57 protein-coding genes, 1 rRNA gene and 2 pseudogenes are annotated in these 51,557 nt (G+C 32.2%); 9 read left to right on the forward strand and 51 right to left on the reverse strand.

Annotated features, from left to right (window positions below; all coding sequences use genetic code 11):
- Nucleotides 1-114 precede the first annotated feature (114 nt).
- From CDO51_RS08440 to CDO51_RS08480, 9 genes are all read right to left on the reverse strand, one after another.
- Nucleotides 115-759, reverse strand: a complete 645-nt coding sequence (locus CDO51_RS08440) for a reverse transcriptase domain-containing protein (protein ID WP_205842174.1) — start codon at nucleotides 757-759, stop codon at nucleotides 115-117.
- A gap of 464 nt (nucleotides 760-1,223) precedes the next feature.
- The gene (gene aroE, locus CDO51_RS08445; protein ID WP_158212396.1) at nucleotides 1,224-2,063 is read right to left on the reverse strand and encodes a shikimate dehydrogenase; all 840 of its coding nucleotides are present in this window, start codon (nucleotides 2,061-2,063) and stop codon (nucleotides 1,224-1,226) included.
- Nucleotides 2,047-3,396, reverse strand: coding sequence for an APC family permease (locus CDO51_RS08450; RefSeq protein ID WP_089023846.1), 1,350 nt, complete (start codon nucleotides 3,394-3,396; stop codon nucleotides 2,047-2,049). Before CDO51_RS08450 ends, aroE begins: the two co-directional genes overlap by 17 nt.
- A gap of 482 nt (nucleotides 3,397-3,878) precedes the next feature.
- Entirely contained in the window at nucleotides 3,879-4,148 is a 270-nt protein-coding gene (locus CDO51_RS08455; protein WP_089023847.1) for a hypothetical protein, read from the reverse strand.
- A 55-nt stretch (nucleotides 4,149-4,203) separates the two neighbouring features.
- Nucleotides 4,204-4,698, reverse strand: a complete 495-nt coding sequence (locus CDO51_RS08460) for a YqeG family HAD IIIA-type phosphatase (RefSeq protein WP_089023848.1) — start codon at nucleotides 4,696-4,698, stop codon at nucleotides 4,204-4,206.
- Nucleotides 4,699-4,886: 188 nt separating this feature from the next.
- Nucleotides 4,887-5,150, reverse strand: a complete 264-nt coding sequence (locus CDO51_RS08465; protein ID WP_089023849.1) for a hypothetical protein — start codon at nucleotides 5,148-5,150, stop codon at nucleotides 4,887-4,889.
- 68 nt (nucleotides 5,151-5,218) lie between these two features.
- Entirely contained in the window at nucleotides 5,219-5,923 is a 705-nt protein-coding gene (sigK, locus tag CDO51_RS08470) for an RNA polymerase sporulation sigma factor SigK (RefSeq protein ID WP_089023850.1), read from the reverse strand.
- A gap of 100 nt (nucleotides 5,924-6,023) precedes the next feature.
- Nucleotides 6,024-6,581, reverse strand: a complete 558-nt coding sequence (locus CDO51_RS08475) for a Fe-S-containing hydro-lyase (RefSeq protein WP_169710439.1) — start codon at nucleotides 6,579-6,581, stop codon at nucleotides 6,024-6,026.
- Nucleotides 6,582-6,599: 18 nt separating this feature from the next.
- Entirely contained in the window at nucleotides 6,600-7,427 is an 828-nt protein-coding gene (locus tag CDO51_RS08480; protein ID WP_089023851.1) for a fumarate hydratase, read from the reverse strand.
- A gap of 370 nt (nucleotides 7,428-7,797) precedes the next feature.
- Here CDO51_RS08480 and CDO51_RS08485 point away from each other — a divergent pair, with 370 nt between their 5' ends.
- Nucleotides 7,798-8,457, forward strand: a complete 660-nt coding sequence (locus CDO51_RS08485; RefSeq protein WP_089023852.1) for a DUF6391 domain-containing protein — start codon at nucleotides 7,798-7,800, stop codon at nucleotides 8,455-8,457.
- Between the two features lie 110 nt (nucleotides 8,458-8,567).
- On the opposite strand, the gene CDO51_RS08490 is transcribed toward CDO51_RS08485, so the two are convergent.
- Nucleotides 8,568-9,527 (reverse strand): carbon-nitrogen hydrolase family protein, encoded by a 960-nt coding sequence (locus CDO51_RS08490; protein WP_089023853.1) that lies wholly within the window; start codon nucleotides 9,525-9,527, stop codon nucleotides 8,568-8,570.
- A 977-nt stretch (nucleotides 9,528-10,504) separates the two neighbouring features.
- Here CDO51_RS08490 and CDO51_RS14705 point away from each other — a divergent pair.
- The 3 genes and pseudogenes from CDO51_RS14705 to CDO51_RS08500 all read left to right on the forward strand — a co-directional run bounded on the left by CDO51_RS14705 (nucleotide 10,505) and on the right by CDO51_RS08500 (nucleotide 13,222).
- Nucleotides 10,505-11,074 (forward strand): annotated as a pseudogene (locus CDO51_RS14705) (thymidine kinase).
- 480 nt (nucleotides 11,075-11,554) lie between these two features.
- Nucleotides 11,555-12,081: pseudogene (locus tag CDO51_RS15395) on the forward strand (IS4 family transposase); the annotation flags it as partial.
- Between the two features lie 40 nt (nucleotides 12,082-12,121).
- Nucleotides 12,122-13,222 carry an AAA family ATPase gene (locus tag CDO51_RS08500; protein ID WP_089023854.1) on the forward strand — a complete coding sequence of 367 codons (1,101 nt, stop codon included), beginning with the start codon at nucleotides 12,122-12,124 and terminating at the stop codon, nucleotides 13,220-13,222.
- Nucleotides 13,223-13,387: 165 nt separating this feature from the next.
- Here CDO51_RS08500 and cobO read toward each other — a convergent pair whose 3' ends face one another.
- Complete coding sequence (cobO, locus tag CDO51_RS08505; protein WP_089023855.1) at nucleotides 13,388-13,918, reverse strand: cob(I)yrinic acid a,c-diamide adenosyltransferase; 531 nt, start codon at nucleotides 13,916-13,918, stop codon at nucleotides 13,388-13,390.
- 151 nt (nucleotides 13,919-14,069) lie between these two features.
- Between cobO and CDO51_RS08510 the strand changes: the two genes are divergently transcribed.
- Nucleotides 14,070-15,290: a nucleoside recognition domain-containing protein gene (locus CDO51_RS08510; RefSeq protein WP_089023856.1), complete on the forward strand. Its 1,221-nt coding sequence runs from the start codon at nucleotides 14,070-14,072 to the stop codon at nucleotides 15,288-15,290.
- On the opposite strand, the gene CDO51_RS08515 is transcribed toward CDO51_RS08510, so the two are convergent.
- From CDO51_RS08515 to CDO51_RS13795, 4 genes are all read right to left on the reverse strand, one after another.
- Entirely contained in the window at nucleotides 15,261-16,460 is a 1,200-nt protein-coding gene (locus CDO51_RS08515) for an MFS transporter (protein WP_089023857.1), read from the reverse strand. The two genes, CDO51_RS08510 and CDO51_RS08515, sit on opposite strands and share 30 nt — an antisense overlap.
- Nucleotides 16,461-16,574: 114 nt before the next feature.
- Nucleotides 16,575-17,819, reverse strand: a complete 1,245-nt coding sequence (gene eam / locus CDO51_RS08520; RefSeq protein ID WP_089023858.1) for a glutamate 2,3-aminomutase — start codon at nucleotides 17,817-17,819, stop codon at nucleotides 16,575-16,577.
- A gap of 286 nt (nucleotides 17,820-18,105) precedes the next feature.
- Nucleotides 18,106-18,372 (reverse strand): hypothetical protein, encoded by a 267-nt coding sequence (locus CDO51_RS08525; RefSeq protein ID WP_089023859.1) that lies wholly within the window; start codon nucleotides 18,370-18,372, stop codon nucleotides 18,106-18,108.
- 477 nt (nucleotides 18,373-18,849) lie between these two features.
- Nucleotides 18,850-18,990 carry a hypothetical protein gene (locus CDO51_RS13795; protein WP_158212398.1) on the reverse strand — a complete coding sequence of 47 codons (141 nt, stop codon included), beginning with the start codon at nucleotides 18,988-18,990 and terminating at the stop codon, nucleotides 18,850-18,852.
- A gap of 277 nt (nucleotides 18,991-19,267) precedes the next feature.
- On the opposite strand from CDO51_RS13795, the gene CDO51_RS08530 reads away from it, so the two are divergent.
- Nucleotides 19,268-20,083 (forward strand): undecaprenyl-diphosphate phosphatase, encoded by an 816-nt coding sequence (locus tag CDO51_RS08530; RefSeq protein ID WP_089023860.1) that lies wholly within the window; start codon nucleotides 19,268-19,270, stop codon nucleotides 20,081-20,083.
- A 1,111-nt stretch (nucleotides 20,084-21,194) separates the two neighbouring features.
- Nucleotides 21,195-21,386 (forward strand): hypothetical protein, encoded by a 192-nt coding sequence (locus tag CDO51_RS13800; protein WP_158212399.1) that lies wholly within the window; start codon nucleotides 21,195-21,197, stop codon nucleotides 21,384-21,386.
- Nucleotides 21,387-21,741: 355 nt separating this feature from the next.
- Here CDO51_RS13800 and CDO51_RS15400 read toward each other — a convergent pair whose 3' ends face one another.
- The 33 genes from CDO51_RS15400 to CDO51_RS08670 all read right to left on the reverse strand — a co-directional run bounded on the left by CDO51_RS15400 (nucleotide 21,742) and on the right by CDO51_RS08670 (nucleotide 48,451).
- Nucleotides 21,742-22,107, reverse strand: a complete 366-nt coding sequence (locus tag CDO51_RS15400; protein WP_420811488.1) for an InlB B-repeat-containing protein — start codon at nucleotides 22,105-22,107, stop codon at nucleotides 21,742-21,744.
- Between the two features lie 124 nt (nucleotides 22,108-22,231).
- Nucleotides 22,232-22,393 (reverse strand): hypothetical protein, encoded by a 162-nt coding sequence (locus CDO51_RS13805; protein ID WP_158212400.1) that lies wholly within the window; start codon nucleotides 22,391-22,393, stop codon nucleotides 22,232-22,234.
- A gap of 55 nt (nucleotides 22,394-22,448) precedes the next feature.
- Nucleotides 22,449-22,694, reverse strand: coding sequence for a hypothetical protein (locus CDO51_RS08535; protein WP_143824698.1), 246 nt, complete (start codon nucleotides 22,692-22,694; stop codon nucleotides 22,449-22,451).
- A 178-nt stretch (nucleotides 22,695-22,872) separates the two neighbouring features.
- Nucleotides 22,873-23,982, reverse strand: a complete 1,110-nt coding sequence (locus CDO51_RS08540; RefSeq protein WP_089023862.1) for an FAD-binding protein — start codon at nucleotides 23,980-23,982, stop codon at nucleotides 22,873-22,875.
- Nucleotides 23,983-24,029: 47 nt separating this feature from the next.
- Nucleotides 24,030-25,250 (reverse strand): peptidase U32 family protein, encoded by a 1,221-nt coding sequence (locus CDO51_RS08545; protein WP_089023890.1) that lies wholly within the window; start codon nucleotides 25,248-25,250, stop codon nucleotides 24,030-24,032.
- Between the two features lie 41 nt (nucleotides 25,251-25,291).
- Nucleotides 25,292-26,338: an endolytic transglycosylase MltG gene (gene mltG / locus CDO51_RS08550; protein WP_089023863.1), complete on the reverse strand. Its 1,047-nt coding sequence runs from the start codon at nucleotides 26,336-26,338 to the stop codon at nucleotides 25,292-25,294.
- Nucleotides 26,339-26,424: 86 nt separating this feature from the next.
- Nucleotides 26,425-26,706, reverse strand: a complete 282-nt coding sequence (locus tag CDO51_RS08555; protein WP_089023864.1) for a DUF1292 domain-containing protein — start codon at nucleotides 26,704-26,706, stop codon at nucleotides 26,425-26,427.
- 39 nt (nucleotides 26,707-26,745) lie between these two features.
- Complete coding sequence (gene ruvX, locus CDO51_RS08560; RefSeq protein ID WP_089023865.1) at nucleotides 26,746-27,162, reverse strand: Holliday junction resolvase RuvX; 417 nt, start codon at nucleotides 27,160-27,162, stop codon at nucleotides 26,746-26,748.
- Between the two features lie 66 nt (nucleotides 27,163-27,228).
- A complete protein-coding gene (locus tag CDO51_RS08565; protein ID WP_205842179.1) occupies nucleotides 27,229-27,456 on the reverse strand; it encodes an IreB family regulatory phosphoprotein in 228 nt (75 codons plus the stop codon).
- 120 nt (nucleotides 27,457-27,576) lie between these two features.
- Nucleotides 27,577-30,210 (reverse strand): alanine--tRNA ligase, encoded by a 2,634-nt coding sequence (alaS, locus tag CDO51_RS08570; protein ID WP_089023867.1) that lies wholly within the window; start codon nucleotides 30,208-30,210, stop codon nucleotides 27,577-27,579.
- Nucleotides 30,211-30,561: 351 nt separating this feature from the next.
- Complete coding sequence (locus tag CDO51_RS08575; RefSeq protein ID WP_089023868.1) at nucleotides 30,562-31,665, reverse strand: AI-2E family transporter; 1,104 nt, start codon at nucleotides 31,663-31,665, stop codon at nucleotides 30,562-30,564.
- A 41-nt stretch (nucleotides 31,666-31,706) separates the two neighbouring features.
- Nucleotides 31,707-31,850, reverse strand: coding sequence for a hypothetical protein (locus CDO51_RS13810; RefSeq protein WP_158212401.1), 144 nt, complete (start codon nucleotides 31,848-31,850; stop codon nucleotides 31,707-31,709).
- Between the two features lie 43 nt (nucleotides 31,851-31,893).
- Nucleotides 31,894-32,061, reverse strand: coding sequence for a hypothetical protein (locus CDO51_RS14020; RefSeq protein ID WP_169710440.1), 168 nt, complete (start codon nucleotides 32,059-32,061; stop codon nucleotides 31,894-31,896).
- Between the two features lie 66 nt (nucleotides 32,062-32,127).
- On the reverse strand, nucleotides 32,128-33,237 hold the full coding sequence (mnmA, locus tag CDO51_RS08580; RefSeq protein ID WP_089023891.1) for a tRNA 2-thiouridine(34) synthase MnmA: 1,110 nt from the start codon (nucleotides 33,235-33,237) through the stop codon (nucleotides 32,128-32,130).
- Complete coding sequence (locus tag CDO51_RS08585; RefSeq protein ID WP_089023869.1) at nucleotides 33,221-34,564, reverse strand: replication-associated recombination protein A; 1,344 nt, start codon at nucleotides 34,562-34,564, stop codon at nucleotides 33,221-33,223. The genes mnmA and CDO51_RS08585 overlap by 17 nt, the downstream gene beginning before the upstream one ends.
- A gap of 18 nt (nucleotides 34,565-34,582) precedes the next feature.
- Nucleotides 34,583-35,971, reverse strand: coding sequence for a thioether cross-link-forming SCIFF peptide maturase (gene scfB / locus CDO51_RS08590; protein WP_143824699.1), 1,389 nt, complete (start codon nucleotides 35,969-35,971; stop codon nucleotides 34,583-34,585).
- A 62-nt stretch (nucleotides 35,972-36,033) separates the two neighbouring features.
- A complete protein-coding gene (scfA, locus tag CDO51_RS08595) occupies nucleotides 36,034-36,180 on the reverse strand; it encodes a six-cysteine ranthipeptide SCIFF (RefSeq protein WP_089023871.1) in 147 nt (48 codons plus the stop codon).
- A gap of 112 nt (nucleotides 36,181-36,292) precedes the next feature.
- Entirely contained in the window at nucleotides 36,293-36,472 is a 180-nt protein-coding gene (locus CDO51_RS08600) for a DUF1858 domain-containing protein (RefSeq protein WP_089023892.1), read from the reverse strand.
- Between the two features lie 157 nt (nucleotides 36,473-36,629).
- Nucleotides 36,630-36,830 carry an alpha/beta-type small acid-soluble spore protein gene (locus CDO51_RS08605; protein WP_089023872.1) on the reverse strand — a complete coding sequence of 67 codons (201 nt, stop codon included), beginning with the start codon at nucleotides 36,828-36,830 and terminating at the stop codon, nucleotides 36,630-36,632.
- Nucleotides 36,831-36,931: 101 nt separating this feature from the next.
- On the reverse strand, nucleotides 36,932-37,330 hold the full coding sequence (locus CDO51_RS08610) for a TIGR04086 family membrane protein (protein WP_158212402.1): 399 nt from the start codon (nucleotides 37,328-37,330) through the stop codon (nucleotides 36,932-36,934).
- 65 nt (nucleotides 37,331-37,395) lie between these two features.
- On the reverse strand, nucleotides 37,396-37,665 hold the full coding sequence (gene yajC / locus CDO51_RS08615; RefSeq protein ID WP_089023874.1) for a preprotein translocase subunit YajC: 270 nt from the start codon (nucleotides 37,663-37,665) through the stop codon (nucleotides 37,396-37,398).
- 17 nt (nucleotides 37,666-37,682) lie between these two features.
- Nucleotides 37,683-38,798 (reverse strand): tRNA guanosine(34) transglycosylase Tgt, encoded by a 1,116-nt coding sequence (tgt, locus tag CDO51_RS08620; protein ID WP_089023875.1) that lies wholly within the window; start codon nucleotides 38,796-38,798, stop codon nucleotides 37,683-37,685.
- Nucleotides 38,799-38,937: 139 nt separating this feature from the next.
- A complete protein-coding gene (locus CDO51_RS13815) occupies nucleotides 38,938-39,132 on the reverse strand; it encodes a hypothetical protein (RefSeq protein WP_158212403.1) in 195 nt (64 codons plus the stop codon).
- Nucleotides 39,133-39,367: 235 nt separating this feature from the next.
- Nucleotides 39,368-40,402, reverse strand: a complete 1,035-nt coding sequence (gene queA / locus CDO51_RS08625; protein WP_089023876.1) for a tRNA preQ1(34) S-adenosylmethionine ribosyltransferase-isomerase QueA — start codon at nucleotides 40,400-40,402, stop codon at nucleotides 39,368-39,370.
- 27 nt (nucleotides 40,403-40,429) lie between these two features.
- Entirely contained in the window at nucleotides 40,430-42,577 is a 2,148-nt protein-coding gene (locus CDO51_RS14710; protein ID WP_089023877.1) for a SpoIID/LytB domain-containing protein, read from the reverse strand.
- 32 nt (nucleotides 42,578-42,609) lie between these two features.
- Nucleotides 42,610-42,828 carry a DUF2905 domain-containing protein gene (locus CDO51_RS08635; protein ID WP_089023878.1) on the reverse strand — a complete coding sequence of 73 codons (219 nt, stop codon included), beginning with the start codon at nucleotides 42,826-42,828 and terminating at the stop codon, nucleotides 42,610-42,612.
- Between the two features lie 35 nt (nucleotides 42,829-42,863).
- Complete coding sequence (gene ruvB / locus CDO51_RS08640; RefSeq protein ID WP_089023879.1) at nucleotides 42,864-43,895, reverse strand: Holliday junction branch migration DNA helicase RuvB; 1,032 nt, start codon at nucleotides 43,893-43,895, stop codon at nucleotides 42,864-42,866.
- A 16-nt stretch (nucleotides 43,896-43,911) separates the two neighbouring features.
- Nucleotides 43,912-44,553 carry a Holliday junction branch migration protein RuvA gene (gene ruvA, locus CDO51_RS08645; protein WP_158212404.1) on the reverse strand — a complete coding sequence of 214 codons (642 nt, stop codon included), beginning with the start codon at nucleotides 44,551-44,553 and terminating at the stop codon, nucleotides 43,912-43,914.
- Entirely contained in the window at nucleotides 44,550-45,059 is a 510-nt protein-coding gene (gene ruvC, locus CDO51_RS08650; protein WP_089023881.1) for a crossover junction endodeoxyribonuclease RuvC, read from the reverse strand. The genes ruvA and ruvC overlap by 4 nt, the downstream gene beginning before the upstream one ends.
- Nucleotides 45,060-45,076: 17 nt before the next feature.
- Entirely contained in the window at nucleotides 45,077-45,622 is a 546-nt protein-coding gene (locus CDO51_RS08655) for a BofC C-terminal domain-containing protein (RefSeq protein ID WP_089023882.1), read from the reverse strand.
- Between the two features lie 69 nt (nucleotides 45,623-45,691).
- The gene (locus tag CDO51_RS08660) at nucleotides 45,692-46,438 is read right to left on the reverse strand and encodes a YebC/PmpR family DNA-binding transcriptional regulator (protein WP_089023883.1); all 747 of its coding nucleotides are present in this window, start codon (nucleotides 46,436-46,438) and stop codon (nucleotides 45,692-45,694) included.
- Nucleotides 46,439-46,461: 23 nt separating this feature from the next.
- Nucleotides 46,462-47,208, reverse strand: coding sequence for an NAD(+) synthase (nadE, locus tag CDO51_RS08665; RefSeq protein WP_240503534.1), 747 nt, complete (start codon nucleotides 47,206-47,208; stop codon nucleotides 46,462-46,464).
- A 151-nt stretch (nucleotides 47,209-47,359) separates the two neighbouring features.
- Nucleotides 47,360-48,451 carry a hypothetical protein gene (locus tag CDO51_RS08670; RefSeq protein ID WP_089023884.1) on the reverse strand — a complete coding sequence of 364 codons (1,092 nt, stop codon included), beginning with the start codon at nucleotides 48,449-48,451 and terminating at the stop codon, nucleotides 47,360-47,362.
- 161 nt (nucleotides 48,452-48,612) lie between these two features.
- On the opposite strand from CDO51_RS08670, the gene CDO51_RS15030 reads away from it, so the two are divergent.
- Nucleotides 48,613-49,140, forward strand: a complete 528-nt coding sequence (locus CDO51_RS15030) for an amidohydrolase family protein (RefSeq protein WP_089023885.1) — start codon at nucleotides 48,613-48,615, stop codon at nucleotides 49,138-49,140.
- 38 nt (nucleotides 49,141-49,178) lie between these two features.
- A complete protein-coding gene (locus CDO51_RS15035) occupies nucleotides 49,179-49,439 on the forward strand; it encodes an amidohydrolase family protein (RefSeq protein WP_276207013.1) in 261 nt (86 codons plus the stop codon).
- 288 nt (nucleotides 49,440-49,727) lie between these two features.
- On the opposite strand, the gene CDO51_RS08685 is transcribed toward CDO51_RS15035, so the two are convergent.
- The 3 genes from CDO51_RS08685 to rrf form a co-directional block, all read right to left on the reverse strand.
- A complete protein-coding gene (locus tag CDO51_RS08685; RefSeq protein ID WP_089023887.1) occupies nucleotides 49,728-49,946 on the reverse strand; it encodes a DUF896 domain-containing protein in 219 nt (72 codons plus the stop codon).
- Nucleotides 49,947-51,278, reverse strand: a complete 1,332-nt coding sequence (gene mtaB / locus CDO51_RS08690) for a tRNA (N(6)-L-threonylcarbamoyladenosine(37)-C(2))-methylthiotransferase MtaB (protein WP_089023888.1) — start codon at nucleotides 51,276-51,278, stop codon at nucleotides 49,947-49,949.
- A 147-nt stretch (nucleotides 51,279-51,425) separates the two neighbouring features.
- Nucleotides 51,426-51,542 (reverse strand): 5S ribosomal RNA (gene rrf / locus CDO51_RS08695).
- Nucleotides 51,543-51,557: the final 15 nt, after the last annotated feature.

The following is a 51,557-nucleotide window of genomic DNA, read 5'->3' on the forward strand; positions in this document are numbered from 1 at the left end:
ACCGTTTTACGGACTTCTGGTACGGTCTGATTCCAATCTTCCCTTTAGCTTTGTAGAGGGAGAAGCCAAGAAACTTAAGTTTTAGTGGGCTTCCAGTTTTGCTCTTTTCTCGGTTTACCTTAAGTTTGACATAGCCCCACTCTTTAAAAATTTGCGTATGAGTCGTATGATGGTTTCATCCTTTACTTGTTCCCTTACCATACCTATCAACAAGTCATGGTTCACAGTGTCAAAATATTTTGCTAGGTCTATGTCAACTGCATATTTGTAGCCCTGGGCGTAGTAATCTTTTGACCTTTTGATCGCTTGTTGGGCATTGCGGTTTGGTCTAAACCCAAAGCTATTATCAGAAAATGTTGGTTCAAATATTGGCTGTAGTATTTGCACTAGTGCCTGTTGGACCATGCGGTCCACGACTGTTGGGACTCCAAGAAGTCTTACCCCACCATCAGGTTTAGGTATTTCTACTCGTCTGACTGGATGGGGTTTGTACTTCCCACTTCTCAAACTCTCTAGAAATTCATCCTTGTTCTCTTTTAGATATGGCATTAACTCATCGACTGTCATCCCGTCAACACCTGCTGCACCTCTGTTTTGCTTTACTCTTTTGTAAGCTGAATTTAAATTTCCTGTGTGTAGTAATTTATCAAGTAAACTTTCTGCACCGTCTTCCTCGCTAGGTTCCAGTGAGTTAGTACTCCGCGCTCCCTTGGTACTCTCTGGTTCCACCATACCCTCGTAAGGGTAACCTGTTTTCACAGTTTTCTGCTCTCTTTACAGTATCTCACCTTCTCTCTAGTTTAAAAGACTACCATTGTTCGGTCCTTCCCGTATCCGGTACTATGACCTCGGCTGACTTCTTACGGTTCAACCGTGCATCACCGCACGATTTGTCGCTGTGGGTTGTTGGTTAAACCCTCTTGTCGGCACCCCCGTAAGACCTCCCCTGTTAAGAACGGTACCTTTCCTCTCATACATCTGCCACATTTACACCGTGGGGTTCGGGTGGTATTGGACTTTGTGTTGATATGCACACTCATCCACCCCACGTATGCCTTGTATGTGGTTTCTGTTCGCCAGACCGAGAGTTTGCATTAGGCTTCCTTCAGACTCCACCTCGCGATGGACGCCCTTGCCATCTGCTAACAGTTCCTACCACCAAGCCTGTAGCGGACTTTCACCGCCTAGACACCGCCCATGCAGGGCAAACAAAATAAAGGGCCTTATAAAAGGGCCCTTTTCATTGTCTTTATTGGTGGTTTTACACCAGTCCATTTTTCAAAAGATAAAACACCCTGATATAAAAGCATAGTTTTGCCATCCATAGTTTTAATATCAACTTCTTCAAGTGCCTTAAAGTATTTAGATAACATTTTTCCATACCTTATATCAATAAATATTTGACATGTATTCGAATTATTAATTAGGCTATCAATTATTCTAGGTGGTGGATCCACAGGTAATGTGTTAATAATAATATCAAAATTTGATATTATTCTAAAAACTTCATTTAATGGATATGACTTAATATTTTTCATTGTTACTTCTTCTAAGTCTTGAGTTAATAATTCTGCGTTCAATAATGTCCTATTAGCTATGGTCAAATCACACTCATAGTTTTTCATCAAAGAGTAACTAATTGCTCTAGCAGCTCCACCCGCTCCCAACAAAAGTATTTTTTCATTTTCAATGTTCAATTTATTTGCTATAAGAGCTCTTACAAACCCAAAACCATCAGTATTATCACCTATAAGTTCACCTTCATTATTTATAATAGTATTTACTGCACCAATAAAGTGGGCCTCATTTGTTAATCGATCTACAAAATCACAAACTTGTTTTTTAAAAGGAACTGTTATATTAGCTCCTCTAAAATCCATTGTTTTTATACCTGTAATAGCTTCTTCTAATTTTCTTTTATCTACTTCAAAAGCAAAGTAAAACCAATTCATTTTCAGTTCATCAAACGCTATATTATGCATTATTGGTGACAATGAATGCTTAACTGGATTTCCAAATAAAGCAACAATTTTTGGTTTAATTAGACTATTCTCTTCGTGCATATGTGTTCTCTCCTTTGTAGTATATACTTTTAGTTTTAGATCTCTTATGGTAGTATAACTTGCTTCCATAGAAGTATATAGTCCCAATACTAATCCATAAAATAATAGAGTTCAATACCATTGAATCCTCAATAAAAGTAAAAACAGCTAGACATAAAACCGCTATAATTGTAAATATTGACAAAAATATTAGAAGTACTGGTTTTAAGGTGAAAGGAGCTTCTTTTAATTTTTGAGGTTCAACTTTCAATATTTTTAACCCAGCACCAGCAACTAAAGCCATCCCAATTAATGTAACTAGAGAGTTAATTGCACCAAGATATAAAATTGACAAATCTAATAAAACTATAATTACTCCTAAAACATATATCAAAAAGAGAGAAATACCTGGCACATTATATTTGTTTTTATTAGCTAATATTTTAGGCATATATCCATCTTGGGACAAACTGGCTAACAAACGACTACTAGCAGCATAAATAGAATTAATTGGCATTATAACAGCAACAACACCGCTAATTTGAATAAAATAAAAAAAATCAGTAGGTAATATTTTATGAGCCGCTTGAGCTAGATTTGGTTCTTTATTAATAATGGTATCCCATCCAAGAGCTCCTGAAAAAACTAAAGTAGTAGATAAATATAAAAGTCCTATGATTATAGAAGCAATAATTATTGCTCGTGGAATATTTTTATCGGATTCTTCAATTTCATCACCAATTTCTGCTACAAAATACATACCTGTATAAGCAAAAAAGGCTGTTAATGCACCACCGAATATAGCTCCTATTCCTGCCTCTGTCATCGGAAAAAGATTATTAGCTTCAATTTCAGAAAATCCACCACCAGAAAACAGTACTAAACCCGAAATAACTATAGTAACCAAAATACTTTGAACTATTTGGGTAGTTCGAATACCTAGTAAATTTACAATAAAAAAAATAGTTAAAATAGTAGCTGCAATCAATCGGTTACTTAATCCAAGTGGATTTTGATAGTATTCAGTAAATCCACTTGCCATAAGTGCCAAACCATAAAAGGAAGTCAGGAATCGTAACCATCCCATTAAAAAACCAATCATTTCAGGATAAAACATTTTAGCATACCTATAAGTAGCTGCAGTGGTCGGATAAACAGCAGAAACTTGAGCATAACAAAATGAAGAGGTGGTAGCTATTAATAAAGCTATTAAATATGAAATTAATAATCCAGGTCCTACATTTACGGCGAGGGGACCAATAATAATGTAAATTCCTGCACCTACCACCGTTCCTACTATCATTATTACTGCACCAACTAAACTGATTTTTTGGTCATTTACTTGAGTAATCAAAATCACCTCTTTTCTTCTTTAACTAATCAAACTAAAAGAAAAAACTTTTTAAACAAGGAGTTACTTAGATCCTTTAAATATTAGACTCTAAAAAATAAAGACATTTTTTATAACTCAGGTAAATCATCTGATATTCTAGAGATAATAATATTTCTCTAACAACAGTTCATCAACGAATTAACTCCAGCTTTTATTAATCCTTCTTTAATTACCCAAAAACAAGTTGTATTCCTGATAACACATTTGCTGATATCAACACCAAAGGACCGTGAAACAGATTACAGCTATTCAAGCGTATTTTTGGTTCACTCTTAATTCTACTTGATACCCTGCTTCTTATAATCGATAATAGGGATATCAAAATTCATGCTCTTCATGCAACTTATCACCCATACTACTATCTTTTTCAAGTAATTTTCGATAACAAAAATATTTTCCTTTTACAAAAAGTGAACACTTACATTTAAGCAAGTGTTCTTTATTTATAGATATTCACTAATATCTATAACTTTACTATTATCTGATTCTTCCACGGTTTCATTTGTGTTTTCCCATTCAAAATAAAGTTTTACTATTATAGCATTTTCTTTAATTGTTAACCCCACATCATACAATCGATAGTTTTTAAGCTCTTTACGCTCTTCTCTAACCTTATTAATAAATATCTTTATTCTCTCAAAAAAATATTCTTCTTCTGCAATTTCACTCGGAGTATATGGAATTAATTCAGTAACCGAAATCTGATTTTGCACTTTTTTCCCTCCCCCGGTTTAGATTTTTTAAAAACCGGATATCTTGGGTTATAAATTACGATTGTTTTGTAATCTTCCTTAAAATAAGACGCTCAGCTGTTCTTAAAACTTTCGTACCTAAGAATTCTTTATCATCAATTGGAACAACTAAAACAGTAAACATACCCATTCTATTTCCTCCTAGTACATCTGTAAATACTTGATCTCCTATAACAGCAACTTCTTCAGGTGGAAGACCTAACTGGTTTAACGCACATTGAAACGACTTCCTTCGTGGTTTATTTGCATTTGGTATTGCAGGCAGCCCTACCTTCTCCGCAAAATTATAAACTCTACTATTCTTGTTATTAGATACTATAATTAGTTTAATATTTCTTTTCTTTGCTTCTCTTAACCAATTCTCAAGTTGTTCAGTTAATCTTTTATCTTTCCAAGCTATCAAAGTATTGTCTAGATCTGTAATTATTCCTTTAATTCCGTTATGTGATAATTTATCAAAATCTATACTAAATATAGATTCTAAATATAAATCCGGGTATAATAATTTCATTGATTTCACTCCAGTTCATATCAAATTATATATTTATCTTACTTTCATAATTTATTCACTATAGTCACCTTAATATCCTCCTAAGAAGAGAATCTATTCATGTATTTTTTTATTTTTTGTTGTTATTTTTTGCGCTTTCCCGGGAAATTACCTAAGTAAAAGAAGTACCTGACTTACAGGTACTTCTTTTACTTACGAATATCAAAAAAGTTGATTATCTTGTTTGTATTACTATCATTATCAGAGTCTTTTTTGAAATATAGTTTAACTAATAACCCATCATCATGTGGCTTAAAACCGACATCCTTTAATCTATAGTCTTTTAAATCCTCTCGTTCTTGTTTTACTTTTTCAATAAATGACTTTATCTGTACCATAAAATATTCTTCTTTTCCGATAAGCTCATCAGGATAATAAGGTATTAACTCAGTAACAGAGATATCATGTGTCACTATTTTCCCTCCCCGGGTCTCCTTTTTTTACCATAACATACCCGGAAACATATGGTATTATTCATCTGTTACTCCTGTTGACTAGATTCTAATAAATTTCCGATTTTATTTAGAACACGCTTTTCTATTCTAGATACATAAGAACGTGAGATTCCTAAGCTATTAGCCACTTCTTTTTGAGTCATACGAGCTTGATTAGTAAGTCCAAAGCGCCATTCTAATATTTTACGTTCTCTTGGTTTTAATGTTTTTATTATTTCTCTTAATTTATCTTTATCAAGAGTAAGTGTTACTTGATCTATAACAACATCTGCATCAGAACCTAAAATGTCAAATAAAGTTATTTCATTCCCTTCTTTATCTACCCCTATTGGGTCTTCTAAATGGGATTCTGTCCTTTTCTTTTTAGTAGCTCTAAAATGCATTAATATTTCATTTTCTATACACCTAGCTGCATAGGTTGCTAACCGGGTCCCCTTATTACTATTAAATGTATTAATTGCCTTTATTAAACCAATAGTTCCAATTGAGATCAGATCTTCTGTATCTTCTCCACTATTATTTTCATATTTTTTTATAACATGAGCAACAAGTCTTAAATTTCTTTCAATAAGAACTTCTCTAGCTCTCTCATCTCCTTGTTCTAAAAGTTTTAAATATTTTTTTTCGTCCTCTTTTGATAATGGTTTAGGAAATGAATTACTACTTATATACGAAACTAATAAAGAAATTTCTTTTAATATAATTGCTATCAAACTAACTATTGGTAACATTAAGTGGTACCACCTCCTAAAAAAGTAATAACTGGGGTACCACTTATTATATGGTCAAAATTCGATTTTGTGCCTGTCTTATCACTTTTATTTTAAATCTTTAAGTTTCAAGCTTGTATTTCTCTCTTCCCTGGATATATAAGTCATTACCATATATGTCATTAATTACTGTTACGGGAAATTGCTCCACTTCTAGCTTTCTAATAGCTTCAGTACCTAGATCTTTATATAAAATAATTTTAGAATGTTTGATTGTTTTCTTAAGATAAGCTCCAGCTCCTCCTACCGCTGCCATATAAACACCATTATATTTTTTTAAACCTTCTTTAACTTCCTGGGATCGATTTCCTTTACCAATAAAACCTTTTACACCTTGTTTTAATAAATGATTTGTATATAAATCCATCCGTCCACTAGTGGTTGGTCCTGCCGAGCCAATTACTTCTCCTGGTTTATTTTTGGTAGGTCCAACATAATAAATCATCTTTCCTTCTAAGTCTAAAGGTAACTCTCCATATTGTTCTAGATGATTTATCATACGTTTATGTGCTGCATCTCTAGCAGTTATTATAGTACCAGTGATTGCAATCTTATCACCTGCTTTAAGGTCTTGTAATTGTTCAGTACTAATAGGGGGGGTGATTTTTTTATATATCATCTTTTATCCTCCTTATTGTTAAATGTATCGAGTAGTATGTCGAGCAGTGTGACAATTGAGGTTAACAGCTATAGGTAAGCTAGCAATATGGCAAGAATATGTTAAGATATTAACATCAAGGGCAGTCATTCTGCCACCAAACCCTTGTGGACCAATGCCTAATTTGTTAATTTCATCTAGAAGTTCTTTTTCAAGCTCATGATTAGTCTGCCCTACAGGTTGTAATAAAGCTTTTTTAGCTAAATAAGCTGCGTATTCAAAATTACCACCAATACCTACTCCAACAATGATAGGTGGACAAGGATTAGCCCCTGCTTTTTCTATTGTCTCTATTACAAAATCTATAATCCCTTTTTTACCATCTGATGGTTTTAACATTGCTAATCTACTCATATTCTCGCTCCCGCCACCTTTAGGTGCTATTGTTATCTTAATCTTATCACCAGGAACTAATTCTGTATGTATAATGGGTGGTGTATTATCTTGAGTGTTAACTCTATTTAATGGATCTTTTACCATAGACTTTCGCAAATATCCCTGTTCATACCCTTGGCTTACTCCTTGATATACAGCTTTTTTAAGATCTCCTCCTACTAGATGTACATCTTGACCTATCTCTATAAAGACCACTGCTATTCCAGTATCTTGACAAAGAGGTGTTAGATCTTTTTTAGCATATTCGGCATTTTGAAGTAATTGATTAAATACCTCTTTACCAATCTTAGACTCTTCTATTTCTCGACCTTTTTTCAAAGCACATTGAAGATCATCATTTAAAGTTAAATTGCTCTCTATACACATTTCTTTTACCAGATTGGTTATTTGAGTTACATCTATCTCACGCAAAAAAACCACTCCTATCTAAAATATTAGTGAGAATTCACAAATCCACAGCTCATTTTCTTAATTTTCGATAAATTCTAAAATTTTATCCTTGTGACGATAGCTCTTTACATATTCGTTATATCGTACTAAACTCCTTTATACTATTTAAAAAAACAGTGATTATAATAACACTAATCTCATAAGTTAGATTAAAATGACCTTACCACCTCTATAACTGTCTTACTTTACAATAGTGGATAAATTCATTCATGTCAACTTAAAGGTAAAAGGTACCTTCTTAATTGACTCTATTTACTTATATATTTATATGGTACAATATTAAATAAAAACGAATATACTAATGTGAAAGTACTACAAAGGGGAGTTAGCTATGTTTTTATTTGAATTACTATTACTTCCAATTATAATATTTATTATCTTAAGTATATTGATTTTACCATTTCAATTTGCTTTTCATTCAATAATTAATATAATAACGGTACCAGCACAATTTATTAAGATAGCCTCAAATAAGAAATTACGTATCAATCATGCTCTTGAGCATTCTACAATAAATGTTTTAGAAAAAAAATACGGCTATAGAGGATTAGCCGGTTATGCAAAAGAAAATGGATTTGTAATTAGAGGAAAAGTCCACCCAACACATTTAGAAAATGCCGCTATTATTGGACTAGACAAACTAAACCAAGGTTATAACGAGTTAGCAATCCACAAACGTTGTGGTACTAGTATGTTAGCTGCTAATTTTACATCCGCGGTAATTTTTATATTATTACTATGGCAAACAGGTATGTTTTCAATCTTCAATATATTCGTAGCAATATTATTGTCTCAATTTGTCGGGCCCACTACAGGTAAAATCCTACAAAAGTTTATCACTACTTCTACTGATGTATCATATATTGACATTACAGGAATTGACTATAATGCAAATAATATAGTTGGTATTTTGGGATTCAACTTTAAAACTGCACCTAATGAATTCTTTGTTAGAACTCATAGAATTAATGAAATAGAAATAATGACCTAAAAAGTAGTTTTATTAATAGAATTGTTTTCCTTAATAGAGTTATTTTATGTCACACGCACCTTCACCGAGAAGCCTATGCTTTTTGGTGAAGGTGCGTTATTGTTTCCAATTTATAAGTACTTTGTATAACTTCCTTGATCATCAATACCATAATAAAACTTTTGAAAGTCTATTGAATAATTAAAATCATCTTGTTCTTTGTATTTCTGTCCTCTAATATCTAAATTATATATTAATAAAAGTTCTTCGTTAATATTTGATGCTTGAAGTAGTTGCATCCCAGAAGGTGCCCACACTCCACTTCCACCCCAAAAGTAAACATCACTAATTTCATGGCGCCCCACTGCATTAGCAGCTAAACTAAATATTTGATTATATGCAGCTTTGGAAGAATTCATCAAATTCCACAAAAACCCATAGTAATGGTCAGTTTTGATATTCATTTCCGGATATTCCCTACTAGCTTCAGAACGCCAATCAGCCATAGTAATAATTGCATCTACATCATTATCTATTGCATACTTCCGAGCTAACTCTACAAAATTTAAATCATAACAAATCAAAAATCCGAATCTACCCCATTTGGTGTCAATGATAAGCCTTTTATCAGAACCTCTATGAAAGTATCTCTGTTCTATAGGGGGAAGGAATATTTTAGTATAGATATACTTTTCATCATTTGGATCAATGTTTGCATTTAATATAAAAGTTGAGTTAAATAACTTATCATCTTGTGAGCGTACATTATTATAAAAAATATATTCTAACCCTAATCGATCGTCATGAAGACTATCTCTCACATTTTTTATCCAAGAAGCTATTTGACTATTTTCTCCCCGCATTAAATGGTCAAAAACTTCTTTTTCATTTTCAGTCTCCCAAACATATCCTGTTACACACAGTTCAGGGAAAATAAGAATATTAACATTTTTATCATGTGCTATCTGAATAATTTCCTCCATCTTATTTAAATTTCGTTCTATATCTGAAGCTAAATTGATATTAGCGAGTAATACATTTGGACAATTTTCATCTTTTGAAAAAGTTCTTTCAACAATTCTGAACTGCATGTGTCCATTCCCCCTTTTAAACCGTGATAGAAAACTTAATCACTATATTTAGCATCCAATTTTAGTTCATTATTTGTATAAGGTCAAACTAAAGAAGCTATTCATTTTATCGTAATCAAAAGCTGCCATAGCACAAGTACCACAATCCAATATTCTCAGCGATTAAGTATAAATTGCGACAAACATGACTAGCTTCTAAAAATAGATAACAATATCGTCTATCCATAGCGCCAAAACATTCATTTGAACAGCTGTGCAAATGAATGTCACGGCAGATTCCTAAACAAATTTTTGTCCTAAACAAGCATCAATAATATCATAAGTAGATATGTTTAAGTCTTTTAACTATTACCGCATGTTGACTAACTATATATCGATATACTCCTGTATTTAAATCAGAATCTTTATTGATCAATAAAAAAGTCTCAAATGCATGCCGCGTTCCTGCCGATGGCACATTTCTTCTGGTAGCTAATTTTGACGAAGACTTCTTTTTGATTCCTTGTGTATACCACAACAAACAAGATGATTTCTGTGAAATTATTAGTTGTGAGTGATATTTTCTAATACTTTTTCTTTTTTTAAGACTTCTATAAAACTCATATTTAAATCTTTTTTTAAACTTAGGAAGTTCTATTTAATTTGAACTTATAGAGCTTCTTTTCTATTGGTGGTTTTGGCCACCGAAGTCTTCACCACAGTCTTCTAATTTCTGATATTTGGTGTACTCTAAAAAATTTTGACCAATATTCTTCATTATTACACCCTTCTTTTCAGTGGTTGTTTTCTCAACAATCACAACACTATTCTATCATATTTAGGTATCAAATAAAAAAACAGTCTCGCTATAAATTAGGGATCAAATTTTTTAACTAAACTAAAATGTAACCCTTTTCCTATTTATAAATTTATGGATTACAGATATAATACTAAATGGTAATCATACTTTAATATAATTCTTAAGGGGAGGCTTTTTAATGTTTAGACCTGACTGTGGGTGGATAGAAACTATCCATTCATGTGCTATGTTTGCAGGAAAAACGCGTGAACTTTTGAGACGATTAGACCATTTGGGCTGGGCTAAAAGAGATTACATACTTTTTAAGCCCGTTACTGATAACAGGCATGAAAAAGATATAGCTAAATCACATAATGGTAATTCATTATCGGCTACTTCTGTATCTTGTTCCGAAGAAATAGTGAAAATAGTTAAAAATAAAAAATTAGATACAGTTGCGATTGATTAGGCTCAATTTTTCGATGAAAAAATTGTAGATATAGTACAATATCTAAGAGATCATGGATACTGGGTGATTATTGCTGGCTTATCTACTACCTCTGAGGGAAAGCCTTTTAACTCTATGCCATACTTACTAGCCATATCTGATCATATTACACCTATTTATGGAGTCTGTGCTGAATGTGGAAATATAGCGACAAAAACAGTAGCACTATTTCCTAAGTCTACTGATGTACAAGTAGGTGGAGAAGAAAAATATGAGCCTCGTTGTAATAAATGCTGGCAAAGAGAAAATAAAGTAATATAAAATTAGGTTCATAAGAGATAATAAGCTGCCTAAATATACAGACCTCATTACTTTTTGAGGTCTTTTTTAGAAAAGTTTCATTTCTTTGTAGTTTTTAATTTAAATAACTACAACTTACAAGGCAATAAATAATCTGCAGGATTTATTAAATAAATTTCTATTTAACTCAACTTTCGCAGTTAAAAAATCACACTACATCCCGATGATTATTGAAATTCTCCCGTGAAAAATAGCCCTATTGACACAAAAACACTTCTCTGTTTGATAAAATGGTGGTGATCGACCAAGAAAACCACTAAATCCCAAACAGAAAGGTGTGTGTAATTACTATGTTACAAACTCCCTGGCTGAAAAGCAGGAACATCAATATTTTACAAGATTTTTTTCTACTTTAAAAATTGGTCAGCATTTAAGAGACGCTTGAATTAAGAAAAATCATGGTTTGTCAGCTTTTGCGATTTTTCAAATAATATTTCAATTAAAAGTTTATCTCTAAAAGAGTTGTATGCTAAATTGGCGATCATTAGTTCTGCAATAGTAAAAACCAGTTGCGACATTCCAGTTAAGATAATATTTGTACAAAATCGCAACAAAAAACGAGAGTGGGTAGCTATATTAACGACAGATCTTAGTTTAGAAGACGAAGAAATAGTTCGTATTTACCGTAATAGCTGGAGTATTGAAACTTTTTTAAGTTCAAGGGCGTTCATTTGATTGTTTAATAAGTCATACTATTTTAGTTTTTACACGGTATCTAATCCTAGAATGGGAACGCCGAAATTCCAAAGATGATAGATCTTTTGGTAGCTTATTTTATTTGCTTTGTGATGAAGTTAGAGATATGGGTTTAAAAACTGCTATTCAAAGCCTAATGATCTTTGTTCTAAATATACTTTATGAGAAGCCAGCAGAAAAAAACAATCTGTATTTTTTCAACTCCAAGAGTAATTAATAGGTTCCCTAATTACATCAGGAGTTTATTGCCTAAATTGAGCTGCGAAAGTTGAGTATTTAATATAACCATGAAATTTTTTCAGGAGGCTATCTATGGGTAATTTGTCAGATGTTCAGATTGGACAAGAATTAAAAATAAATCCTGTCAATAATGATATTTATACAAAAACCTATCATTCTCAAATTTTAAATATTGGTAAACGAGAACTTAGAATTTCTATCCCTTATGTAAATGGGCGTCTTATCCCCTTGGGTGCAGGAACTCAAATTAAAGTTATAATAAATAGTGAAACTTTTGACTCAGAAGTTATATCTAGAGAACTTGGTCATGAAAAATCATTAATAATAGCTACACCCCATTCCATTTTTCGAGGTAATAGAGTTAATAATAAAACCAAAGTAATATCTATAACCAGTGGTAAAGGTGGTGTAGGAAAAAGTACTCTTTCAATAAATTTAGCAATAGCCATGTCTAAACTAGGAAAAAAAGTTTGTTTAATAGATGCTGACCTAGGTATGGCGAATATAGATGTATTATTGAAGATGACACCCAAAATGAATTTAACACATATCATCAATAACGAAGCAGAGAATATCTTTGATGTTATAGTAGAAGGTCCAGAAGGTGTATTAATTGTACCTGGTAGTTCAGGATGGCAAAACATTGCAAACTTAAAAGATAGACAATTTCAAAGACTGATAAAAGCTTTTAATGAACTTGAACAATATACTGACATTATATTGTTTGATACTGGTGCAGGTATTAATAATAACATAATAAATTTCCTGTTAGCTTCAGATGAAGTGCTGTTAGTAACAACACCAGAACCACATGCCATTACCGATGCATATGCTATGATAAAAGTTATAATGGAACAAAAGAAGGATTTAGGTGTAAAGTTAATTGTTAATAAAACTAGTACACCAAAAGAAGGGTCAAATGTTGGAAATAAGATCAGTTTTGCATCTAATAAGTTTTTGGGAGTTTCTATGGAATATTTGGGTTGTGTACAAGAAAATCAATCTTTTATCAAGTCCTCAAAAAATCAAACTCCTATCTTACAAAATCAACCAAACTCTAAAACAGCTAAAGAAATTAAGGACTTAGCCAGTTCTTTAATTGGAGAAAAAAACAAACCTTCTTCAGGAATGGTTGGGTTTATTAAAAAGTTAACCGGTTTGTTTAAAAAATAATAAACTTCTGTCATGAGAAAAACATCGTTATTACAGGAAGTTAAAATGTATGACACCTTTAGAGCACACAATAAAATCTGAACCAATCATAATAGAATGATTGGTTCAGATTTTCCTTTTTTCACTGTCAACTTATAAAAAAACAGTTCATCAAATCTTATAATATTAATGTTCTACACCTTTACGAGATGGAATACCCTTTTGAAAATGATGTTTTACTTCTTTTATCTCACTCACTAAGTCTGCGCGCTTTACGACCTCTTTATCTGCATTTCTACCTGTCAATACAAGTTCAACATTTTTGGGTTTAATATCCATTAATTCGAGTACTTGCTCTACTTCTATAAGGTGAAAATCTAAAGCTACATTAACCTCGTCTAAAATAACAATATCGTATTTGCCTGATATCATAGATTCTCTCGCTTTTTCATACCCTTCTTGAGCCAGTTCTACATCCTCAACTTCCGGAGCTTCTTTATTTACAAATGTATCCCTTCCCATGAGATGGACAGTCGCGTTTTCAAATTTTTCTAAAGCTTTATACTCACCATATTCAGAGCTTCCCTTCATAAATTGAATCACGCATACTCTAAAATTGTGACCCAAAGCTCTTAAGGCTAACCCTAGGGAAGCTGTTGTTTTTCCTTTACCATTCCCTGTGTAAACTTGAACTGTACCTAACTCGTGATTGCTCATATAATCAACCCCTCTCCACTATATTATTTATTATGTTGTACTTCGCCAAAATATACCCTTACCCTTCTACTATCAAAAAAATAATTAACAAAACATTTATCACATAGTCTTTACTGTGTAATATTAAACTTTGTGAAAAAGGAGCTTTTAAATGTCATTCAGAGAAAAGCTTTTAATGATACTTCCACACATAATTCTAATACCAATTTTTATTATTATCATAAGTCAACCAGAAGCAATGTTTCGAGGAACAAAAAATGGTTTATCTACTTGGTGGAACATTATTTTACCCGCTCTACTTCCTTTTTTTATAACTTCTGACTTTTTAATGAGGTTAGGAATAATTCATTTTGGTGGAACTTTATTAGAACCAGTAATGCGCCCTTTATTTAATGTACCTGGATGTGGGGCTTTTGCATTAATCTTAGGAATGACAAGCGGAGCTCCTATAAATGGAGCAGTTACTTCTGATTTACGTAATTTGGATTTAGTAACCAAAAAAGAAGGGGAACGATTAATAGCATTTTCCTCTAATTCTAGTTTACTCTTTATGTTAAGTGCAATTCCAGTAGGTATGCTAAACCAACCTGAACTAGGAATTTTAATTGCTAGCACTCACATTTTTACTAATATACTATTAGGAATCATACTTGGATTTTGGAGTAAAAGAAATGTTTCAAGGTCAGATTTTACAACCAATTCAATAGGACTTAAAAAGTTAATTACCAAGGCAATAGAGATTACAAAAAGTTATTTAAGGAAAAATAAAATTGGTTTTCGTCAAATGTCTAAAGAGATAATAGCAAATTCAATGACAAAAGTACTTACTATCGGTGGATATATTGTTATATTTTCTATTCTAATTGAATTATTAATTAAACTTGAAGTTTTGACTTTTCTTAGTTCAAAACTTTTATATCTAATTCCTGTAAGTAACATTGAATTAATATCTTCTTTAATAGCAGGACTTTTTGAGACTACTGTTGGAACCAAACTGGCAGTTGACTCTGGTGAAAGCTTACAATATATCTTAACGATAATTGTTTTTATCCTCGGCTGGGGAGGATTTTCAATCCATGCACAGATGATGACTGTTATATCTGATTGCGATCTAAATTTAAAATTATTTATTTTCACCAGGTTTTTTCAAGGGGTTATTTCTTCTATGTTAATCTACTTTTTAAGTAGCACATACTTAGAATCTCAAGTATTTACAGTAGAATTTGCAGTACTACATGTTAACTTGTTTTGGGTTATTAAAAGACTATTTTTAAAAACTTTTTTTTTATTGCTTATGCTTACTTTTGTTTCGTTTGTAATTGTATTATTCTCTTCCATTAAATCATTTATTAGGAAGGAGTTTATCAGGTAGAATTCTCTTTTCTTCAAGTCTTATAATAACTAATAATCCAACTAGTAATGATCCAATACCCACTGTATAAAAAGTGATTTGTAATCCAAATTCAAGTAGTTGTGAAAAAGTTATAGTAGATAGTGCTCCACCTAATGATCGTGCACTACCATATATTGTACTCATGATTCCTCTAATTTCCTTTTCTTTAACTGATGTACTAACCATATCAACTGAAGGAAGTACAATACCTGATCCTACACCTAGTAATACAATTATTGGCCAAAAGAAGATTGTTTCAAGAGTGAAATACATTACAAATAAGCTAACAGCAATTATAATTAATCCACCGCCCATAAGGTATTTAGGACGAATGGTATTATGTAATCTTTCTGCAAATAATGTAGTTATAAGCATTGCTACAGAGGGTAAAGAAATAACTAATCCCCTTAAAATTTGCCCTAATTCTAAACGCTCCTCTAAGAAATCACTTAACCAAAACATAACACCTATTAAAATAAAAATTACTAGAAAAGCAACAATTAAAGTTAAAAATCTAGATTGTTCTTTGAACTCGACAAATGCCTTTTTTTGTTTATTCCAATCTACTTCTCCTTTAGATTGAGGTTCTTCTATATAAACCCATGTTAAAAGTGCAACTGGTATGGCAATTAACGGATATATAAAGAAAATAGAATACCAAGTTATTAGCCCTACAAGAGCACCTAGTATTGGACTTGTCACTTTTCCCAGACCGTTTGCAGTTTCTAAAAAACCGAGGGCTTTACTACGTTCAAGACTTTGAAAAATATCACCAACAAGAGCAACTGAAAGATACATTGGAGTTGCTGAACCAATACCTTGAAATAGTCTACCTAATAGAATCAAAGGATATGGTTCAGCCATTAATAGTATACTAACACCTGCCACCAATCCACCAAATCCGTAAAGAAGCAAAGATGCTACCATAATTATTTTTTTACCAAACCTATCAGCTAACATTCCACCAATTAGATTAATTAATGCTGCAGGGAAAGAAACTATTCCTACTAATATAGCTAAATCGTGTAAATCTAAGTTGAGCTCTCTTGATATAACAGGGAAAATTGGGAATAGGACTGTATTTACTAATACTGTTATATAGTTTGATGCACTTAATATACCTACTTTAACTGCACTCGTCTTTTTCAATGTCGTTACACCCTCCAAGAAAATTTTTAAGAAATCAGCTTTTACCTATTTTAGTTTTCTACAAATAGTAAATTAAAATACAAAAAAGGCAGGAAAATATCCTGCCTTTTTTGATTACTCTTTTTGTTTTGGTGCTATATTTGGATATTCAAAAATCTTATTTTCCCAAGTTCGTATTTTGATTGTGTCTTTACCTTGAGAAACTAGATACTCAGGAAGCATAGGTGTTTTTCCATGCCCATCTGGTGCATTAATAATATAAGTTGGGATAGAAATACCAGATGTATATCCTCTCATCTTTTCAAGTATTTCAAGTCCTTCTTCAACTCGTGTAATAAAATGGGAAGTACCTTTCACACATTTAGCATGAAAAATGTAATATGGTCTGACCATAGCTGTTAATAGTTCATGACACAGCTTTTTCATTACATGAGGATCATTATTTATTGTATTCAGTAATACAGACTGATTTCCTATACCAACCCCAGCTTTTGCTAATTTTTTAGTTGCATTCTTTGCTTCTTCCGTTAATTCTTTTGGATGATTAAAATGTGTGTTTACATAAACCGGTAAATGTCTAGACAATATATCGCATAAATTCTGTGTTATTCTTTGTGGTAAAGTAACAGGTGTTCTTGATCCCATTCTTTTTATTTCAACATGTGGTATTTTATCTAATTCAGTTAATAACCAATCTATCGTGTCATCGGATAACATGAATGCATCTCCACCAGTAAGTAACACATCTCTAATTTCTGGATGATTTTTGACATATTCTATGGATTCCTCTAATAAATGTCTTGGGGTTTGTTTATCTACTTCTCCGATATTTCTTTTTCTTTGACAATGTCTACAGTACATAGCACACTGATTCGTTACATTTATTATTAATCTATCTGGATATCTCCTTGTTATATTCCCACTTGGGTTAGTATATTCTTCTGCCATAGGGTCTGATTTCCCAATTTCATCTTTGATTTCATGAGCAATAGGTATTGATTGTTTTCTAATAGGACATTCTGGATCAACAGGATCCATAATACTTGCATAATAAGGTGAAACCGCCCACCTATAATTCTCACCTACATATTCAATTTCTTTTTTTTCCTCTTCAGAAAGATTCAAGATTTTAGCTAAGGTGTTAACATCATTTATTCTGTTTTGTAACTGCCACTTCCAATCTTTCCAGTCTTGCTCATCCCCATTTAATAATTCCAAAATTCTTTCCTTTCTTCTAGCTAGTTCTCCTTTTATTTTCTCACCAGTAACAATATTCTCCTGAACATCCAAATAATCCTGAATACTATCTTTTAGTTCCTGAGCTCTTTTGTTCGCAATTTGTTTTGGGTCTTTGTTCATATATACATCCCTCCTGTTTAGAATGTTGCTTAACTAATCAACAAGTACTCATACTATCGTCCTTAAGATCTCACTTCAACACTTTCTTCAATTGGTACATTATAATTTAGTAGTATTTGTAAACATGTATCCTTGAACAAAAGCTGATAAATATACTATCCCGATAAGTGCTGATATAATACTTAACGCTATCATATGGAATTCACCAACCATAATCAACTATCACCATAGCAAGCATAAAGTGAATCAATAACTATTTATAATTACTACCAAAACAATGACTAAATCAAATCACAAAATTGGTATTGCTGTTTTTTTGATCTTTGTTGATTCTATATAGATCATAAATCAGTACTGTAATCAAAATCAAGTGAGTTACGCTAAGGCAAATAAACCCCAGACCAAACCATATATAGATATTTATTGCGGTTATTACACATAATATGCTAAGTACGGTGTCCATTGTACCTTTTAAATTTCTTTTTGTATCTAATTTTAAATCTTTTAAAACTTTTTCTTCTTGTGTCTCATATGTTACTTTGTCTCTTGTCATACAATTAACTCAGTTTCCTTTTAATCTGGATTTTTAATAATTATCTATATCTAGAAATCAAATAATTCAATTGTCTTATCACAAGTTACTCTTTTTTGTTGTGTACATCTCCAACTCGTATAAGAATTCATCCAAATAATTGTCTTGCACATCAACATTAATCTTTCCACCTTCTTTCTATGACATCACCACTTATAGGCTCTTCTGTCCTGCACCAAATCCTTCACGAACGAATTTAATCTTTCCCCTCTAAATTGAAAACTGATCTTACCGCACTACCAGTTAGAGAATGTGTGTACTTTAAACTAAGATTAGAACATGTTTTTCAACTAATTTACCTCTAAAAAAAATAGCCCCAACCAGGGGTACTCCTGCTAAAAGATAACCTTACTTATGTTAACCCCTTTTTCAATTGACATTTGAATAGCTAATTATGAGCCTCTTCTAGACGCTGTTGGTTCTCAAAAATCACTTTCATCAAATCATAAACCAACCTTCGTTTATACCTTCATGAGTTACCATAGAATTAGCTACAAATAATGCATCTATATCTTCACACGGTATTCCACCTTTATGATAATAAGGATGATTATCAATCTCATATGTTAAAGAAATCATTTTACAATATTATGATTTACTGATACTTCTTCAATAACAGACCTGGAAATGAAAAATTCTAAAAATCTGCATCGATATTACACATCAGCAGATTTTTATTATGTGTAGTGATAAGTATTAATATCAATTATATCAAAATAAAATAGTTGACTGAATAAACTATTTCTATGTATTTATATTCGCTAAATATGTTTTAATTCCTGCTCATAGTTTAAAAAAAATACCATAAATTTAATATAGAGGATTATAATTTCTTTATAAGAGGTGAAATTTAGATATGTTTGAAATGATAATTTTAGGGATTATTCAGGGGATAACAGAGTTTTTACCAGTATCTAGTTCTGCACATCTTGTAATAGGAGAAAAAATTATGGGACTTGAAATTCCTGGCTTATACTTTGAAGTGATTTTGCATCTTGCATCTTTATTTGCACTAATTGTATATTTCAATTCTGAAGTTTCTGATTTACTAAAAAAGTCCATTAAATACATGTATACTAAATCAACTATATATGAGCAAACTTTCCGATTTTTCAAGTTTTTACTTTATGCAACAATTGTAACGGGAGTTATCGGAGTTTGTTTAGAAAGTATCTTAGATGATCAAATCAAAGACTTAACTGTAACAGGAGCTGCTCTTTTAATTACTGGAATCTTGCTAATATACATCGAAAACTCTAAAAAAGCGCATTTTATATTTTTAAACCATGATTCAGATCTAACTTTTAAAAATTGTTTAGTTATCGGAGCTTTTCAGGGGCTATCTATTATACCAGGACTATCAAGATCTGGTATGACGGTAATTGGAGGACTATTGCAAGGATATTCTAAAAGTATTACTTTGAAAATCAGTTTTTTACTTGCCTTTCCTGTCATAATTGGTTCTTTTATCTATAAACTTCCTGAACTTATATTAACAACTAATTCTTCTATAAATTTAAGTTGGAATCAAATAATCATCTCTTTCATTACTTGTTTTTTAGCTTCACTAGTGGGCATTAAAGGGTTAATTGGTATAGTAAAAAATAATAAGTTAACTATTTTTGCAGTTTATGTTATTGTACTAGGGATTATGATATTAATAGTTAGTTAAAATCCTCATATATATAGAAAACCATTTCTTTCAGTACTATTATTGCTATTAATATTATTGCTATTATTTATTAATAATAAGGGTCTGTTAAGTTTGTTGTTGATTTGGATAAAAAATATTAAAGCGATAGCAATTAGCTACCGCTTTAAGGCACATAAATTAGAAACTTTACACTAAATAATAATTATCAAGTTTGTTGTTTATAGAACTTATTAAAACTCAAAGGAATAAAGTTTACCATCAATTCCAAGAAGCCAATTGTCTTTATGGGTGGCAACCTCAACGTGTCGATATTAGGGATAAGAGTAGATAATGAATTATTAAATAGTTTAATTCCAGCTTATAACCCTCACCGTATTCTTTGCCAACCAAAATAATTAATCGTTCATCCCTATTACATGCGTATGATAAAATATCATCCTGGTCATCAAAATCTATTTTTTACCAGTTTGAGTTTCAATGATTAATCCTTGTCGTAGAGCCAAAAATTACTGTCTTATAAAAATTCCAATTGATTACCAAAGTCAAGTTTTTCTTTTACTGTAGTTTCTAGCTTAACTTCTTTTTCCTCATCTTGCTTTCTATACAGAACACTTTATACCGTTTTCATCATAATCAACATGGCTATCTGTGAGATCTTAATTATTATATTAAATGCATGTGGATTGATACTAAGCTTCCTTCGTTACTCTGAATTAATCCGCTTAATTCACCCTTTTAAAACTTCCAATAATAGCCTAGTTGGGTAGGAACTCATTTTATTGTTCATATTTTATTAACCTTTGTTCTCTAACTTTAAATTGCCAATTGGTAAATCTATGTCTTCTAGGTCAACTTCTTTTTCGCTTTTATTTGGTATTGGTACAACTTCAAAAGTTAAAATTTCATCATCTTCATCCCACTCTAACCTCTAAAAATTAACATTAAATTCAGGCTGTTCTATATCCTTTTTCAGTTCATTATATTTTTTGTTTTTTTCCTGTTCTAAGGTATCGGAAATTTTGATTTTCCGCATATTAGCTTCTGGATTTGGAGAATTTACTTTCCCTGCAAGAGCGTTTAAGATATAGTTTAGTGCTAATTCAAAATCACTTGGTAAATTTATATATGTTTGTCAAGCAGATACGGATCAACTATTGTTGCAGTTCCAGTAATTCTTTCACTTTCCAATTCGGCTTCTAAATCACTTTCAAAAGTTGCTAACACACAATTAAATGTATATTCGTCAGAGTTTGTTTCAGCATCAGTTACTTCAGTTGTTATAACTACTTCCGTAATCAGATCAATTACTGATTCTTTATAGAGTGCATCTAGAGAAGAAAAAAGTTATTCTAGTGAATCCATAGAAAGAACTTTCAGTTCATCATCCGCTTCTTCTATTTCAATAGTTTTCTCTGTTTTTTCCTTCTCAAGGTCTTGATGTGACCTCAAAGAAACGAATCCTCTTCGGCTTGAGAACTTAACTTATAATCACTCCCTTTTGAATAATCTCAATATTTTCATTACTGAGTTTGGGTATTTCAGTAAAACTGTTACTTGGACAGATTCTTCACTTTCTACAATTTTTTCTAATTATACATTACCTTTGAACCCAAGCTCTCCAGTGCCTATAAAATCATGATCTTGGACAACTTCAAAGTTAGGATAGTTATTTGATTCTAGGACTTCTTTATGCTTTCTTCAGAAAATAGTGTTGTAGAAACATTCTCACTAAAAATTTGAAAAGCTTCTTCTGCTGTTTGTTTAACTTCTTCTAGAGGCCATTCTGCCTTTTCAAATTCTTCTACACTAATTTTATCTTTAATGTTAGCTATTATTTCCTTGTCGTCATCAACTTCTAGCCCAAGATCTTCGGCTTCTTCTAAAATTTCACCTTCTTTAATCGTCCAATTATCAAAATCGTACCAGTCTTCGGCGATAGCTTTTAATTCGGCTAGATCTCCTTCTTTGTGTGTACCTTCACCAGTAACTTTTCCTACTCCTTCATGTTCAATTTCAACTATTACTTCGTGTTTTATATAAATTCAGCCGTTAAATCTTTTTTGCCTTTATTTCAAACTTATATTTATCACTTGTACTAATTTCTTCACCATCTTCAACCCGATTTACAAATTCATAACCTTCGTTTGGTTCAACTTCTAAAGTAACCTATTCACCTTCTGTATAAGTACCTTCGCCTTCAATTTCTCCATCCTCTTCAGGATTAGCTTGTACCTCTACCTCGTATTCTGGAGTACAACCTGTAGTAAAAGCAATTAAAACTGCTAAACTTACTACCATTATTGAATAAGTTAATTTTCTTAGCGACAAAATACCACCTCACATTGCTTCAGAATAATTAAGGCATATAAATCTGAGAACCACATTACTCAAAATATGCTTCATAGAGATTAAAATCTTCCTCATGTGGCAATACAATCCCCCATGTATCATCTAAATCAGTAACATTAGCTCTTAATTCATCACTACCACTAATAACATCAATATAAGCTTCATTTTGCTTGTCTAATCTTTCATCATAGATTTGGAAATGTATGCTTGAAGGCAGATCATTAAGAGCTACTGCCAGTATTGTTGGACTAACTTTGGTTAAAATCGGGCATGATAACACAATAAACACTATAAAAGAATTCTTAGTTAAGGTTATCTCATAGCTTCCACCCTATACAGAACATTTGTACCTTAATCGCAACATACTTATTTGTAATTTTCTAGGGATCAACAACTAACTTTAACAGAGTCAATAATAAAAAAACGGCCCACCTTTTCGGCAAGCCGCTACCTGCGAATTAATTCTTCCAACGTCCGTAGAAAAAACCATTATAAAAATTAGTCAAATTATCATATTCTTCAAAGAGTATGCTTCTGTATTTAAACAATCTAGGTATTTCAGAAATCGAATCCTTTTTAATGATGATTTTAAGTAAAAGATCAAGATTTTCAAAACCTATATGTTCCCAAAGTTTTAAAATTCTACGCTCTAAATTAAATTTAGCACCAAATAATTTTTGTAATCTGCTATGATAGTTAGAGGTATCTTTTTCTAATATTGTATCAACAGCCTCTCGCCCACTTAAGATAGCAAGATCAATGCCTTCTCCGTGTAAAGGCGAACTAAAGCCCCCACTATCTCCAGCAAGTAATATATTATCATAAACCAATTTATCTAAAGGACGAGTTGGAATTAGCCCACCATTTCTTTTAGTTATATTCACATCTGATAAACCTTCTCTTTTAAGTATTTGATTAACCTCTTCCTTTAAATTGGTCTGAAGATTTTCAGGGTATTTTCGATTTTGTGGAAACAATCCTAAACCAATATTTGCTTTTGAACTAGTTTTAGGAAAGATCCAATAATAACCAATAAAATTAGAGTTTACTCCAACTTTTAATTCACCTAAAAGTGAGGAAAAATTACCAGATACAGTCACTTGATGAGCATATGCCCAATCTTTTTGGTACTCTTTATTAAAGTTATAGGCTAAAGAGGTAACTGATGGTACACCTGTACAGTCGATAACCCAATCATACTTTTCTTTTAAGTTAATAAGTTGTTTAGCAGAAATTATAGTGTTTTCAAATATTTTAACACCCTTATTAATTGCTATTTCTTTTAGGGTTTTTTGCCAAGTTGCTCTATCTATCATCCATAAATTCATATCACTTGCATCTAATTTATAACTTTGGTTTAACTCAAGATGCAATCTATCAACCTTATTTAACACACCTGCACATGGCTTTCCTAACATCTTCAGAGAATCGTAAAAACCTTCTGCACATTTTAAATTTGAACCAATTTCAGTTTTTTCAAATAAGGTTACATTTAGCCCTTTATTCCTACTCGAAATAGCTGCAGAAAGCCCAGCAGGTCCTCCTCCGATTATAGCAATATCAACCATGACATCACCAATCTCCTTAATAACATGATATTAAATCACATAAAACTTTAATTAGTAATCTTTCTAATTAATGCATTCTCTTCACAATTTATATCTGCCGGGATAGTTACAACTTCTTTTGGATGTGGTGCTACTTGTGTTTTTTCTCCTTGACTATTAATAATTTGATTAACAACCATAGTATCTTTTTTTGTAGGTCCGACAATTTCTAGTCTATCACCTACTTGAAAATGATTTCTTTGTTGAACAGTTAAATAACCATCTTGGTTATTTAATACTATGCCAACAAAATCGTAATATGATTGCTTTTCCTCTTTTTCATAGATCTGATCATTTCCATTAGGTAAATCAAAATAAAAACCTGTTGAAAACGGTCTTGTAGAAGCTTTCTCTAATTCTTTTAATAAGCTTGGATCAAATTCAAAATTATAAGGATCTTGAAGATAAGAATCAATAGTTTTTCGATAAGCTCTTATTACAGTAGCCACATAGTGAGCACTTTTCATACGTCCTTCAATTTTAAACTTTGTAACACCAGCGTCGATTAAATTGGGTAAATGCTTTATCATACAAAGATCCTTTGAGCTCATTATTTGAGTACCTCGTTCATCTTCAACAATTGGTAGATATTCACCAGGACGTTGTTTCTCTACTAGATAATACTCCCACCTACATGGATGAGCACACATTCCTCTGTTAGCATCACGTTCAGCTAAGTAGTTTGATAATAGACAACGTCCCGAATAAGAGATACACATAGCACCGTGTATAAAAGCCTCAATTTCTAATGATGGAAGCTTCTCTTTTATGTCTTTGATTTCATTTAAATTAAGTTCCCTTGCGAGAATAACTCTATCTAAACCTTGTTTTTGCCAAAATTCAGCTGTTTTGTAGTTAGTACAATTTGCTTGTGTAGATAAATGAATCTCCATATCTGGAATAATTTCTTTACATATCGAAATTATTCCTGGATCTGATATTATTAGAGCATCTACTCCTAATTCATACAATTCTTTTAGATAGTCTTCTAGACCAACTAAGTCTTCATTATGAGCAAAAATATTCACTGTAACATACACTTTTTTTCCAAATGAATGAGCATAATCTATTCCTGCTTTCATTTCTTCTTTAGAAAAATTACCTGCAAAGGCTCTAAGACCATATGCCTTTCCCCCTAAATATACAGCATCTGCTCCATAATCAATTGCGAATTTTAACTTTTCTAAATTTCCCGCTGGTGCTAATAATTCAAAATCATGTCGATTCATGTTCATCATAATTTTTTCCTCCTATACGTCGAAATTTATAGTTATTCTTGAATTTGTATAGTTCGCTGCACTTCATGTTCTTGATAAGTTTTTGAAAAAACGTGTTTCCCAGACCCGTCTAACTTTGACACAAAAAATAAGTATTCATGTTCTTCTGGGTTTAAAACAGCCTCTATAGAAGAACTACTTGGTGATGCTATCGGCCCAGGTGGCAAATCATTGTTTCGATAGGTATTATAAGGTGATTCAATTTGAGTATCTTCATAAGAAAGAACAGGTTTATTCTCTTGAATTATATATTCGACTGTGGCACAAGATTCTAACCTCATATTATTTTCTAGACGATTATAAAATACTCCAGCTATTCGTTCACGTTCATCATCTCGGACAGCTTCTCGTTCAACAATCGATGCAAGAGTCATCAAATCTACCACAGAAACATCTCGGTTTTCCATTTTACGTTCGTATTTTTCTGTAAACATTTTATCAAATTGATCTAGCATTTTTTTTACTACTTCTTTCTCTGTAGCATCAGCATTAACATTATAAGTTTCAGGATATAAAAAACCTTCTACCGGAAATTTCACCCCTTCATCAAAATCCTCTAAAAACCAGTAATCCCAATCATCAGAAGAAAAAAGCTCGATATATTTCTCTTTATCTCCAAGTCCTTGATCTTCTAATCTTCTAGCCACTTGATCTACTCTTAATCCTTCAGGAATAGTAAACCTAATACTACGATCTATAACATCACCATGAATCATTTTTTCTAAAATTTCATCAGGTGATAATTTCCCTGTAAATAAATACTCTCCAGCTTGTATTTTTCCATCATAGTTATTATAAATTGCATAAAAACGAAATATAGTTGCATTTCTCACAACCTCTTTTTCTTCTAAAATTTCAGAGACCTCATCCATATTAGTGCCACTTTGAATAATAATCTCTGTATCATCAACCTCTACAGGTTGTAAGGCATTTACAACATAAAAATAAATTCCACTAATCCCGAGCATTAGTAAAAAACCAATTACAAGTAATTGATCTCTAGTGTTTTGTAGTTTTTTTCTAATAATAAGTTGGACCATTTAGTACATACCTCCATCCTCTCTCCTAAACGTATTATGTTGTAAATACATTATATCACAAAAGAAAAGGAGCCATAAGGCTCCTTTTACTCTGTTTCTTCCATTTTTTCTTCATATGCTTTCTTAACACGTTCCCATTCATCATCATCTTCAACTGTAGTTAGCATGTATTCTCCCTCATCATCCTGCTCAACTCTCATTATAACAGCCTCATCTGCTTCTTCTGGATATTTCTCTTGTTCCTCTTCAGTAGGGAGTAGAACCACATAATTGTTATCTTGTTCTTTAAAGAAATCATAAACTTCAAAATTATGTCGTTCCCCTTGTTCATCTTCCAGTACAATAACTTGGTTATTTTCTTCAGCCATAATACTCACTCCTTAAACTATATTATCACATTTTTCTATCTAATTAGATCTGTTTTGATCTAAATACGTTTGTAATATGTTAACTGCTGCTAGCTTATCTATTACTTGTTTTCTTTTTTTTCTAGAAACATCTGCATCTAGTAAAGTTTGTTCAGCCATTTTAGTAGTTAATCTTTCATCAACAGTTTCTATTGGAACTTCTATATCTTGTTTTAACAACTCAATAAATTTCATAACTTCCTCTGCCATTTCTCCTAAACTACCATTCATGTTTTTAGGTAGTCCAACAATTAGTTTAGAAACTTCGTTATCAGCAATTATCTTTTTTAGCTCATCAATGTCTTTTTCTAACGAAGTTCTTTTTATGACAGTTTTTCCTTGAGCAGTAAGTAATAATGCATCACTAACTGCAACACCTATAGTATTACTACCAAAATCTAATGCCATAATTTTCATAAAATCACCCTGTTATAACTCATATTATATCCGCTCCTCATCTTATATATACCCATTTAACTTTTGTTAATCTAGATAGGATTTGAAAATTTCTTCTAAGAATTCATCTCGTTCTTTTTTTCTAATTAAGCTACGAGCATTTTTATGATTAGTAATATAAGTAGGATCTCCACTCATAAAGTATCCAACTAACTGATTTATAGGGTTATACCCCTTTTCTTCTAATGCTTCATAAACTTCTTTTAAAATTTCTTTCGCTTCATGTTCTTCATCTAAAGGTATATTATACTGCATTGTTTTATCACTTTGTGTAGTATACGAATTATCAAATTTGTCCATATAATTCACCTCTTTAAATAAAATCCTAATATATGAATTCTGGATTTTGAACAAAAATCCTTTCACAAAATTAAATTAGTTATTTAACTGCTCTTTTACTATTTCTTCAACTTGCTTTATAGCATCATTTAGCTTCTCTGGCTTTTTACCACCAGCTTGAGCCATATCAGGGCGTCCACCACCTCCGCCTCCAGCTGTTGTGGCAACTTGTTTTAAAATATTACCAGCATGGATACCTTGATCAACTAATTCTTTTGAGACCATAGCTACAAATAACGCTTTACCATTGTAAGAACTGCCTAAAACAACAACACCTTTACCTAACTTATCCCTTACACGTTCACTTAAATCTCTTAGACTTTCATTATCAAAATCATCAAGTTTTACGTTAATTACAGAAACTCCATTAACATCTTTAGATTGTGAAATAAGTTCATCTACTTTAAAGCTAAAGATTTGATTCTTAAGCTTATCAATTTCTTTTTCCTTTGTTTTTAAATCATCTACAAGCTCTTTTGTCTTTTTTACCGTTTTATCACTATCTGTTTTAAGAATATTCGCTATTTCTTTTAGTGTTTGTTCATTCTCTGATAAATAATCAAGCGCTTTTCTACCTGTCAGAGCTTCAATCCTTCTAACTCCTGCTCCTATACTAACTTGATTAATAACTTTAAATAAGCCAATTTCACCTGTCGTTGTTACATGTGTACCTCCACACAGTTCTTGAGTTGGTCCCATTTTTACAATACGGACTTTTTCATCATATTTTTCATCAAATAACGCTATAGCACCCATTTCTTTAGCTTTATTTAGATCTGTACACATCACATCTACTGAATAATTGTTCCTAATTAGCTGGTTAATTTGTTGTTCTATCTTTTCAAGTTGACTGTTATTTAATGATTCAAAATGTGTGAAATCAAATCTCAATCTGTCTGGAGTAACTAAAGATCCAGCCTGTTCTACATGTCCTCCTAAAACTTGTTTAAGACAATGATGTAATAGGTGGGTAGCACTATGATTTTTCATTGTATCTTTACGATTTTCAATATCTACGTATAACTCAGCATAATTTCCAGTTTTAAAAATTCCTTTTTCGACTTCTACTTGTAAAACAGTTTGATTAAGTTCATTAATTAATGTATTCTTAACACGACCTTTAGTATTATCTACTCTTATTGTACCTGTATCTCCTACTTGACCACCACTTTCACCATAAAAGGGTACTGAATCTACGATCAATTGTACCTCTTTACCCTCTGCTGCCTCATGCAGAACAGTATCATCTTGTGGATCTATTATCCCTTTAATTTCACCTTTACCTTCTAGATTATCATAACCAACAAACTCAACTTCTATATCTTTAAATTCTTTCATTGCAGTAGATTCAGTCAGCATATCACCAGAGTCTTTTTGTGCTTTTCTAGCTTGTTCTCTTTGTTCTGAAAGTGCCCTTTCAAAATCTTTTTCATCTACGGATAATCCTTCTTCTTGTAAAATTTCCTTTGTAAGTTCTAGTGGAAATCCATATGTATCATACAATTTAAAAGCATCAGCACCAGAAAGCATATTTTGATTATTCTCTTTAATATTTTCTATATAATCTTGAAGAATACCTATTCCTTGGTCAATTGTCTTATTAAACCTTTCTTCTTCTAGCTCGATAATTTTTGTTATGTAATCACGTCGTTCATCTAATTCTGAATATGCATCTTTTAAAATATCAATAACTAAATTTGCACCTTCACTCATAAATGTATCCTTTATACCTAACAGTTTACCGTGTCTACTGGCTCTACGCAAAATTCTACGTAAAACATATCCTCTGCCTTCATTAGAAGGTAATACACCATCTCCTATCATTACAACAACACTACGAAGGTGTTCTGTCACTATCCTTAAAGAAACATCTGATTCATCATCATTACCGTACTCTATTCTACTTAGTTTACAGATGTGATCTAATATAGGTTTGATGATATCAATTTCATAAATTGATGGGACATCTTGCATTACAACTGCCAGACGCTCTAAGCCTGCACCTGTATCTATATTTTTCTGTTCTAAAGTTGTATAATTTCCTTTTTCATCTAGATTAAATTGTGTAAACACAAGATTCCACATTTCTAAGTATCTATCACATTCACAACCAGGTTTACAATCATGATCTTCACATCCATATTCTTCACCACGATCATAATAAATTTCTGAACATGGACCACAAGGACCTGTACCTATTTCCCAAAAGTTATCCTCTTTCCCAAGCCTTACCATTCGTTCATGAGGTAATCCAACCTCTTTAGTCCAAATATCATAAGCTTCATCATCTTCAAAGTATACACTTCCCCATACACGCTTTGGCTCTAGCTCTAATACTTCAGTACAAAACTCATAAGCCCATAAGATAGCATCTCGTTTAAAATAATCTCCAAATGAAAAATTACCTAGCATTTCAAAAAAGGTAGCGTGTCTAGCCGTTTTACCAACTTCTTCTATATCAGGTGTTCTAATACATTTTTGTGAAGTTGCCATTCTTGGCGCAGGTGGTTTTTTCTCACCTGTAAAGTAAGGTTTTAAAGGTGCCATGCCTGCCCCGATAAGTAACAAACTAGGATCATTTTGTGGAATTACAGAATAGCTTTTTCTAACATAATGGTTTTTTTGTTCAAAAAACTCGAGAAATTTTCGCCTGATTTCATGAGTTTTCATTTAAAATCCTCCTTTATATTCACTATAGGATTGATATTTAAATACAAATAAAAAATCCCCGCTCCCTAGAAAAGGGACGAGGAATTGCTCGCGGTACCACCCTAATTATCGATAGATAACTACCGATCACTTAATAAGTTCCATAACGAGAACCAACCGACGTGGCCTACTACCTAGATAAGGCTTCGACCCGAACTCTCCAGGGCGGCATTAGTTTAAGTTCGAAAACCCTCTCAGCTGGTTTATAACCAAGGTTTTCTCTCTGGGAACCGAAGTTTAACCCCTTCATAAAGACTTCTACAATATTTGTTTTCATTATAATTATTTAAAATTTAAATGTCAAGAACTCACTTATTTATCAGCCAACCAAAATCCTAAAGCTAGATGTCGTATAATTACTCTTATAATAGCTAAAATAGGTACAGCTAATATCATTCCAATCACACCAAAGAAGTGTCCACCAGCTATTAGAACCGTAACAACTGCTAAGGGATGAATTGCAAGATTTCTACCATAAATTTGAGGAGCTAAAATTTGACTCTCTACTTGTTGAATAACAGTTATTAAGATAATAACTGTTATTGCAAGAGTAGGTGCCTGAACAAACCCTACAACTGTCGATGGTATTGCTCCTAAGAACGGTCCAAAATATGGTATGATATTTGTTATTCCAGCTATCAGACCTAGTACCATAGCAAAATCTACACCTAATATCCATAAACCTAAATAAGTAAGAACTCCTATGAAACCACAAATTATAATTTGACTTCTTATATATGCTCCGATAGTTCTATTAATGTCTCTTAAAACTAATAAAACCCTTTTTCTATATTTATTTGGAATAACAAAACTTAGATTCTTTTTTATCAAATCTGCGTCTTTTAAAAAGTAAAATAAAATAATTGGAAAGGCAACCAAGCTTAGAAAATGACCGAAAAACCCTAAAGCGACACCAAACAAACTTTCTACATCTACAATCCTATCTAAATACAGAGTTAAATCTCGTTGTACTTCTTCGATATTATCTCTTATCACTTCCGTTACAGTAATTGGAAGTTCATGTCTATCAATCCAAATTTCTATTTGTTTGATAAAAGATTGGATCTCTTCAGCGTAATCAGGTGCCACTGCAATCAATTTTTGAGTTTCTTTAATTATAGTTGAAAAAGCTCTAGTGCCCCAAAATACCAGAAAACCACCAATTACTGCAAATAAAATTAATATAGCTAATGACCTAGGTACTTTATTCTCTTCTAGTAAATCTATTGTAGGTTTAAAAATATATGCTAGTATAAAAGCTATAAAAAAAGGTAATAAAAAGTTGAAAATTTGGCTTCTTAAAGTTATTACTGTTCCTAGAAAATTCATAATAAAGTAAAATAAACCCACAATAACAACTATGGCTATAGTCACCACAGCTGCATTTCTAAAAAGCCTCCTATCACCAGTATCCATATTGTTTCCCCACTCCCTTAATACTTAAACTAAACACCTAGCTACTCATCATATCTATTAAACTCCTCTTCTGATAAGTCTTTTTCCTCATTTGTAGCACTCGTTCTAGAGGTATAAAACAATCCCACCAAAACACCTAGCAAACTACCTGTTAGTAGACCGCGAATATAGCCTCCCCGAAACATTATTTCATCTCCTTTACTTTATTTATACTATAACTTAATATAATTAAATCTTATATACAGAAGTAAGAGTCCCATCATCTTCAATGTTATAAATTTGATAATTTTGCTCTTTAGTTTCTTTAAATTCAACACAACAGTTCCAACAAAAGTATTGATTTGCACCAACGCGACCTACATCGATCCGATTACAAAGTGGACAATAAATGTTCAAAATAACCCCCCTGAAGAAATCTTTTATACTTTATTATTTCTTCTAAGGGGTTAAAATATACGAATATTACTTAATTTTATCTAATATTGTTCCACCACCAACAACTAAATCGCCTTGATAAAACGCTACACCTTGACCTGGTGTAATAGCTTTAACAGGAGAATCAAACCTAACGTTTACTTTGTTTTGATCTTTTTCATGTGGTTCTAATTTAGCAGAAACTTCTGTAAAATTATACCTAATTTTACATTCAATATCTATAGAATCTTTTAATGAATTAATTGATATTAAATTTACATCATCAGCTACTAGTCCGTAAGAGTATAAATGTTCAGTATCACCAACTATTAGAGCATTTTTTTTCGGGTCAATATCGACTACATAAACAGGTCTTCCAAGTGAAATTCCAAGTCCCCTTCTCTGCCCAATAGTATAATGACAAACTCCCTTATGTTCTCCTATTTTATTACCATCTACATCTAAAATTGGTCCTTGGATGATCTTATCAGGAGCTTCCTTTTCTAAAAATTCACTATAGTCATCATTAGGGATGAAACAAATTTCTTGACTATCTGGTTTTTGTTCTACCCCTAATCCTCTTTCTTTCGCCATTTGTCGTACATCGTCTTTAACATAATCACCTAAAGGAAACAACGTCTTAGCTAATTGATTCTGAGTTAGTTGAGCGAGCATATAAGTTTGGTCTTTAGAGCTATCTTTACCTCTATATAATAAATATCTATCTTTTGATTTATCAAACACGATTCTAGCATAATGACCAGTAGCAATATAGTCACACTCTAGTGCAACAGCTTTTTTTAAAAACTCTTCCCATTTCATGAACCTATTACAAGCTATACAAGGATTTGGGGTCCTACCATGAAGATATTCATCTACAAAATCTTTTACAACATAATTATAGAAAGACTCTTTAAAATTTAAAACATAAAAAGGGATCTCTAATTTATCACAGACACGCTTAGCATCACTAGCTGCTGAAAGAGAACAACATCCTTTAACATTTTCTTCATATAACTCTTCATCTTCTTCTCTAAACCAAAGCTTCATATGTGCCCCGATAACTTCATACCCCTGTTCTTTTAATAGTGCTGCCGCAACTGAACTGTCAACACCACCACTCATAGCCACTAGTACTCTTTTAGCCATCAAAATCACCACGCTTTAAAAATAATCTTTGGAGTCGTTCTTTAATTTGGGCTTCTTTTCCATTTAAAGTCGGTTCATAAAACACCTTATCTTTAATCTCTTCTGGCAAATAGGTTTGAGAAATAAAATTTTCAGGATAGTGATGTGGATACTTATAGTCTCTACCATGTCCTAACTCTTTAGCACCTTGATAATGTGCATCCTTTAAATGATTAGGAACTTGACTCTTTGTACCTATTCCTGACTCTACTTCTTTTTGAGCTTTTAATACACCAATATAACTGCTATTGCTTTTTGGAGCTGAAGCTAGGTATGTGACACCTTGAGCTAATGTGATCTTTCCCTCTGGTAAACCTAAGCGTTCTACAGCCTGATAAACTGATAAAGCTACTTGAAGGGCTTGTGGATCAGCATTTCCAACATCCTCACTTGCAAAAATCAATAACCTTCTACATACAAAAAGTGGATCCTCACCTGCATATAACATTCTTGCTAACCAGTAAAGACCTGCATCAGGATCTGAGCCTCTAAGGGATTTTATAAATGCAGAAATAACATCATAATGATTATCACCATCTTTATCATAATAAACAGCCTTTTCTTGAATTGAATCCTCAGCTACTTCTAAATTAATTGTTCTTACTCCATTTTCATTGGGTAAGGTTGTCATAACGGCTAATTCAAGAGCATTTAAAGCAACTCTAATATCTCCATTTGCAGAATCTATAAAATGAGAAATAGCTTTATCATCAATTTCTACTTGATAGTTTCCTAAACCTTTTTCCTTATCTTCTAAAGCTCTATTTAAAAGTTTCTCCATTTCAGAACGTGTTAATTCTTCTAGTTTAAAGACTTGAGATCTTGATAAAAGTGCATTATTGACTGAAAAATAAGGATTTTCAGTTGTAGCACCTATTAGTATCACTGTACCATCTTCCACATACGGTAATAGTGCATCCTGTTGGTTTTTATTAAATCGGTGAATTTCATCAATAAATAATACAGATCCCCTATTATACTGACTTCTAATTTCTTGTGCTTTTTCTATTAAATCTCGCAAGTCCTTAACACCACTTATAACTGCATTTAATTGATGAAATTCTTTTTGTGTATTGCTTGCAATTATTTTAGCTATCGTAGTTTTCCCTATCCCAGGAGGGCCGTATAAAATTATAGAAGATAATCTATCTGCTTTTATTGCTCGGCGAAGTAGTTTCCCTTCCCCTAAAACTTTATTTTGGCCAACAAATTCTTCTAAGGTTAGTGGTCTAATCCTATCAGCTAATGGAGCTTCATGAGCAGTCTTTTCTTCTAAATTATAGCTAAAAAGATCCATAACTATTTCTCCTTTGTCTTAATTATTTAATGCCTTCAAATACAGCGCATGTTCAAATTGTATTTTTTTAATCGCGCAATCAACATCATAAGGAGTATCTAGATTTTCATTTATATTAAATGCGTTCGCATGACAACCACCACCACAGAGATATCTAGCCCAGCATGTTTTACAAATGTCCTTAGTTAAAATGTTACATGATTTCAGTCTTTTTGAAATGTCTTTATTGATTTGTTCAGGTTTAGAAACATTACCCATATAAAATTCATTTTTACTTACGAATTGGTGGCATGGAAAAATATCACCTGAGGGGTCAACTGCTAGATAATCGAACCCAGCACCACAACCAGTTATTTTTTTAATTGAACATGGGCCACCTTCAAGATCGATATTAAAATGAAAAAAGTTCAAATCACTACGCATACTTGACTCATCCGCTATTAATTTATACTCTTTTGTTATATAATCCAAATCGTTAGAAGATAAACTATATTTAGAATCTAAATCACCTATCACCGGTTCTACAGAAATGTGTTTGAAACCTAGTTCAGCTAAGTGTAACACGTCTTTAGAAAAATCAAGATTTTGTTTAGTATAGGTTCCTCTCATGTAATATTCTTGACTACCGTAGGTCGTTAAAGCATGTGCTAATTTTTGAAATTTGGGTAGTATTTTATCGTAGGTACCATTACCTTTCAAGTCTGTTCTGTAATAGTCATTAATATGCTTTCTTCCATCAATACTCATAACTACAGCAAAGTTTTCATTTATAATATAATCTATAATTTCATCAGTTAAAGCTAGACCATTTGTAGTTAAAGTAAATTTAAAACTTTTATTATATTTTTCAGCTTGTTTTCGAGCATATTCTACTGTTTCTTTAATAACAGAAAAATTTAATAATGGTTCTCCTCCAAAAAAATCTATCTCTAAATTTTTTCGAGCACCAGATTGGTCTATTAAAAAATCAACTGCCCGTTCTGCAGTTTTAGTATCCATATAAGAGGTTTGTCCGTTAAATAAACCACCATCTGCAAAACAATATTTACAATCCATATTACAGGCATGAGCAGGGTGTAAACATAATGCTTTTACTCCTAGTGGCTTTTTACTATCTTTCTCAGTATTAAACTTTACATGATCTGATTTTTTATAGAAACAAAGCAAACCTTGTTCATGAAGATTAGAAAGTTGTTCAAATGCTTCAGTTACATCATCATCTTTAGACCATTTTTTCTTTGCTTGTGACCTCAAACTATCTAAGAAATTATCAGTATTGTCATTATTCTTTGCTAAACCTTCTAACAATGCATTACAGGTCTCTGATATTTCATGTAATGAACCAGAGCCTACATCATATAATAATATTTTATCACCTATATAAAAAGTATGAAAATTTATTGACATTGTACCATCCCTTTGCTTATCTATTTTTATCAAATAAAAAAGTAGTCTCCTTTGGACTACTTTTAGTTGACACTTTCTTGTTCACACGCTTGGTTTCCTACAGTACAAGAAGTTTTACAAGCTGATTGACAAGATGTTTGACACTCTCCACATCCTATATGTTGGGTATCTTTATTTGATCCAAATGAGATAGTTTTTATATGTTTCAAAATATCCCTCCTATTTTTATGTATATTTCTAATACTAATTATAGCAGATTACAAAAAATGAGTAAATAAAGCTTAATTTAAAAAAGGGCCAAATAAATTAGGCCCTTCTTATTTACTCCTCAATTACTTTGTTTAATTTTTCAATCAATTGGTCAACATCTGCTCCGTGGACCATAGCAGCCTGTTCAACGGTCTCTCCAGTAGCTGACGGACAACCAAGACAATGCATACCATGTTCCATGAATACTTCAGCTGTCTTTTTATCAGTTTTTAATACCTCACTAATAGTCATATCCTTAGTAATTTTATTAGCCAAAATAAATTACCTCCTCTAACAAAATATTCTTGGTCTCTGTTAACATTGTACTTTTAGAATGTGTGATGGTCAAGGCCTTTTTTCATATTTTATATAATATGTTTGTATAGCCGGGGAGTTTCCCCGGCTATTTCTAATCATTTTCATTTTTAAAACTATCTACCATTTTCTTAACCATGTTTCCGCCAATCTTTCCTACCTCTCTAGTTGTCATATTATCCCAACCTCTTTCATCTATATCTGACTTTAAACCTAAATCTTTTGCGACTTCATACTTAAGTTTTGCTAACTTTGGGTTGGTCTCACCAGGTAGGCGACGACGGCCAGCTGCCAATTAATGCACCCCCAGAAAAGAGGTTTCACTAATTATGTTGTGTAAATAAACTTTGTCTTACACTGATCAATAATAACTAATTATTCATAAACTTAGATACACTACATATTTATTCCTAAAATTCCACCTATAGCACCTATAAGAAAGGAAAGTACAATCCTAGATAATAATTGTAAACCAAAAACTACATTAACATTAAGTAATAAACTTAATATAAATAATCCAATTAAATAGATCAAACCACAAATTCCGCCATTTAACCAACCTTTATAGCCAATTTTACCAGCTGTATATATTCCTCCAATGAATATACTAATAACAGTTGTTATATACGTGATATAAGGCATAATAGCTTCTGTTAATGGAGTTAAAGTAAATAATAAAGACGAAAAAACAAATACTACTAATGAAATACAGTAAGCAAGTACAACACCTAATAAAATTGATGTAAGGCGAGAATCACCAATAAAAGAAGCATTCGTCTTAGCTGATTTTGTCAATCCCATCACCTCCATAAAATAGCTAATAGATGTTTATGTGAGGTGATGGGAAATTATGCATTTTATTACTCTTCTGAATTTGCTTCTTCATTTACTACTGATTGAACACCAAATTTTGATAAAGTTATATGAAGACTTTCAGCAACTTTTAGAGTTAAAGTTTCTCCTTTAATATCTTTAATTGTACCATGTATACCACCGATAGTGATAACTTTGTCATTTTTCTGTAGGTTATCAAGCATTTCCTTTCTTTGTTTTTGCTGTTTTTGTTGAGGTCTGATAAGCAAGAAATAAAAAATTGCAATCAGAACAATCAATGGAATAAATTGTTCCATTTTAAAAAATTCCTCCTTTAATTATGTTGATAAGATTTATAAAATGATTCTCGCCAGTCCTTAAAGTTATCATTCTTTATCGCCTGACGAATTTCCTTCATTAACTGTACCAAAAAATACAGGTTATGCCAAGTAATAAGTCTAAAACCTAATATTTCATTAGTTTTAACAAGGTGTCTTATATAAGCACGACTATAATTTTTACATGTATAGCATTCGCATGACTTATCAATAGGACTAAAATCTTTTTTATAGCTTGCATTTCGCACTGTCATTTTGCCAGTCCAAGTCATAGCTGTACCGTTACGTGCAACTCTTGTCGGAAATACGCAATCAAACATATCAATCCCACGATATACACCTTCAACTAAATAATCAGCCGTTCCAACACCCATTAAGTATCTAGGTTTTTCTTCTGGTAAGAACGGAGTAGTATTCTCAAGTACTTCTAACATTAATTCTTTCGGTTCTCCTACACTTAAACCACCTACTGCATACCCAGGAAAGTCAAGCTCAACAGTCCTAAGGGCACTTTCCTTTCGAAGTTTAGGATACATACCACCTTGGACTATCCCAAATAACGCCTGTTTATCAGCATGATTTTGACTATCTTTACATCTTTTCGCCCATCTAAGTGTTCTATCCAAAGATTTTTTAACATAAATTTCATCAGCTGGATAAGGGGGACATTCATCAAAAACCATCATAATGTCTGAACCTAAATCTTCTTGGATTTCTACTGCTTTTTCAGGAGAAAGAAACATTTTCGATCCATCTATATGTGAACGAAATTCTACGCCTTGTTCTGTTATATTTCTACGGTTTCCAAGACTAAACACTTGAAAACCTCCACTATCAGTTAGTATTGGGCGATCCCAGTTCATGAATTTATGAAGCCCACCAGCTTCTTTAATTAATTTTGACCCGGGTCTTAAATATAAATGATAAGTGTTGCTAAGTATAATCTCTGATTCCAATTCTTTTAGTTCATCTGGGGTCATAGTTTTAACTGTAGCTTGAGTCCCTACTGGCATAAATACTGGAGTTTCTACTTCACCATGAGGAGTTTTTAATGTTCCAACCCTTGCATCACATTCAGAAGACTTTTGATTAACAATATAAGAAACTGCCATTTTACCACCATCCAATTTTATACTTTGAGTTTATTTACTTTAATTTTCGCTGTGAAATTTTTCATTCATATCTAATACTGTAAGCCTTGCGTCTCCTACAGTAAAAGTTGTATTTAGCTGTAACTCTTTGTTTTCTTTTTCACCAAGCTATTTCATTTGCATGTTTTACATATGTACTATCACCAATTAAAAAAGATTCATTTGGTTCAAAACTTTCAATAAAAAAATATTTACGTATCATAAAAACTCCGGCAAGAGCTATTACACCTAAGACAAGTTCAAATGTACTTTCTGTATAGACTAGTAGTTTTCTTACACTTAATTCAAGGTGCAATTACAAAAATTAAAATCAAACTAACGTAGTTTTGAAAATTATTATATAAATTCTCTTCAACAAACTTTTCAAAGAATACTCCGGAAAAGAACACATAACAAATGCTATAAATTACACCCATCAACAAAGCTAAAACTACTATTTTTCAATATAATTTGCTAATTTGATAAATAAATTATTAGATATTTCATTCCATTTTGAGTTCCTAATTATCCCCCGAAGTTTATCTAAAACACTATTCTATAAACATCGCATCTCCGAAACTAAAAAACCGATACTTTTCTTGAACTGCTTCTTGATATGCTTCCATTATTAATTCATTACTAGCAAATGCTGATACAAGCATTAATAAAGTTGATTTAGGTAAATGGAAATTAGTAACTAGTGAATCTACAACTTTAAACTCATACCCAGGATAGATAAAAATATCAGTCCATCCTTTGCTAGATTTTACACATTTACCTTTCTCTTCAGTTTTACATGTCTCTAAAGTTCTCACTGCTGTTGTCCCAACTGCTATTACTCTACAGCCATTCCTTTTCGCATTATTTATTTTCTCTGCACTTTCTACAGGTAAATAGTAATACTCTGAGTGCATTTTATGCTTTTCAATATCTGTTACTTTAACAGGTCTGAATGTACCTAAACCAACATGTAATGTTAGTTCTATTACATCTCCACCTTTCTCTTTTATTTTTTCTATAAGATCAGGTGTAAAATGTAACCCTGCTGTAGGTGCTGCAACTGAACCTCTTTCTTTAGCGTAGACTGTTTGATATCTGTCAGGATCATCTAATTGCCTTTTTATATAGGGAGGTAATGGCATTTCTCCTAATTGGTCTAATATTTGTTGGAAATTACCTTGGTAATTAAACTTAACAATTCTTCCACCTTCAGGTGTTGTTGATTTGATTTCAGCTTCTAGAATACCATCTCCAAATTCAAATATTGTTCCTGGTTTAGCCCTTTTCCCTGGTTTAACAAGAACTTCCCATTCACCCTCATTTTCTGTAGGATGGATTAACACCATTTCTAATTTACCACCTGTTTCTTTTTTCTTACCAAATAGTCTAGCAGGCATAACCTTACTATTATTAACAATGAATAAGTCACCTTTTTGTACATAATCAATTATATTTTTAAAGCTTTCGTTTTTGATTTCCTTAAATTCTCTATTTACCATCATTAGTCGAGAATCTGAACGATTAAATAACGGTTTTTGAGCTATTAGTTCTTCTGGTAAATTATAATCAAATTCTTCTAACTTCATAATTAATACCTTCCCTTTATGTTTAATTTATTTAATCTCAACTTGATCAGTATAGTAATGATTTAGTATTTCTTTATAATTATACCCATCTTCAGCCATTCCATGAGCACCCCATTGGCTCATTCCTAGTCCATGGCCAAATCCATTTCCATATAGGTAATACATTAAGACACGTTGAATTTCTTTAGTACCTTTCTGACCTTTTATATGTAAGCTTTCTTCTTTTACTTTTCTTGGTTCATTAGTTTCTCCTGTAATAGCATATAATTCTTCATCTTTAGTTTCTTTATAAGTCATACTACCATCTGCACTCTTAATATTAAGCTCTGTTTCATCCCTATTTGAATCTATTTTAAACATTGTACTTTTAAGTCCTAGAGGACTTCTTATAGAATCACCAAAAACTTCATGTTCACTATCTTCTCCTTTGTAGGTTAGGTACTTAATACGTCCCGCTTCAGTCTTTTCTGTAATCTCAATTTCTTTTAAATCACCAATACCATAAGAGTCATCAACTATTTCAGATAATTCATTTCTATTATATTCTCGTTCCCATTTGTAGCTATATGAAGAACCTCGATCAACAGCTGATTCATCCCAAGGACTTTCTACAGATCTTAAATAAGCTACATCAGAACCCCACACATTTTCGGAATCTTCTGTTACCCCACCAGAGTTAGAATGATATAATGCATTTATTAATCTGTCATTAAAATATATCTTTTCTCCCCTGGTCTCCTTAACTGCTTCATTTGTTCTTTCGGTTTCATGCCCATACCCATTATATACCTGAGTAAATTGAGTATCACATAAATCAAATTCACTATATCTATTTCCCTTTGTAAACATAGCATAGGTCCTTGACGCGACAGCTTGTGCTTTTAAGGCTTCTTTATTCCAAGAAGCATAAGCTTCTGCAGGCACAACTCCTTTTAAATAATCTTCAAGAGATAGAATATTAGTAACCATTAACCCCTCATCTTTGTTAGTTATTGTTAACTTACCACGATAGGATTTTTTATTATTTAAAAGTTTAATTGGTTTGTCATATTTTGAATTAATCGCTAATCTCTCAATTTCTTTATCACCAAGATAACTTTTCTCAAACTTGTTCATATCTTGGGTGTCAATAACAGAAATTTCACTTATATTTTCAATACCTTTTAAAACATCGAGCTCTTTAATAAAATCTAAGGTATCCTCTGCTTCATCTTTAGTTTGAAAGCTATCCATTACTACACCTGGTAGATTATCATAAACATAATTTGTGTCTTTTAATAAGACTTCGCTTAAATCTTCTTTTAAAGACTTTAGGCTAATGTAATCAAAGTCACCCTGAAAAGCTATAGAATAACTACCACTCTTTTGATATGTAATTAGCTCATCATCATTGTTAACAAAATATCCTGGCCCAATAATATCAAAATCACAACTACTCAGGTCATAATCCTTAAATAAGTGAAACCCATCAGTATAGTCTGATAAGGGTGCGTATATTGCCCATTCATCCTTCGAAAAAGAAGTTATATAGACATCTTTGACTTTCAAATCACCTTTCTTTTCTTCTAAATTTCTTTTATCCTCATCTACTTTTAATATAGCTAAATAATCAGAGTGAAATTTAAATCCTTGCATTTCTAAAGTATCTTCAATAATACTATTAATATCATCAATTTCAGTTTCATCTACTATCAAATTCAAGAAATATGAATTCTTACCCTCTTCAGTATTATAAACATAGTCATCGGAAATTTCTGCTTCAATTTTTTCTAATATGTTTTTTGAATTAAAAGGTCCTAGTTTTAGTTGTATAGAATTTTCTAGTGGTTTTAACTTTTTGTTATCAATCTTAAATTTTTCATTTTTCTCTATCGTTATATTATCATCTAAAGTCTCAATAGGGATAATATAATCTTCAAATTCTGCAGACAATTGAAGTTTATCTCCATAAACACTTTCTAACTCCACCTCTTCAGCCAAGCTGTCAAATTCAGAATGTAACAGACCTACCTCAACAAAAGAAGATAACTCATCATCTTCAACTGTAGTTTTTTGTTCTTTTATATCTACATCTTCTTTAGTTTCTTCAGCAAAAATAGCTTCACCACTCTGAGAGAACACCCCAATAGTAAAGCCAAGTATTAATAATGAAGTAAAGATTTTTTTAGATTTCACAAGTTGCTCCTCCTTCTCCCTTAATAAATATTTTAACGTCTTATAATTACTGAAAGAATCAACGAAAGTATAATACTAACTATAATTGAAGTTACAATAGGAAAGAAAAAAGTCCCATTCCCACGTTGTATAAATATATCCCCAGGTAAACGACCAATATTACCAATACGTGATAATAAAGTAAATACACCACCTAAAACTAAAAACAAAATACCAAATGTAATTAAGAGTCTACCAATTTGATCATACATATTAACACCTCACAACAAAAGTTATTATTCTATTTTTAAAATAACCTTTGTTGAACATCACTATCCTTAGCTAAAGGATCGTACCCTAAATACCTAATTCCAGCAGGGGTTAGCACTCGTCCTCTAGGAGTTCTATTTAAAAATCCTAATTGCAGTAAAAACGGTTCATAAACATCTTCAATTGTTTCAGATTCTTCGCTAATAGAAGCTGCTAACGTATCTAACCCCACAGGGCCACCATCAAACTTTTTAAAAATTGTTTTCATCAATCTTCTATCAATCTCATCAAGTCCATAAGAATCAACTTCTAACATTTCTAATGCCTTATCAGCTACTTCTGTAGTTATAATATTATCAGCTTTTACTTGTGCGTAGTCTCTAGCCCTTTTTAATAAACGATTAGCAATTCTTGGTGTTCCTCTAGAACTGTTAGCAAGCTTTTTTGCCCCATCTTCTGATATTTCTATCCCTAAAATAGAAGCAGATCTTGAAATAATTTCACAAAGTTCTTCTTGATTATAAAAGTCTAGTCTATTAACAACACCAAATCTATCTCTAAGGGGACTAGATAAACTACCAACCCTAGTTGTTGCACCTACTAAAGTGAAAGGTGCTAAGTCTAACCTGATACTTCTAGCACTAGGCCCCTTTCCAACTACTATATCAATTGTATAATCTTCCATTGCTGGGTATAAAATTTCTTCAACACTTCGATTAAGTCTGTGAATTTCATCAATAAAAAGTACATCTCTTTCTTCTAAATTAGTTAAGATAGCAGCTAGATCTCCGGGTCTTTCAATTGCTGGGCCAGAGGTCACATGGATATTAACCCCCATTTGTTCAGCTATTATATGTGATAGTGTAGTTTTTCCCAGTCCTGGTGGCCCATAAAGTAAAACATGATCTAGAGCTTCAGCTCTTTCCACAGCAGCCTTTATAAAAATCTCTAAATTAGTTTTAACTTTCTCTTGACCTATATAATCTGAAAATTCCTTAGGGCGTAGATTATTATCTAAAGAATAGTCTTCTCCTGTTTGTTCACTTGTAATTATTCTTTCATCACTCATGTATTTTTCCTCCCCACTACTGCTTATTTAATCTTTGGAGAGCCAAGCGTAATAAATCTTCCATCTCCATAGTTTCATTGACCGAACCTTGTAAACTTTGAACTGCTTTTTCAATCTCTTTGCTTGTATATCCTAAACTACTAAGAGCAGTTTTAAGCTCAACGTAATTAGACGGTTCTGTAAATTGTCCACTATCAGCTTGGTCATTAGAAGTTAACACAGAAGATTCTTCATTCAATAAATCTTGAGATGTTATATCTTTAACTTTTTCTTTTAACTCTAGTACTACCCGCTGGGCTGACTTTTTACCTATTCCAGGAACACGAGTCAATTGTGAGATTTCATTATTTAGTACCGACAAATAAAATTGAGTGGGAGCAATTTCCCCGACTACTGCCAAAGCTATTTTGGGGCCTATCCCAGAAACATTTAAAACTAATTCAAAAACAGCTAATTGTTCTGACTCTAGAAATCCGTACAGAGTAATAGCATCTTCTTTAACGGCCATAAATGTATATAGATGAACATTCTCACCAGTATCAGGTAAATAGTTATAACAAGAGGGTGTAATAAATATTTTATACCCTATTCCTGAAGCCATTACAACACAGTATTGTTCAGTTTTTTCTAATAATTCACCTTTTATCCTTCTTATCACTTCCATCCCCCACATTCATTATGTAGTTTAGTTTTAATTTGTAAAGATTGTGAATGACATAAAGAAACTGCTAAAGCATCAGCTGCATCATTTGGTTTAGGTATTTTTGACAAATTTAATATTCGCTGCACCATTTTTTGAACTTGATCCTTTGAGGCACTTCCATAACCACAAACACCTTGTTTAACTTGTAGTGGAGTATATTCAAAAACATCTAAATGACTATGAGCTAAAGCAAGCATGATAACACCTTTGGCTTGTCCTACTTGCATGGCTGTTTTAGTATTCTTACTAAAAAACAAGCTTTCAATTGCAGCTGTATCTGGTGAAAATTCCTCAATTAAATTTATCATTCCTGTATAAATTTCTTTAAGTCTTTCTGTTGGAGTTTGTGTTGAATAGGTTCGTAAAACTCCACAGACTAAACATTTTCGTTTACTACCTTTAACGTGTATTATACCATAGCCACACTCAGCAATTCCAGGATCAACCCCTAAAATTATCACTCTTATAACACTCCTCATCAACTAGTATAACTTTCTAGTATTTGATCTTTTTCTTCCTCATTTTCGAAAATAATACCTTCTTCTAATTCATATCTATAAACCTCTTTTATATCATGTCTTGTTATTTCTATTAACTCTCCGTTCGGTGGTTCTCCTTCATATATAGCAATTTTATCTTGGTAGATACCAATATATCCTGCGTCTGTACCATTGCTATCTGACACTACTTCTTCTTCATGTTCAGGGCACCTATCTCCATAATAAATTAAGCTTAATTCTTCTGCACTAAATTCATCTACTTGCCAACCAGATGGTAAAAAATTCTTTAGCTCAGATTCAGTAAAACCCTCAAAAACCATATTCTGAAAGATCACCGGTGGATTATCTTCATCTAACTTTTTAGTGGTTCCACATCGTAAGTATTTTATTACATATTTAATATTAGTTTCATCTGTTATTTCTTCCTCTGAAATACCACCATTTATAGAAAATTGTGCTATTACAGCCGATATACTAATAACTACGATAACACCTGTAACTACGCTATTTTTTGTTAATTTCATAAAAAAGATTCCCCCCAATTTGGAAAGTACACCTAAAAGTATTTTTTCCAAATATTGAGGGGATTATTCTTAAGAGTCAATCAGTGAATCATCTATATCAAAATTAGCATAGACGTTTTGGACATCATCGTGATCTTCTAATTCTTCTAATAACTTGAGAACTTTTTTAGCATCATCTCCTTCAACTTTTACAGTAGTGCTAGGAAGCATGGTCACTTCTTTAAAAGAAAGCTCTAAACCTTGGTCTTCTAAAGCTTGGCGTACATTTTCAAAATCTTGAGGGTCAGTTATTACCTCTATGGTAGCTTCATCTATTTTAACATCCTCTGCTCCAGCTTCGACTGTTGTTAACATAAATTCTTCTTCGTCTACTTGATTTTGGTCACTATCTAATGTGATAAGTCCTTTTCTTGAAAACATCCAAGCGACGCAGCCATTTTCACCTAGATTACCACCATTTTTGGTAAATAAGTGTCTTACTTCTGAAGCAGTTCTATTTTTATTATCAGTCATTACATCTAAAAAAACAGCAATCCCAGCTGGGCCGTAACCTTCATAGGTTAGCTCTTCATAATTAACTCCTTCTAGCTCACCAGTTCCTTTCTTTACTGCTCTTTCTATATTCTCATTAGGCATATTATTATCTTTCGCCTTTTGTATTGCTATACGAAGTCGGTTATTTTTGTCTGGATCACCGCCACCTTCTTTGGCAGCTACTATTATCTCTTTAGATAATTTACTAAACAATTTACCTCTTTTTTCATCTTCTTTTGCTTTTTTATGTTTTATATTTGCCCATTTTGAATGTCCGGCCACAAATATTCCCTCCTCTATATTAATTATCTATTATCAAGATCAAATACAGGCGGCAACGTTTTTTTGTGTTTACTAGCTTTTTCTAATTTTTGGATTTTATTAACTATATCAACAGGTAGGTCTTCACCCATAAAATACTTTTCAATATCTTCATAGGTAAACCCTAACTCGTCCTGATCTGTTTGACCTGAAATAATACCAGCAGTCGGAGGACGATCTATAATACATTGTGGTATATTTAAATATTCAGCTAATCTATAAATATCCATCTTTGTAAAATTAGCAATTGGAGATAAATCTGCTGCACCATCTCCATATTTAGTAAAATAACCTATTAATAGTTCACTTTTATTACTAGTGCCTAATACCAGATATCGAAAGGTTTGTGCATAATAATATTGTACAGTCATTCTTAGACGTGGTTTGATATTAGCTAAAGCCATATCAGACGCAATTTTTTGATCAGTTAATTGATAATACATCTCATCAAAAGTAGAGGTTAGATTAACTTCTTTATAATTTATATCTAATTGTTTAGCTAAAGTATAGGCATCTTCAGCATCTTGAGGTTCACTATGACAAGGCATCACTAATCCCAAAGTGTCATTTGGAAATACTTTTTTAGACAGCGCTGCTACTACTGCTGAGTCTATACCACCACTTAACCCTACTACAGTACCTTTACATCCGGCTTCTTCTACCTTTGTTTTAATCCACTTACTTGCCATATTGGCTATGTTTTCCGCTTGTTCTTTAGTTTTAATGTACAAGTCTGACAACTCCTTCTATTGCCATATTATCAGTCTTTTAAAGTCATATTCATTGTACATCATCTTCAAATTTTATGCAATATTGACCACAATCGACGTAAAAAAGGAGCCCCTTGTGGGACTCCTATTAGGTAGCTTAATACTTCTCATATTAATTGTTCTGATTTAACATTTGGTTTTCGATAACTCTGAATTCTTGTGAAACTTGATTACACATTGCTTGAATTTGCTGCAATTGTTGTGAAGCTTGAGCTTCAATTTGACTTACTTGTTCTAGTCTCCGATAATTATCTTGTTCTATTTGGTGTAGCTTTTCGATTTCTTGTCTATTTTGTTGTTCTGCCTGTGCTAATTGGTTACAAATTTGATTGATCTGTTCAATGTTTTGTCTACATCGATTAATTTGGGGTTGAACACCTTGGTTCATTTGTCCGTATCCTCTGCTCATAGGATTTTGCTGACCATATCTCGTTCCCTGACCCATATTTGGTTGATTCATTTGGGTTTGCTGTGCACCAGAATATCTTGGAGCGTTATTTCTAGCTTGTGGTGCATTTCCTGGACCATAGCCTTGATAACTTGAAGTTTGATACGCACTTGGATTATACTGGCTCGGTTTTTGGTTACCACTGTAACCTTGATACTGGCTAGTGTGATAGTTATGTGGTTGACTTCCACCTACATTTGGATTTTGAATCTGATCTGTCTGTTGATTTTGATTATAACCTTTATACTTACTAGTATGGTATGCATCTGGATTATACTGAGTTGGTTTTGTGCTTCCTGTATATCCTCTGTATTGACTTGTTTGGTATGGGGCTCTTTGACTAGTAATTGGTCCTTGGTTTTGTCCTGTATTCATGCCTTGAACCATATTTGGTTGATTCATTTGGGTTTGCTGTGCACTGGAATATCTTGGAGCGTTATTTCTAGCTTGTGGTGCATTTCCTGGACCATAGCCTTGATATCTTGAAGTTTGATACGCACTTGGATTATATTGGCTCGGTTTTTGGTTACCACTATATCCTTGGTACTGGCTAGTGTGATAGTTATGTGGTTGACTTCCACCTACATTTGGATTTTGAATCTGATCTGTCTGTTGATTTTGATTATAACCTTTATACTTACTAGTATGGTATGCATCTGGATTATACTGAGTTGGTTTTGTACTTCCTGTATATCCTCTGTATTGACTTGTTTGGTATGGTGCCCTTCCACCATAATTTTGCTGATTATGTGTCATTGTCACACCTCCTGTTTTATTAGTTCTCATGTCTATTATGTGTTGTTATTCCAGTGTTATACATCTATCGTTTATAAATATTAGTTCAATTATCTTTTTTTGCCACTAACTATATTTTATGCTAGTATAAAATATAAAGTAATACTGATAGGAGGTTGTACATGTCATCAAAACCTATAATGCCAAATTTTCCAGTCATTGATTTTCATATTCATCTCCCTGTCCAAAGACAAAAACCCAAAAAAACCGGTAGTAATAATAAAGTTATAAGTGATTATCGTAAAAAACTGCAAGAGAATTTTTTCCGGAAATGGGGTTTTTATAAGCCAGATGGTAAAACTTATACACCAGAGGCAGCTGGTGAACTTTGGAATCGTAGACGAGAGTTCTATGGGTTAGAAAAAGTGAACGCAGTAACTGCAGGATTTGATAATGATATTCTTGCTCATATTATCAACTTATATCCAGACAGTTTTATTGGCTTCACTCACCATGATATACAAGAGCCAAATGCTTTTTTTGAGTTAAAAAGAGGAATTGAAGAATTAGGTCTTTTAGGACATAAAATTTTAGCCCCATATATGGAAAAACCATTTGACGATCCAGATCTTGAACCTATCTGGAAGTATTTAAATGAAAGAAAGTTACCTGTATTGATCCATTTCGGAATAGTGGTCCGGGTGGACTAGCCTCTTATAAGTTCATCAACCCACTTTCTAGTTTTGAAATAGCTAGATCATATCCTAATATGCCAATAATAATACCTCATTTTGGTGCCGGATACTTACAAGAAGTACTTCACTTAGCATGGAGTCTTCCCAATATATATGTAGATTCATCCGGTTCTAATCAATGGTTAGACTGGATGGCCTATGATTTAGAATTGAAGGATATTTTTAATAAATCATTAAAAACACTTGGTCCTGAAAGAATGATTTTCGGCACAGATTCTAGTTGGTTTCCACGTGGGTTTAGCTACCATATTTAAAAGTTTAGTGGGAAATACTTGAAGAATTGGGTGCTAGTAAGAAAGAACAAGAACTTTTCTTTTCTAAAAATACAAAAAGGATTATAGACAATAGTCAAAATTTAATAAAAAAGCACAGCTAATAGTGTTATGCTCCCCTTTTAGACAGTATAAAAAACTGAACTGTTTATCTAAAAAGAGGAGCTTTTTTATGTTAAAAGTTCACTACAAGAAATAAAAAATGGCACCAACCATAGAATGATTGGTACCATATATTTTCGATTGACTTCTTGAAAATGGTCAGTTATATTAGCTGTGTTTCTTATTTTTATTGCATCCACAATCTTCTTTATGTGAATTATCTTTTGGTGGAGGGCCACCCATCTGATTGATAACTTGCTGTCTAACTGCTTTCAGGTATTCTTTTCTTAATTTAGTTTGTTCTTCTTGTTCCTCTTTTGTGAGTCCTTTTTCTTTTTTCTTATTAGCTAATGTATTTATTCTCTCAACAAGTTCTTTAGAAATCAATTATTTCACCTCCTTAGGTAATAAAACCTGCCCTTTAATACCCCATTCATGTGCTTCTAAACCTATGGTATAAATAAATTCGTTATTATAAATATTATCATTTTCACCTACAGTACATTCTAACAAACAATAATTATCCGAGAAACCCTTTATAGATAAATGTTCACCTATATTATTGATTTGCTCGATCAAGATTCTTTTTATGCTTTTTAAATTATCTTCATGAAACTTTTTAGTTAATTGTAAGTCTAATTGTTTTATCTCATCTGTACGTCGTTTCTTAATATCAGGCCTTACTTGATCTTTAAAGTTATATGCCAGTGTATACGGACGGGGTGAATATGTAAAAACATGAACCTTACTTAATCTTAACTCAGAAACAAATTCCATAGTCCTTTTATGATCTTTCCTTTGTTCACCAGGAAAACCTGAAATTAAGTCAGTTACGATACTAATATCAGGCATTAGAGTTCTTGCCCTGTTAACTAACTGAGCAAAGTCATCAGTTGTATAATTCCTATTCATTCTCTTAAGTATATTGTCACTACCGCTTTGCAGAGGAAGATAAAGGTTGTTACAAATTTTATTATGTTTTTTAATTACTTGTAGTACTTCTTCTGTGACTTCCATAGGTTCTAAAGAACTTAACCTTAAACGAAAATTTTTATAAGGGAGTGAAGCAAGTCTATCTAGCAAGGTAGCTAAATTGATATCAGTTTGTAAGTCAATACCATAAACCCCCATATTAGTACCTGCTAAGATTATTTCTTTATATCCATTTTCTAGAAATTGTGTAACTTGCTTTTTTATATTTTCATATTTTCTACTCCTTGGCTGTCCTCGCGCAATAGTTACAATACAGTAACTACATTTATTGTTACAACCTTCTTGAATTTTTACAACTGGGCGAGACTTAATTGATCTATGTGTTATACCTAGTTCATCATATTTAGCTGTTTTTTCAAAGACTAAGCTTGTTGTTTCAGTTAATTCTTCTAATAAATAATTACGGTCTTTAGTTCCTACCACATGATCAATCTCTGGAATATTATTTTTTAATACTTCTTTTTCAATTTCTCCATAACAACCCATAAGACATACAATAGAATTTGGGTTGAGTTTTTTTGCCTTTCTCGCTTCCTTTCTAGAATTACGAGCAGCCTTTTGTGTTACTACACACGAATTGATAATATAAATATCTGCAATATCAGCAGTTTCATTAAAGCCACTCTCTAATAATCTATCTCTAAAAGAATCGCTATCAGACTGATTTAAGGGACAACCTAAAGTGATAATTTTAAATTTCAAAGATCGATTTTGTAATTTTTGCATCACTAACCCCTCTTTCTGTAGATAGTAAAACGCAATTTACAAAATTCACCTTGAAACTATTATAACTTAAGATATCAGGAATATTCTACCATTGAAATTAAATCATAAAAAAAACACCCTATATAGGGAGTCAGAAATATATATAAAGCCCGGCGAAGACCTACTCTCCCAGGAGCTTTCGCTCCCAGTACCATAGGCGCAGGAGGGCTTAACTGCTGTGTTCGGCATGGTAACAGGTGTATCCCCTCCGCTATTTTCACCGGGCTAGAAATCAAATAT

The organism is Natranaerobius trueperi (assembly GCF_002216005.1).
Classification (GTDB): Bacteria; Bacillota; Natranaerobiia; order Natranaerobiales; family Natranaerobiaceae; genus Natranaerobius_A; species Natranaerobius_A trueperi.

Coding starts and splice junctions, on each gene's coding strand:
- CDO51_RS15030 (WP_089023885.1), top strand. CDS start 48,613: ATGTCATCAAAACCTATAATGCCAAATTTTCCAGTCATTGATTTTCAT.
- CDO51_RS08575 (WP_089023868.1), bottom strand. CDS start 31,665: ATGGATACTGGTGATAGGAGGCTTTTTAGAAATGCAGCTGTGGTGACT.
- yajC (WP_089023874.1), bottom strand. CDS start 37,665: ATGGAACAATTTATTCCATTGATTGTTCTGATTGCAATTTTTTATTTC.
- CDO51_RS08655 (WP_089023882.1), bottom strand. CDS start 45,622: ATGAAATTAACAAAAAATAGCGTAGTTACAGGTGTTATCGTAGTTATT.
- CDO51_RS08585 (WP_089023869.1), bottom strand. CDS start 34,564: ATGGATCTTTTTAGCTATAATTTAGAAGAAAAGACTGCTCATGAAGCT.
- aroE (WP_158212396.1), bottom strand. CDS start 2,063: ATGCACGAAGAGAATAGTCTAATTAAACCAAAAATTGTTGCTTTATTT.
- CDO51_RS08490 (WP_089023853.1), bottom strand. CDS start 9,527: ATGCAGTTCAGAATTGTTGAAAGAACTTTTTCAAAAGATGAAAATTGT.
- CDO51_RS08510 (WP_089023856.1), top strand. CDS start 14,070: ATGTCATTCAGAGAAAAGCTTTTAATGATACTTCCACACATAATTCTA.
- queA (WP_089023876.1), bottom strand. CDS start 40,402: ATGAAGTTAGAAGAATTTGATTATAATTTACCAGAAGAACTAATAGCT.
- mltG (WP_089023863.1), bottom strand. CDS start 26,338: ATGGTCCAACTTATTATTAGAAAAAAACTACAAAACACTAGAGATCAA.
- CDO51_RS08545 (WP_089023890.1), bottom strand. CDS start 25,250: ATGAATCGACATGATTTTGAATTATTAGCACCAGCGGGAAATTTAGAA.
- CDO51_RS08460 (WP_089023848.1), bottom strand. CDS start 4,698: ATGAAATTATTATACCCGGATTTATATTTAGAATCTATATTTAGTATA.
- mtaB (WP_089023888.1), bottom strand. CDS start 51,278: ATGCAAAAATTACAAAATCGATCTTTGAAATTTAAAATTATCACTTTA.
- CDO51_RS08600 (WP_089023892.1), bottom strand. CDS start 36,472: ATGACTATTAGTGAGGTATTAAAAACTGATAAAAAGACAGCTGAAGTA.
- sigK (WP_089023850.1), bottom strand. CDS start 5,923: ATGTTACCAATAGTTAGTTTGATAGCAATTATATTAAAAGAAATTTCT.
- tgt (WP_089023875.1), bottom strand. CDS start 38,798: ATGGCAGTTTCTTATATTGTTAATCAAAAGTCTTCTGAATGTGATGCA.
- CDO51_RS08525 (WP_089023859.1), bottom strand. CDS start 18,372: ATGACAAGAGACAAAGTAACATATGAGACACAAGAAGAAAAAGTTTTA.
- CDO51_RS08565 (WP_205842179.1), bottom strand. CDS start 27,456: ATGCAGTATAATATACCTTTAGATGAAGAACATGAAGCGAAAGAAATT.
- CDO51_RS13810 (WP_158212401.1), bottom strand. CDS start 31,850: ATGTTTCGGGGAGGCTATATTCGCGGTCTACTAACAGGTAGTTTGCTA.
- CDO51_RS08670 (WP_089023884.1), bottom strand. CDS start 48,451: ATGACACATAATCAGCAAAATTATGGTGGAAGGGCACCATACCAAACA.
- alaS (WP_089023867.1), bottom strand. CDS start 30,210: ATGAAAACTCATGAAATCAGGCGAAAATTTCTCGAGTTTTTTGAACAA.
- scfB (WP_143824699.1), bottom strand. CDS start 35,971: ATGTCAATAAATTTTCATACTTTTTATATAGGTGATAAAATATTATTA.
- CDO51_RS08485 (WP_089023852.1), top strand. CDS start 7,798: ATGTTTTTATTTGAATTACTATTACTTCCAATTATAATATTTATTATC.
- cobO (WP_089023855.1), bottom strand. CDS start 13,918: ATGAGCAATCACGAGTTAGGTACAGTTCAAGTTTACACAGGGAATGGT.
- CDO51_RS08500 (WP_089023854.1), top strand. CDS start 12,122: ATGGGTAATTTGTCAGATGTTCAGATTGGACAAGAATTAAAAATAAAT.
- CDO51_RS08635 (WP_089023878.1), bottom strand. CDS start 42,828: ATGTATGATCAAATTGGTAGACTCTTAATTACATTTGGTATTTTGTTT.
- ruvB (WP_089023879.1), bottom strand. CDS start 43,895: ATGAGTGATGAAAGAATAATTACAAGTGAACAAACAGGAGAAGACTAT.
- CDO51_RS08555 (WP_089023864.1), bottom strand. CDS start 26,706: ATGGCTGAAGAAAATAACCAAGTTATTGTACTGGAAGATGAACAAGGG.
- CDO51_RS13795 (WP_158212398.1), bottom strand. CDS start 18,990: ATGATTTCTTTAACATATGAGATTGATAATCATCCTTATTATCATAAA.
- CDO51_RS08540 (WP_089023862.1), bottom strand. CDS start 23,982: ATGGTTGATATTGCTATAATCGGAGGAGGACCTGCTGGGCTTTCTGCA.
- CDO51_RS08530 (WP_089023860.1), top strand. CDS start 19,268: ATGTTTGAAATGATAATTTTAGGGATTATTCAGGGGATAACAGAGTTT.
- CDO51_RS08475 (WP_169710439.1), bottom strand. CDS start 6,581: ATGATATATAAAAAAATCACCCCCCCTATTAGTACTGAACAATTACAA.
- eam (WP_089023858.1), bottom strand. CDS start 17,819: ATGAACAAAGACCCAAAACAAATTGCGAACAAAAGAGCTCAGGAACTA.
- ruvX (WP_089023865.1), bottom strand. CDS start 27,162: ATGAAAATTATGGCATTAGATTTTGGTAGTAATACTATAGGTGTTGCA.